The following is a 57,671-nucleotide window of genomic DNA, read 5'->3' as shown; positions in this document are numbered from 1 at the left end:
TTCGATTTCGTTTACATCGTAAGACGTGCGGTCATGGTTAGATAGGAATTGCACAAGGTCATCATCGGTGGCAAGGAAGCCGACATCTGCAGTGCGTTCAAATAGGTTTCTTTTGAGTATGTCTATGACTACCTGAGCAAGGGCAGAAATTTCAAGAACGACTTTTTGTGTGTTTTCACGGATCAGGATATCGATGAGATTTTGCTTCAGGCCGGTGAAATTGTCCTGTGTTTTGATGATGAAATCTATGAGGGTCTGGGCGATCCGGCTGCAGTTGATCTTGCCGGTCATGGTTGCCATGGTCCACTGTCGATCAAGTCTTGTCAGTAGATTCAGGCAGTTGGAGATGTCAGGCATGGCCTGTAGGAGCAGGTTGGAGTTTTTTTCAATTAATTTGGGATCCATTTGATTCTCTCAGATATGCCACGGGGAGTGGTGGCGTGAAGTTGTCTTTGTGTAGCTTTTTACCTATTTGAAGAAATGTTGGTATCACCTTCAATTTTGTGTGTACAGTATTTTCATTAATGTTATTTTTAGGCGTGTTGTGTGTTGTGCTTTGGTTTTATACTTCGAAAATGTGTTTTTTGCGGCTGATGTGTCGCCGATCTGTTTACTCTTTACAGCCGTAAGGGGACGAAAACCAACCGGTTGTCTCTGTCTGTGACACATTTCAAGAGGAATGCCGATGACGGGGTGTAAGCCACCATAAAGGGTTGGTCGGCGTCGGCAGAAGTATAAAAGTAATTTTTTAGTTCTAAGATTATTGCTGTGTTTATATTTTATGTATATGTTGTCTTTCTTCTACCCGCTCAGCTGTTTTTTGCCTTTTAACTAGCTGTAATCTTGTTTGTTTAGAATTATAGTTGTTTTTATCTCAACTCCACAACCCTCACTCACAATGCCTGGATACCTTCTTCTTTTTATCTCATGTGTTTTCGGTGTTCTCTTTATCCGTCATTTGCAATCTTATGACATTCATGAAAAAGAGCCTCTTTTTAAAATGGTTCTGGTGACTGTTGTAGGAGGTCTGCTGTCTTTTATACTGGCCGGGTTGATTTATTACGGGCTGGATATTCTGGGTATAAGTGAAATTGATAACGGATTCGGGGCGGTTGCTGTGATCGGACCTGTGGAAGAGATATCCAAGCTGGCCGGGCTGTTGATTTGCCTGATTTTTATCTGGAAGGAAATGAATGAGCCGATGGACGGACTTGTATACATGTCCTGTGTGGCTCTCGGGTTTTCCATCATAGAGAACTACTACTATATATATGGAAGTTCAAACCCGATTATGACTATGGGGATCAGGTTCCTTCTGTCTACACCCATGCATATATGTTTCAGTCTGGCTATGGGGATTGCTGTTTATTCCCTTGCAAAGTTCCGGTTTGGCTGGGGATTGCTGCTTTTTTCATTCACCTTTGCTTTTGTAGGACATGGTTTATATGACCTGATTATTTTTGAGAACCTGAATGCCCTGCTGATGTCTCTGATAATCTGGGTCAGTTATGTTTTCGCAATCAGTCTTGTCGCCTATTGCGCTGCTTTGTCACCCTTCAGAAAGACATTGAAGGAATTTATTGAGAGTTATGAAAACCCCGAAAGCGGCCCCGGTCTGGAGTGTGTTAATTGCGGAAACAAAGAAGATAAAGAAACTTACAGACTCGAAGGGATTGTGGTCCAGAGGTGTCATTCGTGCGGATATTACCTCAGCAGCAAGGCTTCCCTGTTCAGGATGTTCAGGCATTTCGGGGCCCAATTCAGAAAGCTCCACAAGTATTACTGGCCCGCTGAAAACAGTAAGGCGGCATTTTCAGTCCTGTACGATGCCAACTATATTTCCGATGAAAAAAAGGTAGCCTATTTCGATCTCGATGAACTGAATAATGTACTTGAGAAGTTCACGCTGGATACTATTCAATCCACACCGGGCATAATCAGATCTGTGATAAAACCATCGCCTTCGGTTCTGGCGAAACTCGAAGCATCTGTTTACGGCAGGCGTGAGGCTCTTCGGTCTTTCACCTTTGAAGTTCCTGAACAAGGGGACACTGATGTTGCGGTGGAAAGTGAAAATTCTGCTGAGATCACGATAGAGCCTGATCATCCTCAGCCTGCTTTGGAAGAGCCGGTACAGCAAAGGGTCAGCCACGCGCCTCTTAAAATTGAAAAACCGAAGCTCAGTGCGCGCGAGTCCTTTTTCCGTTTTCTGATTAATCCGCTAGCGGGAAGCAGTGATCCCAGAATCGTGCATACTCCTCAAGAGCGGGGGCCACTATTGAGTTTCGGTGCTTTGATCATTCCGGAATTCTGGTTCCTGTGGCACGATATATGGGGTGCTGCCTTCATGGTTCTTATCACCGAAATAGTGACCATGTATGTGTCAGGCCGTTTCCTGAGTTTCGCGGATTCATTTCTGCTGGCTATAATTCTAACGAGAATCGGAGCGGCTTTGATCGGGCACAGGATTTATTATTACAGGCATGGGAAATGGCTCGCTTGAAACTTCTGAAGCGACTTTTTGGAAGTTTCAGCTTCAAACCGCAATACTATTTCACCAATATCCGTTCCAACCGCTTGTCTTGAATCCCTATGCGGGGTATGTCCCTTGCATGCTAAAGGATAAGCTTTTTAAAGACGGAATCAGTCTGACCCCTCAGGATCTGATCCGCTATGAACATACTCTCAAGGACCTGATTCAGGAGTTTCTGCCTTTTGAATCATACAGTCTCTTTTTTCCCCGTGCGCCTAAAGGGCAGTTCCGGGCGGAATTGTCTTTTGATTACAATCAGGACAGCGGACAGCTTAATCTGCCGCTGCGGTTGCGGGGGCGGGGGATGTGTTATTTCATCGCCCGTGGAGTCAAGCTGGATGCTGCTGATGAAGTAGCTCCTTATCTGGAGGGACTGGCTTCGTCCGTGCTTGAAAAGATGCTCCTCTACAAGGGTTCCATTACTGATCCGCTGACAGGGATGGCGACCCGTGATTATTTCATGGACAAGCTTGTTAAGGAGCTGGACCTGATTCAGAACTGCATGATGCCGACATCCGGCGGGTGTAAGGACCCGGGGATCCCGACTTTCAGCGGCTCGGTTGGTGTTGTTCTGCTCGATATGGATTATTTCCAGCGGGTAAATGACCGTTACGGTTATCTGCTGGGTGATGAGATCATATCCACAGTAGCTTCCCGGATCAGTTCAGTTGTCTATGAATCAGTTATCTGCGCCCGTGTTTTTGACGACAAGTTCGCTTTTCTTATTCCTGACGGACGCCCCAAGGTCTGCGCGCGTCTGGCTGAGGAGCTTCGCGCCCTCGTGGAATCTACTCCGGTCGAGGATCCTGTGACGGGTGATGTAATCAAGATAAGTGCCAGCGCGGGGTATGCCAACTACCCGCAGTCGCTGTCAGGGCCGCATTTCAAGAGGACAGCCGATGAACAGGGCCGTATCCTTATGCGCAAGGCCGCGAAAGCCGTAGCCACGGCAAAGGACTTCGGTCGCAACTGCATTTTCGCTTATTCGGATATTCTCAAGAAAGGTGGCAAGGTTCTTGAGATTCTTCCCCTGCAGCGTCTAGCTCTTTCCATAGGACAAAGTGTTGATGCCCGTGAAGGCGGGCGTTTTCTGGTCTGGTCCCCTGACTATCAGGCCGGTACACAGGCCCGCATAACCGAAGATGAACGTATTTCCGGCTCATATCCCACAATGTACAAAGCCGAGGTGGTGATAATTGAAGTTCAGGAAGACATCGCCTTTGCCGAGATCCTGCATCTGAGCGACCCGGCATGGCCCGTGGCTGCCGGGGACAGGCTGACCATGCTTAACGAAAAGGACAGTTTTTTCGATGCGCAGTCCGGCTCTGAATCTTCCAGCGGTCCGCAGCGTGACATGGTGACCGGCCTTTACAACTATAAAGAATTCATAGGCCGCTACAGTCGGTCCCGCCAGAACATGGATAGGTTTTCAGTTGCGGTGCTGCGTCTTGCATCCACCCCGGCTGATCACGGTGGCAATTTTCAGAAATTGACCGATGCTCAGGTTCAGAAGGTTGCCTCCCGGGCTGAAACCTTTTTTGATGAATCCTGCATGGGCGGGCGCTACAGCCTGAACAGCCTGATATATTTTTTCCCCGGCGAGGAATCTGACGCCGTAATGGAACAGATACTGCGTCTGGTTCGTGAATGCTCTGATGATTTTGAAATAGAACTGGCAGCGGGGGTGGCTTCCTTTCCTTTCCTGAATTACCGCCGCAGTGAAATTCTGGACAACTGCCGCAAGGGCCTTGACCATTCATTAATGATGGAAAAGCCCATGGTGGCACAGTTTGATTCTGTTTCTCTGAATATTTCTGCTGACCGCCTTTATGTTGACGGAGACATTTACGGGGCTATTGAAGAATTCCGGCTGGCTCTGCTTGCGGATTCCGATAATATCCTTGCCCGCAACTCCCTCGGCATCTGTTACGCACAGGTGGGTAAGCCGGAACAGGCTCGTAAGCAGTTCGAAGAAGTTCTGGCCATCACGCCTAAAAATATCATGGCGCTCTATAATCTCGGATGGGTCTGCCAGATGCTCGGTTGCCGTGACAGGGCCCGTGAGGCTTATGAAAAGTGTCTTGAACTTGAACCGGACAATGTCTTTTCACTGGTGCGGCTCGGTGTTCTTGCCGAACAGGATCAGGGTCTGGACGAGGCCGAGAAATATTATCTGCGGGCGGCGGAGCTCAAAGGCGGGGATTCGCTTACCATGAGGCATCTGGCCCGGATTTCATACAGCCGCAAAGATACCGACAAGGCCCGTGAATATCTGCATCAGGCCCTGAATGCCAACCATAATGACGCGGCAGCAATGAACATGCTGGCCCGGATTTACCTTGAAAGCGGCGAAGATCCGCAGATAGCGGAAGTTCTTGCAAGGCAGAGTGCGGCGCTTAAGCCTTCCAAGGACCAGTTCTGGGAAACTCTTGCCATGGCTTTGGAAGTTCAGGAAAAATTTGAAGAAGCAGCTCAGGTTCGCGCCAGATTTTAGGAAATGCATTCTTTTGTGGGGGCACGTTATTGAGAAGTTTCATGTCTCACCTGTGGTCTGGTAAATATCCTGCAGCATTAAGGCCGTAATATCTGTTAAGGTATTGCGGCCTTAATGCTGCATGCAGGTATTTCTGCTGTAGATTTTGAGCTGACTTTTGGCAATTCCTGAATCATGAAAATGTAAACTTGCGGATGGCGGGCGTATGCAATAGGTTTGAGCTGTCTTTTCGGGACGTGGGACTTCTTAATTTCATTATGTAAAAGGACTTGGGTTTTCGGTGTCCAGATTCATTGTATCCCTGTATCTGATCATCTGCGGGGCTTTGCTTTTCAGTATGATTATTCCTGCGGAAGTGGAGCGGGAGTTTTCCTCCACTATGCGCAGGCAGGTGCAGCAGAGAGTGCTTGTAGCGAATGCTGAGCGCAAGCCGGTGGCTCCCCTTTTCAAGCAGGTTGCCGATGAATTCTCGCTGCAGCCCGAAATACTCTATGCCATAGCCGATCATGAATCCGGCTACAATCCGTGGGCTCTCAACATAGAAGGGCGGGGCGTTTATCCTGAAAGCCGTGAAGAAGCCCTTGCTATTATAGGTGACAACCTGAACAAGAGTTTCGATGTGGGGCTGATGCAGGTAAACTCCTACTGGCTCCGTAAATTCGATATGAGTGCCAGAGAAGCACTTGAACCGGAGGGAAATCTGCGTCTGGGGGCATGGATACTTCGTTACTGTCTGGATAAGTACGGATACAACTGGAAAGCAATCGGAGCTTATCATACCGGATCTCCGAAAAAACTTCCGAATCGCTCGCGGGCCTATGCTGTCAAGGTAATGAAAAAATACAAGCAATTACTGGACAAGTCCGGCAGGATTAACAAATGATCAATAGCCCGGTAATATAAACTTTAATTTATGAAGCGGTGTGGCGGAATTAAGTAGTTTTTTCCCTTAACCGTGGAAGCGGTTTTTTTCAGGAGTAGATGTAGCACGTTACGCAGGGCAGGTTTCTGTTCAGGTGGGGGCAGGACAAACCCGTGCAGGCAGATTCAGGCTGCTAAACGATAACATATCAGCTCAGTCCCGCAGGTCTTCTGTGAGCCGCCGGAGCACACTTATATTATGAACGAGCACGATTACGTAATTTTCGAGATAGACGATACCAGTTTTGCCATTCCCTCCGCATTGGTGGACAAGGTCGAACGCGCTGTGCTGCTGACTCCTGTGCCGGATGCACCTGATCCGGTTCTGGGTGTGGTCAGTGACGGGGGGGATATTGTTCCGGTACTGGGGATGCGTTCCCGTCTGGGGCGGGATGAACGTGAGGTCCGTCTCTCCGACCGGTTGATCTTCAGCCGGGTGGGTGCAAGACGGGTGGCGGTTCTGGCGGACAGCGTCAGTGCCGTGCAGGAGATACTTCCCGGGAGTCTAAAGGAAGCCGAGGACATCTGGCCCGGGGTTGTTTACCTGCGTTCGATGGCCGGAATGGAAGGCGATGTCATAATGATGCAGGATATGGACAGGGTTCTCGGTCCCGACCAGCAGATTGAGCTTGGCAGGATACTTGAGAAGATGCGCGGGAGTGAAGGGCCTGTGAATGGTTAACGACCTGACTGATAATAAGATTGCCGAACTGGCGGATATGGTCCGTAAAAAATACGGACTTGATTTTTCCCAGGACCGCTGGCGAGATCTGCGCAAGGCGGTGTGTAATTTCCATGAGGATCAGGACCGTTTCTGTTCGTCCGATGAATGTCTTAACTACATCCTTTCCGCGCAGGCCAGCCGTTGTGATCTGGAACAGTTCATCAACCGGCTGACCATCGGTGAAACATATTTTTTCCGTGATCCGCACGCCCTGAGTGTGCTTGAGATGGATTTCCTGCGCAAAAGAAATGGACGCGGCAGCGGGGATGGCGGAGCTATCCGCATCTGGTCCATGGCCTGTGCCACTGGTGAGGAGCCCTACACCATGGCCATGATCTGCCGGAGATCCAACGTCCGCAGCGAGATTTTCGGAACCGATATCGATAGCCGCGCACTGGCCCGGGCCGGAGCGGGGCATTACCGTAAGTGGTCTTTCAGGTCGGACTCAACTGCTTACCGGGATATGTATTTCAAACAGAACGGTCCGAATGACTATGTTATCGACAAGTCCATCAGGGATATGGTCAGTCTGTCCAGATTCAATCTGATCGGCGATGATATCCCCTCTTCATTCAAGCGGATGGACCTTATCCTCTGCAGAAATGTTCTGATGTACTTTTCAAATGACGGGGTAAAACTGGTACTTGAAAAGATATGGGAAAGCCTCAGTCCCGGAGGGTTTTTACTTGTTACCCCCAGTGAATCTTCACTCGTGACCGTCCACGGTCGCTTCGAGCCGGTCAGCTTCGGCTCGGTGATGCTTTTTTGCAAAAACGAGGATTATTCACCGCCTGAGTTCGGTACGGGTAACTTTGAGAATATTTCATCTGATCAAAGTTTTTCCGTGCCGGAATTTTTACAGGACCAGTCCGGACAGCATAGCAGTGAAGATTCTGTCTATGAATTACCCGGGCAAGAGGCCGGCCCTGATCTTTATGTGCGGGAGGATATTGAAGAGTATGTAGCGCCGGAGCCGGAAAATGCTTTCCCGGCAGGAGACATAGAAGAATCAGAGTTTTTGCTGCGGGCAGAAGAGATGCGGATTGCGGGGGATACTGCCGGGGCTGTGGGGCTGCTCAGAAAAGTTCTAGATAATGATAGCGGGTTGAGCAGAGAGCTCAAGTCCGAGGCTCTTTTGGCGCTGGCTTTTATCAAGGCGGATTGCGGAATGCTTGAAGAAGCCTCACAATGTTGCAGACGTTCCATAGAACTGGACCGTATAGCTCCTCAAGCCCACTTTCTGCAAGGGCAGATTATGATGCAGCAGGGACTTGCTGAAGAGGCTGTCTCGGAGTTTCGCAATACCCTTTTCCTTGCCCCTTCTTTTATCATGGCGCATGTGATGCTCGGCAACATTTATATGGAGCGCAGAGATTGTCCTGCCGCTGCCCGGCATTTCCGTGCTGCGATAAATGAGCTTCAGGCCCTCGATAGTTCCGAGACAGTACCTTACTCAGACGGGATGACCGCTGCCGTATTGATTGAAATGGTGAAAGTCGTGCAGCAGAACCTTTTCTAAGGATATTTTATTATGGATGAGAACTGTACCGAGAAATTTATACGCAGAGAAAATGACAGGGAACTGCTGCGCGAAAGGGCTGAAAAGCTGGCCCGCAAAGTCGCGGAATCCGGCATGGAGCAGCAGCGTGAAGGAGCTACAGCCCGGGACTATGTTATTTTTACGATGGGCGGAGGTTCCTACGGCATTGAAACAGCTTACGTCAAAGAAGTCATGGAGCCTGAAGAGGTTGTCCCGGTTCCCTGCACACCTGATTTTATCGCCGGGGTGGTCAGTGTGCGGGGACAGGTCTGGGCGGTGATAGATATTTGCCGCTTCTGGGGAACCGGCTCTTCGCTTAAAGCGGCAAGGCCGAGGATACTCCTGCTTGGAGACGGAGAAAGGGAGTTCGGACTGGCGATAGACGAAGTGATTGATGTGCTGCCGTTTTACGGTCACGAACATAAACCCTTTGCCGAGGGCCAGGAAGCTGCGGCCCGTTATGCTTCAGGGGTTACGGAAGACAGGACCGTTCTCCTGAGGGGGCGGGCACTGCTGAAGGAGCAGGTCTTCGTGGTTAATGATTTTGTAGGCAACACCTGATTCATTGAAAACAGCGACCAGCGCATCAGCAAGCAAGGTGAACTGAGATGTCCATGAGTGATTCGGATTTGAAAAAGAGACTGCTTAACGCTTTCCGGGGGGAAAGTGTTGAACGTATGCGTGTACTGTCTTCGGATTTTCTCAAACTTGAAAAGGGAGCGTCCGGGCCAGAGGCTTCCCTGTTGATTGAGTCTTCATACCGAGAACTGCACAGTCTCAAAGGAGCAGCACGGGCGGTAGGACTCGGAGCGGTTGAAAAATACTGCCAGAGTTTTGAATCTTTTTTTGCCGGGCTCAAGAAAAAGAATCTGATTCCTCCACGTAGCGTCTGTTCTTCAATGCTTAACTGGCTGGACATACTTCATTCTTTAATGGAGCGGGAAGATGAATCAGAGTCTTCTTTGTCCTCGCCGTCCATAGCCGTAGCACTGTCGCAGATGAAAGAGATCACAGAATCAGGTGAAATAAGTTTTTTGGAGGGCTCCTCTGATTCTGATGCCACTTCCGTTGCAGACTCCACTGATGCCACTGATAAGTCCGTGACTTCTTCTGCCGCGCAACAGGAACTCCCCCACCAGCAGGAGGAAGGCGACTCTTCCCGTGAAGCAGGCGGTGCCCCGGCTGCTAAGCCTGATAGCGGGGAAAAGGAATGCGGAGAAAAGGAAGGCGGGCAAGCGGATTCTTCTCCCGGAGTAAGGGCCTCTCTTGATGGTTCAGTCCGGATAAGCGCTTCATTTATAACGGGGCTTCTCCTGAGAACGGAAGAGCTTATTTCATCCCGGAACTCTCAAAGGGCACGGGCGAGGGAAGTCCGGGACCTTGAAGAATTGCTGGCCTCCTGCCGAGGCTTATTCCAGAACCTTCACGAAGAAAAGAGAATCAGTGCCGGCGAGGATGAGTTGTCCCGCTTTGCAGAAATGCAAAGGAAACTGGATTTGTTGTCCAGAAAATTTTCCTCCCTGACCACGGATGTGCGGAAAGATAGTTGGGAATTATCTTCCAAGGTCGATTCTCTGCTCGGGGATTTCAAGCATTCCATGCTGCTGCCATTTTCCTCGATGCTCGATATGTTTCCGCATATGGTGCGCAGCCTCAGTGCTGAGCAGGGCAAGAAATGCGAAATTGAAGTTTCAGGCGAAGAGGTCAGAATAGACCGCCGTATTCTGGATATGCTCCACGATCCTCTTATCCACATGGTCAGAAACTCCATAGATCATGGCATTGAGACTCCCGAAGAAAGATCTGCTGCCGGAAAATCCGAAACGGGCAGAATTTCATTCAGCATCACTCAGACTGACCGGGATGTGGTGAAAATTATATACTCGGATGACGGACGGGGGATAAACAGTGATAAAGTCAAAGCCGGGGCCGTCAAGCAGGGATTGATCAGCGCGGAGGAAGCCGAAAAAATCGATCGCCGTTCCATTCTGGAGCTGGTCTTTATTTCCGGTATGTCCACCAGCGAAATTATCACTGATATCTCCGGGCGCGGACTGGGAATGGCCATTGTAAGGGATAAAATAGAGTCTCTGGGCGGAAGCGTTGTTGTTGCCAGTCCCGAAGGCAGGGGAATCAGGATTGTGATGAGCATCCCGGTGGCTCTTACTTCGTTTCGCGGGATTGTTGTCGAGTCTGCCGGCCGCTGTTTTGTCGTCCCCAAATCTTCTGTGCGCAAGGTCCTGCTTATAAGGCAGGATGATATAGGCTCGGTGGCCGGACGTGAAAGCATCCTTTTCGCCGGACGACGGGTTCCATTGATCAGTCTGGCGGATATCCTTGAGCTTGACTCCCCTGAGGTGGAAGTGAAGTCTTTCCCTGTCTTTATAATGGGTAAAGGACGGCGGACGGTTGCGGTCAGTATCGGTGAACTGCATGGGGAGCAGGATGTTATGTCCAAAAGCATGGGACCGATGTTGAAGCGTGTGCGCAATGTTTCGGGTATTTCAATGCTCGGAAGCGGTGGGCTTGCTCCTATTCTGCATGGCCCGGACATGATTCGCACTGCTTTGAATATCAACTCCGGCGGCAGGTCCGGTTCCTTTTCTCACCAGATAGGTGTCCGGGAGAAAAAAACGGTGCTTGTGGCCGAAGATTCCATCACTTCCCGCATGCTGCTTAAAAATGTTCTTGAAGCCGCTGGGTACAATGTGGTCACCGCTGTGGATGGACGCGATGCGCTCAGCAGAATCAAAAGTGAACTTCCGGATTTGCTTGTCTCTGATGTGGAGATGCCGCATATGGACGGCTTTACCCTTACTGCTTCTGTGAGAAAGCTGCAGCATGGATCCAACCTTCCCATTATTCTGGTAACTTCCCTTGGATCTCAGGACGACCGGGAAAGGGGAGTTGAGGCCGGAGCGGATGCTTACATCATTAAATCAAGCTTTGATCAGACCAGCCTGATTAATGTGATAGAACGGCTTATCGCTTAAAAAATATTTCAGTGGTGTTACTGTTATTGAAAAAGGCCATGGTTTTAAGGCAGCTTCCATTGCCTGTTCTTCAGTATGAGTGTAGAAACTTATTTATTCTTAACAGTTATTTTTCTTTATAAGGTCATTTCGTTTAAGTCTCGGATTCTCCGATTTTTCTGATGATTCTGTCGGGTTCTGTATTTTGTTGTGAGGGGCCTTCCTGCTTGTCTCTGTTTAATCTCACGGAGTGGTTGTGATCAGGGTTTTGATTGTGGACGATTCCGCCTCCGTGCGGACGTTGTTTAAAGAGATGTTCGAACGCGAGAGCGATTTCGAGGTTGTCGGTTGCGCCGAAGACGGTGAGACTGCCTTGTCAATGGTCCGGGAACTTAAACCGGATGTGGTCACCATGGATGTTAAACTTCCGGACGGTGACGGATTTACGGTGACCCGCAGGATTATGGAACAACATCCGGTCCCCATAGTGATTGTCAGCGCCGTGTACAGTTCAACAGACGCCGAGCTGGGATTTCGCCTGCTCGATACCGGGGCGCTGGCTTTCCATGATAAACCGGGTTTTACCAGTCCTGACTTTGCTGAGCGCATGAACGAGATTATAATGACCGTAAGGCTTATGTCCGAAGTCCGTGTGGTCAGGAGAAAAAGCCGGTTCAGGATTGATGTAAACCAGATGGATCAGAAAAAGAATTTTCTTAAGATATCTAAATGTTCAGATATCAGGCTGGTCTGTATTGGTGCATCTACTGGCGGGCCACAGGCAATAAAGCAGGTATTGATGGATCTGCCCAAGGGATTCTCTGTGCCGGTGGCAATTGTCCAGCATATGTCCGGTGGTTTCATTGAAGGTATGATTAACTGGCTGAAGGATATGACCGGCCACGATATCCGTATCGCCGGTTCCGGTGAAATATTGCAGCCGGGAGTTATTTATTTCGGTCCCGAAGACTATCATTTTGAAGTGACATCCAACCTGATGGCAGTCCTTTCGCAAAGGGCTCCTGTCAATGGGATAAGACCTACTGTCTCGGCTCTTTTCTCCTCTGCCGCTTCAATGCCCGGTTCAGAGTGCATAGGAGTGCTTCTGACCGGAATGGGACGTGACGGGGCCGATGAGCTGTTGGAGATGCGAAGGGCAGGAGGGCATACCATTGTGCAGGATGAGGAAACATCCATTGTTTTCGGAATGCCGGGTGAGGCTGCCCGCATAGGGGCGGCGGAAAAAATTCTTCCTCTGGATAAGATCGGAGCCGAAATAGTTAAACTTGTTTGTGTTGGAGCGGAGGAGTAAGTTTTGCAGGACAGTCATATACTGGTAGTGGAAGACAGCCTGACCCAGGCGGTCAAGCTGGAATTCATGCTGCACAACAAAGGCTTCACTGTCTCTTTGGCCGCAACAGGAGAGCAGGCTCTTGAGATTCTGGGAGAGAAAGAAATTGATCTGGTCATAAGTGACGTGATCATGCCCGGTATGGACGGGTATGAGCTCTGTGAGAAGATCCGCTGCACTTCCGGTTTCGGCAAGATTCCCGTAATTCTTCTGACCAGCCTTTCCGATCCCGGGGACATTGTAAGGGGCCTTAAAAGCGGGGCCACCAACTTTGTTACCAAGCCCTACGATGAGGAATTCCTTTTTGAGCGCATCCAGTCACTGCTTAAATCAAGGGAATATGACAGTGACCAGCCTGTCATGCAGGATGTAAATTTCGAGTTTCATGGCGAAAAACATGAACTCAGGGCGGATTTCAGTCAGGTTTTTCATCTCCTGCTGGCTACTTATGAAAATACTCTTCTACAGTCCCGTCAGCTGGATACGGCACACCGGAAACTTGTTTCCCGTGAGGAGCAGCTGAGTTCCGTTCTGGAATCAATGGCGGCCAAAATCGCGGTCCTAGACCCAGACCTTAAACTTATAGCCGCGAATGAATCATGGCGCGAGTTGTTTACTCCCGGATGCAGTGAGTCAGAGATCGAAGGCGTTGATTTCAGAGAAGCTGTATCGACTTCGGGATGTCTGCGCGGTTCTCTTGATACCCTTCTTGAAGGCGCACGGTCTGTTATCAGGGGCGAAACCGCGAAATTCTCATATGAGTATTCAATAGAGCGGGGCGGGAGGAATTCGGATGCCTGGTTCATGCTTGAAGTTACTCCCATGCGTGGTAAGTCCGGAGGGGCTGTCGCTTCTTTTATTGAAATAACAGACCGCAAGAATATGGAACGTGATCTTATTGAAGCCCGTGATGCAGCGGAAAAGGCCAACCGTTTCAAGTCGCGTTTCCTTGCTTCCATGAGTCATGAAATTCGCACTCCGCTAAATGCCGTAATCGGGATGACTGATCTTACCCTCAAATCGCAGCTTGAGCCTGAGCTGGTTGATAATCTGGAAATTGTGAGACTTTCTGCAGATCAGTTGCTTACCCTCATTAATGACATTCTGGATTTATCCAAGGTTGAGGCCCGTATGCTCAAACTTGAGCGGAAGGATTTCAGCCTCAGTGAAGCCTTTTATGCAGTTGTTAAAAGCATGGAACAGCAGGCTCTGGATAAAGACCTGATTCTTAAGCTTGATCTTGATGAGGACGTTCCTGAAATTGTCTGCGGGGATGAAGGGCGTTTGAAGCAGATTCTTTATAATCTGGTGGGCAACTCCATAAAATTTACTGAACAGGGCGGGGTCTTTGTTCAGGTTTCGGCTCTTGAAGGACGTGGGCATGCCGGGCAGGTATGTCTGCAGGTTTCAGTGCGTGATACCGGGATCGGGATTCCGGAGGATAAGCAGGATGTGATTTTCGAAAGTTTCCGTCAGGCTGATGATACCACCACCCGTAAGTTTGGAGGCTCCGGGCTAGGACTTGCCATTTCCCGTGAGCTTGTAGAGATGATGGAAGGTGAGCTCAGTGTGCGCAGTTCAGAAGGTTACGGAAGTGTGTTTACGTTCTCCGTTGTCCTGCAGCACGGCGATCCTTCCAGAGTTGTTGCCGAGCATCAGCATAACAACAGCTGCAGTGAGGAGAGCGAGGAGGAAAGAGGATTTAATATTCTTCTGGTCGAAGACAATCCCGTGAATGTCAAGGTTGCGGAAAGCCTGCTCAAGAGAATGGGGCACACGGTGGAAGTGGCCGGAAACGGGCTTGAGGCTGTAAGCATGCTATCCGGTCTGAATGTCGATCTTGTGCTTATGGATCTGGAGATGCCGGAAATGGATGGTTTTGAGGCTTCACGGCTTATCCGTATGGGTAAGTCCGGAGACTCCGCCAGAGATGTTCCGATTATTGCCATGTCCGCGCACGCCATGGCCGGGGTTATGGAGAAATGCACCAGATCAGGTATGAATGATTATATCGCCAAGCCGGTGCAGTATAAGAGGCTTCAGGAAACCATTAGTAAAACTCTGAAAGTCGGACATCGTGAAGTTGCCTGTGAGGACTGCAGGATCGTTGTTGAAAAGGGGATTCTGGATAGGGAAAAGGCCAGCGACATGTACCATGGAGACAGTGATTTGTACTCCGAATTGTGCACAATGTTTTTGAATGACGTCGGAAAAGAGATAGATAACCTGATTGAGGCATTCAACGGTGCGGATAGGGATGCAGCCAGACGCATTGCCCATACTCTTAAAGGAAGCTGTGCTGCGATCTGTGCTCCACAGGCAAGAAATGCGGCTTTGCAGCTTGAGAAAGCGATCATTGCCAATGATCTGGAGGCTGTTAAAGCCTGTCTGGAAAAGTTCAGGCAAGAGTCCGGACGAGTAAAGGCTGAGCTTAAAACCTGATGTGTATTTTTCGGCGTGAATTGATTGTGATGCCGGTGTATATTTTTATTGAACCGATTGGCGTCTGCAAGCTTGCCCTCTAGACTGCGACTGTCCTTGACTGACGTTTTAATGAATAAAGTAGAGGCAGGGCAATAGTTGTCGGAAATAAAAAACGTCCCACTCATAAAGAGAGGGACGTTTTTTTTAAAATCTATCGCAATAGAGTGTGCCTACCAGCGAGGACGCTCCGCACGAGGTCTGGCTTCGTTAACCTTGAGGTTACGACCACCGAAGTCCGCTCCGTCCAGAGCTTCGATAGCTGCCATAGCTGCAGCATCATCGTCCATTTCAACAAAGCCGAAGCCACGGGGGCGACCGGTTTCGCGATCTTCAATGAGTTTTACGGAAGATACGGGACCATGAGCTTCGAAAGCTGCACGAACGTCGTTTTCAGAGGAGGACCAGGGCAGATTGCCGACATAGATGTTCTTAGACATAGAATAATTCCTGAGATATTTGATGCTTACGCATCCATTAAAAAAGAAGCAGCGTACACGAATGGGGCACACTGCTTCTCAATATACCTAATCTAATCATATACGCATCGGCCACAACACCGCGTCGGGCCCGAATGCTTCAGTGCGTATAAGAAACTAATAGTCGGTTTAAGTCAAGAACAATCGTAAAAAAAAATCATTTAGTTTTAAAAAAGCCGGACCTAAATAGGCCCGGCTTAAAATGATTCTGGGTTTTGGTTATAAAATCAGGCTCTTATTATTTCATTGCCACTTCAAAGGCTGCATTTACTATTTTGGCGGCCTCTTCCTGAATGGCTACAAGGTGAGCCAGTCCCTTGAAGGATTCCGCATAAATCTTGTAAATGGACTCAGTTCCGGAAGGACGGGCCGCGAACCAGCCGTTTTCAGTAACCACTTTCAGGCCGCCGATAGCTTCCCGGTTTCCGGGTGCTGCGGTCAGGCGTTCTTCAATTTTTTCACCGGCAAGGGTCTTGGCTTTGACCATTTCGGGAGTCAGGATACTGAAGGCCTTTTTCTGGGCGTCAGTGGCCGGGATGTCATTCCGTTTGTATATGGGGCTGCCGAAATCCTTCTCGAGGGCATCGTAATGCTCACCCGGGTCTTTACCGGTGATCGCGGTAATCTCGGCGGCCAGAAGGTTCATGATGATTCCGTCTTTATCTGTGGTCCAGACTGTTCCGTCCTTTCTCAGGAAGGATGCTCCGGCACTTTCTTCCCCGCCGAATCCGCATGTACCGCTAAGAAGCGGGTCCACAAACCATTTGAAGCCTACCGGAACTTCCATGAGCGGACGTCCGATGGAGTTGGCCACACGGTCTATCATGGAGCTGGAAACGAGAGTCTTTCCAACAGTAAGGTCCTTTTTCCACTGCGGTCTGTTCTTGTAGAGATATTCAATGGCTACAGACAGATAGTGGTTGGGGTTCATGAGTCCGCGGCTCTTGGTCACTATGCCGTGGCGGTCGGTGTCCGGATCGTTGGCGAATGAAATATCGAATTTATCTTTAAGCTCGATCAGTCCGGCCATTGCGTATGGGGAGGAGCAGTCCATGCGGATTTTTCCGTCCTTGTCCACGTGCATGAAGGCGTACATGGGATCGAGTTTTTTATTCACCACACTCAGGTTGAGCTTGTAGCGCTCGGCGATTGGCTCCCAGAAATCGATGGCCGCTCCGCCAAGGGGGTCGACTCCGATGCTGAGTCCGGCTGATGCAATGGCTTCCATGTCAACGATGTTTTCAAGATCATTGATGTAGGGAGTGGCGAAGTCGTATTCACGGGTTGTGTCGGCAGCAAGTGCGCGGTCCATGGGGATGCGCTTTACTTCCTTGAGCCCGTTCTTGAGTATTTCATTCGCCCTTTTCTGGATGGTGCTGGTTACGTTTGTACCAGCAGGTCCGCCACTGGGGGGATTGTACTTGAATCCGCCGTCGCGGGGCGGGTTGTGCGAGGGAGTAATGACCACACCGTCTGCAAAGCCTTCCCTGCGAACCTTGTTATAGCTCAGGATCGCATGGGAGATTGCAGGGGTCGGAGTGTATCCTTTTTCATTAATAAGGACGGTTACTCCATTCGCGGCGAAAACTTCAAGCGCGGAAATCTGTGCCGGTTCGGAAAGGGCGTGGGGGTCTTTGCCCATGTAGAGCGGACCTGTGTACCCCATTGATCTTCTGTATTCGCAGATAGATTGGGCTATCGCCAGAATGTGGTCTTCGTTGAAGGAACCGTCCAGAGAGGAGCCCCGGTGTCCTGAAGTCCCAAAGGATACAAGCTGGGAGTCGAATGACGGGTCGGGTTTCACTGTGTAGTATGCAGATACCAGTTTGGGTATGTTTTCCAGGATTTCAGCCGGTGCCGGCTTACCTGCTAAGGCGCTGAGTGACATCTAGTCCTCCGGGTTTGTATGTACAGGTGGAGAATATCAAAGAAATATAAAAAAACAATAGTTGCCGGATTTTTTCGGTTGATTGTAACTTCCGGCTTTCAGCTTCCGTGTTTTGTTACAGGTAACAGGTTGAGGCTCCTTTTGTCCATAAAAGCCGGACCTGTTTCGGCGGCTGAAATTGTCGGTGTCGAACACATCGGGAGTATATCAACTGTTCTTATTTTTTGGAAAAGTTTTTTTGTTTATTTTAATCTGCTGCAATTCCGGGCAGTGTTCATGCATGAATTGTCGTGGTTTGCTGTTTACATATTACAATGGGCTCCTGAAACAGAAAATTACACGATAGCGACACTGATGTAACTCAAGTATAATACCTATTCCTCATCAAACCAATTCAGAGAGGGTGCTGATATGTTCAAGCAACTTGGAATAGGCAGAAAGCTGAATATTATTATAGTGATTATTCTTCTCGCGTCATGCTCGGTAATCACACTTATCAACAATTACATGGCCCGGGAAAGCCTTAAAGAGCAGTTACTCGAAGAGCAGATTCCTTTGACGGTTTCCAAAATCAATTCTGTTGTGGATAAAAATATTCTTGAACCGGCTGAAGCTCTCGGAGTAGTTGCCGGGAATCCGTTTTTCATCAACTGGATTAAATCCGGTGAGCCGGAGACTGGAAAGAAAGAAGTCTACGGGATGCTTAAAAATGTTGCAGGACAGTATAAAACTCTCGGCTGCAACTATGTTTCATGGGGGACCAAGGATTATTATGATTTCTGGCAGGGAGCTGAAACCATGCGCAAGGTCACTCCGGAGAAAGATCCATGGTTTCCGGCTTTCAAAAACAGTGGAAAGGATATTGGAATAACGGTTTACGTGAATCATAAGGATTTCGGTTCGAAAGCCTTTATAAACCGGAGGATAGAGTCATCCGGAACATTCCTTGGTCTTACATCCGTGGCCATTGGTCTTGAAAAGTTTGTGGATACTGTAAGTTCCATGACTCTTGGCCGTAGCGGCAGAACTTTCATGGTTGACTCCGGTGGCAGGGTTAAGCTGCATGCGGACAAGAAAGCCATTAACAAGGATTCTCTGCGGAGCATGGACGGTTATGAAAAAATTGCAGGCAAGATTCTCAACCAGGGTGATTATTCCTTTCAGTTCGAGTCCGCTGGCGATGTAAAATATGTAGCCAGCCACTATATACCCGAACTGGGGTGGTATCTGGTCACAGAGGCCAGCCAGAACGAGTTGTTCGCCGGTATGACCGAAGCCCTTACAACTACTCTCATTGCCAGCTTGATTCTGCTCGCCATTGGAGTCGCGGCAAGTGTCCTTTTTGTCCGCAACCTTGTCGGAGCTTTGCGGGAAACTGTCGTCTATGCCGAAGATGTGGCTTCCGGGAATCTGGACAACATACTTGAAGTGAACAGGGGAGACGAGATAGGAACCCTCGCGGAGTCATTACGGATGATGGTGGAAAAGCTCAAGGAGCAGATTGCCGAAGTATCCTGTAAGACCAAGGAAGCCGAAGAAAAGGCTGAAGAGGCAGAGCGGCATATGCAACTGGCTGAAGAGGCCCGCAAAGAAGCGGTGGAAGCCCGCAAGCAGGGTATGCTTGCAGCTGCTGAAAGGCTGGATCAGATTGTTTCCGGCCTGAAACACGCTTCCGAAGAAATATCCATGCAGTCCCGTGAAATCAGTCAGGCTGCAGGGGAACAGAGCGACCGGGTGGGTGTCACCGCCAAATCCATGGAGCAGATGAATACAACCGTACTTGAAGTAGCACGCAACTCTTCTGAAGCTGCCAATGTCGGCTCCGAGGCAAAGGAAAAGGCTAACAGCGGGCTTGAACTGGTCAACAGGACCATTGAGGCAATGGACGTGACCCGTTCCCAGGCTGAAGCGCTCAAGACCAATATGGAAGAACTCGGGGTTCAGGCGGAAGCCATCGGCGGAATTATGAACGTGATCACGGATATTGCCGACCAGACCAACCTGCTTGCACTTAATGCCGCAATCGAAGCCGCCCGGGCCGGAGAGGCCGGACGCGGATTTGCGGTTGTCGCGGACGAAGTCCGCAAGCTGGCGGAAAAAACCATGGAAGCCACAAGGCAGGTAGGCAGCGCGGTAACTTCAATTCAGGGAGCTTCACGGGACAATATGTCCGCCATGGATAAAAGCCTTGAGGCTCTTGACCATGCTGCCGGGCTGACCGAGAGTTCCGGTTCCGCATTGGATGAAATCATGTCCCGGGTGGAAATTTCCGCAGGGCAGATCCAGGAGATTGCCGCAGCCGCAGAACAGCAGTCGGCCAGCTCCGAGGAAATCAACCGGGCCATTGAGGAAATCAACCGCATAACAGTCGAAACCAGCCAGGGAGCCGATCAGACCGCAAGTTCCGTAGAAGCCATGGCGGAGCAGGTATCCAAGCTTTCCGAACTTATCTATGAGTTTAAAGAGGAAGCCCGGGTTTAGAGTTTTATCTTTTTCGTGTTAATTATCCCTTATAATATTTAACCAGTCTCTTAGCTCCATTTTGGTAAACCGGAAATTGCCCGTAATCTCTTTCAGATGGTTACGGGCTTTTTCTGTTCCTGCTGGTAGCGCAATTGGGGAAGCTTATCGTTAAGGTTTCAATGGTGAGTTCTGGAGGAAAGTTTTTTATAAATGTGCAGCAAAGCAGATTAGGGTGCTGAGCTTGTGGTAAGTTCCGGAAGAGGGGGACTCCCCAATGAAAGGCGTACCAAAAGTTGGCCCCTTCCGGTCTTTAGCGAGCCTATCGATTTAAAAAATAAAATCCCGATTCAGGTAGGTTCCGTAAAGAAAACTGTATCCGGTCGCCAGAGCGATGATTGAGAAAAATATTTCCTTTATTTCAGTCCGGTGAGGCCTTGTTATCAGCATATAGAGTTGAATGGGCAGCACCAGCCCGCGCAGAGAAAATATTGTCCCGATAATTATCAGAACGGGTCCGAGAAATGGCATGCGGGTTATTTCACCCGCTCCGGAAAACGCATAAAGGCCGAACATGGCTATTACTGTGGCAATGAAAGCTGTGACCAGCGTAGGGATCATGGAGTGTTTTTCAGCCATTGAACTCAGGTCTTCGCCCGCACCGAAATACCGGTAGGCGGACGGGCCGACAATAATTATCACCACGTGCAGAATGGCTATGAGGAAACAGACTGTTCCTGCAAAGTTGAGTAGAGAGCTCGGGGTGTTCATCAGCTTTCCGGTCGGTTGTCAGCTCTGGCAGGACGGTTAGGGGCCAAGACGGCAAGACGCTGTACGTAATTACTGGGGCCTGAGCCCGGGAGGGTGGATGTTATATCTGTGTTTTCGGCAGTTTGTCCTGCAAAATACTCCGTACAACGGAAAAAGACCGGCCTGTAGGTGGCAATCGGATTACGGGATGTTCCGGTAGAGTTTTGCATAACATGAACCTCGGTGAGTTTGATGACAAAGTCTAAATTATCAGCAGCCCGGGTTTATAAGTAAAATGAGGAAGATGGATCTTGCAATGAAATCTTCTGCAAAAAAACATAAACCAGAACGGTCAAAATTACGAGAGGGATACAGACTCAAAATAAGGGAGACCGGAAAATTATATTCGTTGCATATCTGCGGTTGTATAAAATGAATTCAGGATTAACCGGACCATGTAAACGGATTTGAATAGTTTTGAGTTGACCGAAGTGTTTAGCTGCTATACTGTTTTAACATGAGATCATTCAAAGACATTCACGGTGATATGGCAATGCTTATGAAAGGGCTGGAGCGTTATGTGCGGATAGCGAAGGTTCCCATGGATTTCGGAACTGGGCAGCTCCTGAACCCCTCAGAGGTTCATATGCTTTCGACAATCTGTATGCATGATGATGTCAGTGTTACTGATCTTGCCAAAATGAACGGGGTGACAAAAGGAGCCGTGTCACAGACCATAGCAAAGCTTGAGAAGAAGGGGCTTGTGTACCGTGAGACTTCTCCGGAAAACCAGTCGAGGCAGTACATCAGGCAGACTGAAGCGGGGCAGGAGACCCACGAAGGGCACATGAATTTCCACGAGGAGCATGACAGGGAGTTTATAAATTACATGACCTCATTAAGCGAGCGGGATTATCAGACAGTAAGTGAGTTCTGCAAACAGTTTCATGACTGGATGCACACATATAAAGTATAAATTTTTTAATTGATGTGTTTAGTAGCTAAACACATAAGGAGGTATTATGTATCTTGAAAAACCGAAGACTTCTTTTGATCTGATTGAGACCGCGACCATGCAGGTTGTGGGTATTCAGGGACTTGTAGAGGCGGCAAAGCTGAAACTTTTCGACCCGATGGACGGGGAGGTTCTCGGGGCGGAAGAGCTTGCGGCGCAAACAGGAACTGAACCAGCCATTCTTTCTGCTATGCTTGATATGTTCGTCTCTATGGGAATAGTCGAGAAGTCAGATAGCGGCTACACCAACAGCGCGGTTGCAAGCGAATATCTTGTAAGCAGTTCACCCTTTTTTCAGGGAAAGGCCATTTCCATGATGAGCGCAATGTGCAGCGTGCTTGGAGCCGAACTGCCTCTCCTGCTGAAAGGCGAAACTCAGAAAAGAGAATCAACCGACAAATCATGGGCTACTCAGGAAACGATGGAGGGCACATTGCAACATGCACTTGACGGCCAGCTTCAAGGCGCGGTTGAGTATATTTCTGCAGTCCCTGAATTCAAGAGTTTCAGAAAAATGGCTGATATCGGCGGAAATCACTGCCAGTATTCAATGGAATTCATGAAACTCAATGAGCATCTGGACAGCACTGTCTTCGATCTTCCTCATGTTGTCCCCGCTGCTTTAGAGCGTTGTGAGAACAAAGGTTTTGCAGAAAGGGTCAGTTGTAATGCATTTGACCTGCGTAGTGAAAAGTTGCCCCAGGAGGCTTTTGATTTTATCTTTTCTTCACATGTCCTCTACGGCTGCCTGGATATGCTCGATGATCTTGCGGAATCTTTTTACAAGTCGCTTAACAGCGGCGGAGTCTTTGCCTCACATCACTTTGCACCTGAGTGCGGCGCTACTGAGATTTACCGGTCAAGTGTAAATCTGGTCACAAGACTCTCCGGTTATGATGCGCACTTTATTTCCCGTGATCAGATGGAAGCATCGTTAAAAAAAGCAGGTTTCGTAAACATGGAGCATACTGTTACCGGAGCAGCCGGGAGAACCTTACTGCTCATAGCCCGCAAACCCTGAGTGAGCCTTAAACCGGAACAATAAAAGCCCGCGACATCTTCAGATATCGCGGGCTTAAGCTTTTATTTACAGCTTTGCCGGAAAAGGAGCCGGGCCTAGCGGTGAGGTTCAAGTTCCTTGAGGAATTCATCAGATACGTCGAAGCCGGTTTCAATGGCTTTATCGACACATTCGATTGCTTTCTTGAAGTCTTCTTTTTCAACGTAGCAGAGTGCTAAATTGTTCCATGCCGGACCGAAGTTTTCAGCCAGCTTGAGGGCTTTCTCGCAGACTTCAATGCAGTCGTCCAGTTCGCCTTCGCTGAAGTAGGCGGCACCGAGAGTGGAAAGAGCCTGTACAAAGTTGGGATCGTACTTGATTGCGCGTTTGAGGGCCTTGACTGCCTTGTCGGTTTCACCCTGCTCCATGTAGATGTAGCCGATGTTGCCCCAGGGCACAGCGAAGAAAGGACGCTGCTGGGTAGCAGTGATGTTGTAGCGCAGGCATCCGTCGAGGTCTCCGCGCTGCAGTGCGATGCCGCCGAGCTGAACGTAGGCTTCCGCCATCTTGGGGGATTCATCGATAGCAGCGAGGAATTCACGCTCTGCTTCCATGAAGTCTCTCTTGGAGAGGTGAGCCACACCTAGATTGTAGCGGGTGTTGCTACAGGTGGGGCTGGCTTCTTTTTTCTTTTTCAGGTCGGCGATATAGTCATCGATATTGTCAAACTTCTGCATGGGATAAACCTCGTATATTTAAAAAAGTTCTGTTTCTGTCGGGCGGAACTGGTTCGGGCTAGGGCTTCTTGCCTTCTTTCTCAAGCAGTTCGTTGTACCAGACACAAAAATCAAAGATAGGGCGGACTTTCTCGAAGTTCATGACCAGCATTACCCCGAACTCGGCAGCAGCCTGAGCGTATTCGGAGTTGCGGTTAACATGTACATCTTTAATGAACTCCTCGCAAAGCTGCTGGGAGGTCCTTCCTGTTGTATCCTTCCGAAGGTCGATGGGATCGAAAGGCTTGGCAAAAGGATCCCATTCTTCGTAACCTATCTTGTCTACAAACCTTCGCCTGCGTGGCGAAAGTTTTTCGTACATGTATCGCTTCTGTTCTTCAAGTTCTTCCGGTGTCAGAGTGCCCACTGCGGATCTCCTTCTGATTTACTGTGTCGGGGTTAGCCTTTGGGCATAGCTCCAAGTTCAACCGAGTAGTTGCAGGTCGCGCAGGCAGATTTATCCTGATCACAGGTGTTGCATGCCTCAGAGGGTTCCGCTGCGGGGGCTTCCTCTTTGGGAGTGTCACCGGTATTGGCTCCGAGGTACTCGGGAGTGTAATCGGTAACAAGGGCCATGGAGACAGGAACCAGAACTTCAGGCAGCTCACGCAGGCGTGAATTGATGGAAGCGGTCAGTTCTTCGCTGAGTTCCATGAGTTTGGACTGCAGGGTGTCCATGTTGATAGTGGGATAGGACTTGCCCGGCGCGAAACCTGATTTCTGACAGGAATGGGCCTGTCCTCCGATGTTCATGGGAACACCGTAAATTCTACAGGTGAGGGGTCTGGCTTCGTAGAGGGCGCAGAGATTGTCTTCCAGCAGAAGAGGACAGCGCACTCGGGATGTGGAGACTTCCTTGAGAATTTCAGCAGCGGGTGTTCCGGCCTGGCTGGCCTTGAACGCACGGCGCTTGATCTTATGCACCTGACGGTCGGCCACGTCAGCCTGCTGCATGATCTCGGAGCGTTTCATTCCGCTGTATTTTTCATTGAACTTACGGTTGATGTAGATTGCTTCTACAAGGGTAAGGTCAAAAAGTGCGTGACAACAGTCGCTGCATCCTTTTCCGCATTTGATGCCGCCGTCTGTCTGTTCGGATATCTTATCGAAAGCCTTGTCCACCTCGGCAACAAGCGCTTCATATTTTTCAAAAATTTCCTTGAACTCCAAAGTAAAACCTCCGTATGCAAATATATGGTCACAGAGTTTTCGCTGTTTTAAGGCGCAAACTCGTATAAACTAAGTATTAATGATCAGCAGTCAATCGTCTGCTCGAAAAATATTTAACTGTTTCGAATTGTGTGTATTGCTCAACAATGCGAAAGCTTCCTTTCGGTTTTCACCGGAAAGCCGGAGCGGCACACTAAAATCAGGGGAGAGGTAATTGTGAGGGGCTGGGAAGAAATCAGGCTCCGGCAGGGTATGATTGTGCTGCTGTGAATTTTTCAGGCGCCAATTAAAGAGCAGGCGGGAATCCGGATAAACCATGATTCCCGCCCTTAAGCTTTCCTACAAGGAAGAGTTTTCTACTGCTCTTCGATGGTGATAGCGTCCTGTTCGCAAACTTCGATACAGGATTCGCAGCCGAGACATTCGTCTTCGTTAACTGCTACTGCTTTGCCTTCCTGAAGTTCGTAAACTTCGGTAGGACATACATCAACGCATTCGCCGTCGCCATTACATTTGTCATTGTCGATAGTGATAACGTAGCTCATAGTGTTACCCTCCAAAAAAGATTGAATTTTTTTTCAGCCTCTGATCGTCTGCGTACACTATGCCTAGAGGCGACGCAGTAAAGTAACTAAAGGTTTGCCGGACAATCCCAGCTTATACCCCGACACAGGGCTATTGGAATTGGGATATCTACAACCCCTGTGCATGTCAAGAAGACAAACAGTAAAATATGCAATAAAGATCGTGTGCGTGAATGTTTCTTAGAGTTTGAATTTTATTATCATTTGGTGTTAAACCGATTATTCTACTCTCAATGGATGACTTTAGCGTCACATTTATTTAAGAGGGACCTGTTCACTTAATAATAAAATATATTCAGGAGTTCATATGCTGACTAAAGAACAGCTTGATAAATATGTAGAAGCACTATGGTGGGGACTGACCACCTCCCGCACAAAGCCTTATGAAAAAGGTGACATGATCATGGTCCGGTATGAAGTTGATGCTCTTCCGCTTGCTGAAGCGGTTTTCAAAAGACTCATCGATGAGGGCATGAATCCCGTCCCCCGGCTCGCGCTGACTCCTGAGATGGAGAAAAGTTTTTATGGCCGCGGTGATGACCAGCAGCTTGAGTTCATAGCGCCCGGAGAAAAGGAATTTGCACAAGGTATGAATGGTCTTATCGTTCTGCTTGCTCCTTCTTCCCTCACCCATCTGGCCGGGGTGGATCCTTCACGTATGGGTAAGAGTGCTGTCGCCCGTAAGTTTCTGCGTGATGTTATGGAAATACGTGAACAGAAAGGCGAACTTGGCTGGACACTGTGCTCATACCCCACTAAAGCTCTTGCCGAATCCGCTGGGCTTTCCATGGAGGAATTCACGGCCCAGATAGTTAAAGCATGCTATCTTGACGAAGAAGATCCGGCAGCCTGCTGGAAAGGTGTTTTCGATAAGGCCGCTGAAGTCAAAAACTGGCTCAACGGACTGGGAATTGAATCATACCGAGTGGTATCCGATGACATGGATCTCACTGTAAAACACGGCGAACTGCGTCAGTGGATCGGTGTATCCGGTCATAACATTCCCAGCTTTGAGCTGTTCATTTCCCCGGACTGGCGCGGAACCGAAGGTGTTTATTACGCTGATCAGCCTTCTTTCCGTTCCGGAAACTATGTTGAGGGAGTACGCCTTGTTTTCAAAGAAGGCGTTGCTACCGAAATTACCGCCCGGGAAGGTGAAGACTTCGTCAAAAAGCAGCTCGGCATGGATAAAGGCGCATCCCGGCTTGGTGAGTTTTCTCTTACTGATCGCCGTTTTTCCCGCATTGACAAGTTCATGGCCAACACCCTCTATGATGAGAACTACGGTGGCGAATTCGGTAACTGCCACGTTGCAGTCGGTTCATCCTATGCGGATACCTATGCCGGAGATCAGGAAGAGCTTAATGAAGCTAAGAAGGAAGAACTCGGCTACAACATATCCGCACTGCACTGGGATCTGGTAAACACTCAGGACAAGACTGTTTATGCCAAGCTCAAAGACGGCAGCGAAGTCGTGATCTATAAGTCCGGTGAGTTTCAGATTTAAATATAAGTTCAACTGAAATATCATATAATAAACAAATCCCCTGCTGAAGTGTTTCGGCAGGGGATTTGTTTTTCTGATTTGAATCAGGACTTAGAACTTCACATACAGTCTGATCCCGGACATGTAGAATTTATTTTCCGGCTCAACAACCTGAGCGTTGCTGCCACCGTAACGTACGGTATCTTTTTCTGATTCCTCAAAGTACCAGTAGCGGAAATATGGTTCAAGTCCGAGTGCATAGCCATCGAGATCCTTTTCCAGAAAGGCGGAGATTCTTCCACCACCACCGGTTCCCAATTCCTGAGTGTTTTCAGCGTTGCTGTATGAAGAACCAACCTGTGAAAGCTTGCTTTCAACGGTTCCGGAAAGCAGCAGGTCGCCTTCAAGCGTACCGCCGATGGACCATCCGTCATCCATATTACTTATCATATTGATGCCGACAGGCAGGTAATACTGTGTAATGAACCGTTCATAGCCGCCGGTCGCCTTGATTTTGTCGTACCAGCGGCGCACACCGATTCCAACGTAGGGGGTGAATCCGGTTTTTCCGTCACCGAATCCTTTACCTATTGTTGCGCGGCCACTGATGAAGTAGTCGTCCGTGTCACATTCAAGGGCGGTGCCGTCACTGTATTGGCCGTGGTAGCGCAGGGAGCCCGCGAGTCCTTCGATTTCAGCGTTGGCCATGATTCTGTATTCGGTGAAGTATCCAGTCCATGAACCGAATCCGCCGTTCAGGAATCCCTTTTCATGCATCACGTCCGGCTCATCATAATACATGTACATTCCCTCATAACCGAGTTTAAATTCACTGACGGGGAAAAGTTCTTTTGGGTCAGCGTGGGAAGCAGAACTGAAAAGAAGGAATAACGTAGCAATGAGTAGAACTAATTTTCTTTTACACATGAGTACATAAACATCTCGATTAAAGATTCTGAATGCTGCTCAATGTTTACTTCCTGAGGAAAGAATAATGTGTATTGAGCCAGACCAAGCAGGGTGGAGAAATATTGCGCTGCTGCCACGGAAGGGGAGATCTCTTCCCTGAAGACTCCATCTTTCTGACCCTGCTCAATTATCACTTCGGTTCTTTTAATGAACTTGTACTCATATTCCCTGAACTTGAGTTTGAAGGGCATCAATTCTTCGGACCATTCAGTCTTATTGAACATGATCTCGAATGCTGCACGGAAGTTTTCATCACCGCCTGCGTGTTTCAGCCAGACATGCATAAGGCTGGAAATCATTTCTTTTGGAGGCAGGTCTTCCTCGAATTTACTGAAAAGCAGGTCGCGAACAGGCATGAACGCATAGTCGAATAGTTTTTCGAAAAGGTCAGTCTTGTTTTTGAAATGCCAGTAAACAGCTCCGCGGGTTACTCCAGCATCTTCTGCAATGTCCTGCAGAGTGGTTTTTGCATAACCCTTCTCATTGAAGACTTTGAAAGCGGAGGCAAGCAGTGCCTGCCGGGTCTTTTCTGCTTCTTCTTTTGTTTTTCTAGCCATAATATGTCCTGTTTATCTAATTCAGAATTATTCCTTACTCTTAACGGTCTCAACTTTATTACATGTTGAGAATTATAAAGTCCAGTTGTGTATGTAAAGGAGTACGGTTCAGGCAAATGGAGAGACTGCATTGCACGGGAAAAATGCTGATGGAGGTCTGAATATGGTTGTATTAACTGTTTTTTTGTGGTTTCATCATTCTCTACGATTTTACTCGGATATAAATGTTTACTGTAATAATATGATGTAATTTGCTCGCGAATGGAGGGTTGGCATGGTTAATATATCTAAAATAGTTTTGACGCTGGTGTTGCTTTGCTCTTTCGGTGTGCCGGGGCTTGCTCAGGCGAAGGATATTTATGTTCTTAGCAGGGGAACAGCTAGAGTTGATGTGTTTGACTCAGCTTCAAGTGGTACGGTTTCCCCAAGTCGAACCATCAGTGGAGCTGCGACTACTCTTTCTGATGGCGACACGTACGGGATAGCTGTTTATAACGGTGAGATATACGTTACCGATGAAGATCCTGATTCTATCAATGTTTTTAAGCTTTCTGACAGCGGAGATGTGGCTCCTACAAGACAGATAATCGGAGCTAATGCTGATTTCGGCTTGCCCAGAGCTATAACAATTCACAGTGGGTTCATTTATTGTCTCGACGAGAACAAGCAATCCGTTAAAGTCTTCAAAACTTCTGATTCAGGAAACGTTGCCCCGACCAGAGAGATTACCGGCTTCACCAGTACTCCATATGCATGCGCTATATACAATGGTGAACTTTATGTTCAGGACCAGGGATCCATGGTTTCTGTTTTTGACCTCACTGCAACAGGCACAGTCGCGGCTACCCGGAAAAGATCAATTGATTTGACCGGAACAATGACAACACCCAGAGGATTAGCAGTTGCAGACGGGATTCTTTACTCTTCAGATCTCGACCAGATAAGCTCTTTCACCGCCAGCGCGTCAGGAGTGGCTGCCCCTCTTACTACTATTGAGGGGGGAAATGCAGATTTAGACTCTGTCTACTCACTGATCATATATAACGGAAAGATATTTGCCGGAAATTTCAATGATAACGCTAAAGCCGTACAGGTTTTCAGTACTTCCGCCGATGGAAATGTGGCTGCGGATAGGTTCTTTACTGCTGCCGGTCTGAATTCTGTTATCGATATTACCATGGAGGCAAGCGGTTACGTAGCCCCGGCAAACAATCAGCAGAGCGGGGTTACGGTTACGGTTACATCCTCCTCGGAGAATGCCACCTCAGATATTGTTTTTGAAAAGGCTTTTTCTCCTACATTCAGCTTTTCGAAAGTAACCCCTCTGGCTGAATTCGAGGCTACAGTGAACAGTAACGGGGCGAACGGAGTTTTCTCTTTCAACTCAACCTCCCTTAACGGTACTGCCGGAAGTTACACTCTTTTGAAGTGCTACACCACAAACGGAACCAGTATACCTTTCGGTAATTACGCTCCAAGTGCAGACCCGGATACCGAAGGAACATGGTGGGTTGAGAACGAAAGCGGAACTTATCTTGCCTCGGACGCGGTCCTCACTTCGGGAACAAATTACCATGTTAACTTCGTAGTTAAGGATAATGGAATCTACGATGAAGACAGGACTCTTGGACAGATCAAAGACCCGGTCGTTCTCGGAACCTCCAATTCCGAAACAGGGTGTGTGTTCAACCCCGCGGCCGGATTGGGCCTTGAATGGCTGCTGATGGGGTTTGGAGTTGTGCTTTCATTTCTGCGCAGCATTTATAAGAGATAGGCACCGTCTTCAATTGAACATACCGGAATAATGAATATATGAATGACGGCTGCAACGCCCTCCGAATATTGAAAGATACTGTAAAAAATGCCCCATCCTCAACGGACGGGGCGTTTTTTTTAATATCCGGACGGGAAAATATGCTGCTGATCTTCATTGTCGGTCGGCTATGAGTTATTGCTTAGTATGATTCGGTATTATTGCTGACGATATATGTGTACGGGGTCTGGTATAGTTTGCTCATTGCTTTGAATATATTTTTGAGATGAATAATCGACATTCCTATTGGATGCGGTAAAAATGATGAAAGGATTTAATGCCATGAACGTAATCGCCTTTAACGGAAGTCCTCGTAAAAAGAACTGGAATACTGTTACTCTGCTGGAAAATGCACTTAAAGGAGCAGAAGCAGAGGGTGCTCAAACAGAACTTGTCAATCTGTATGATTTTAAATTTTCAGGATGCATCAGCTGTTTCGCATGTAAGAAACTGAATCGTAAAAAGGATGGGGTCTGCGCTGTGAATGACGATCTCACCCCTATTCTTGATCGTGTAAGGCATGCTGATGCACTTATTGTAGGAACACCGGTCTATTACGGTGCTGAATCCGCTGCGACCCGTGCGCTTCTGGAGCGGCTGCTCTTTCCGTACAACAACTATTCAAAAGAGATGAAATCGCTGTTTCCCAGAACCATTAATACAGGCTTGATTTATACCATGAATGTAACTGTGGAGGATGGAGCTGCTTATGGATACAATTATCACTTCAATATGACCCGGACCATGCTGTCCAGGCATTTCGGCCCCTGCGAAATGCTGGTGTCCGGTGACACTCTGCAGTATGGCGACTATTCAAAATACGAATCAGAGCGATTTGATGATGAGGCGAAAGTTAAGCGTCATGATGAAATATTCCCAAGTGAGTGCAAAGAGGCATTTGAACTTGGCAGGAAGCTGGTCGCATCGTCTTAATCGTTCTCCGGATTTAAGTCGGATTTCTTTTTGACCAAAAAAAGTCCCCGGCTGAACAGGTTCAGCCGGGGACTTTTGGATTATCTTAAAAGAATCACTAAAAGCGGACAGGCAGGGCCTTTTCAAGCGCTGCAAGAACTTTCTTGTGTTCCTTGTCTACAGCCTTGTCGGTCAGTGTCTTCTGGCCGTGGCGGTAGGTGATGCGGAAGGAAAGGTTTCTTTCGTCTTCCTGTCCTTCAGGAACAAACACGTTGACCAGCTCCACGGATTCGATCAGCGCAAGCTTGAGATCGAGGATCGCCTGCTTGATTGTTTCAGCATGCAGGGATACCGGGCCGATTGCGGTCACATCACGTCTTGAGGGCGGGAATACGGGCAGGGTCTGGAACTTAATATTGTGCTCCATGACCATTTCACGCAGCAGGTCTGCGTTGATATCCGCCATCCATGCTTCTTTCTTAGCATGGTATTTGTCCGCGATATCAGGCTTTACCATACCCATGAAGCCGATTTCCTTATCTTCAAGAGATATGCTTACGCAGGGCTCGAGGTAGCTGTGGTCTTCAACCAGAGCGAAGGACGCTTCACCTAGTTTGAGATCAGCCAGCAGGTGTTCTACCAGACCTTTGACATCAAGGTAGTCGGCATCGCCCTGTTCATTGGGCCATTCGGCGGCAGAACGTGGGCCGTTGAGCATGATGCCCAAACGGGTCTGCTCGCGGGTTTCGGTGTCGGACTCTGGGTCCTTGATGAATTTCTTGGCGATCTCGAAGACACGGATGTGGGTGTTGCCCTGTGCCAGGTTGTGGCGCACGGTGTTGAGCAGGCCTGGAGCCAGTTCGGTGCGCATTACATTCTGATCTTCGCTGAGCGGGTTTGCGATATTCACCCGTCCTTCTTTAGGCAGGCCCAAAAGGTCGAGGTCATCGTCACCCACGAAGCTGTAGTTGATGGCTTCGTGCAGGCCTACACCGCGTCCCCAGTTTTTGATACGGCGGTAGAAACCGTAAGGAGTCTCCGCGATAACAGAAGCATCAAAGGTTTTGGAGATACGGGGCAGCACAGAAGGAATCTTATCCATGCCGAAGTAGCGGGCTACTTCTTCGTACAGGTCGGCCTCACGTTCAAGGTCCAGTCTGTAGGAAGGAGTGCCGACTTTCCAGCATTCTGCGTTGGAATCATCAACATCCAGACCCATGAGGGTGAAAGCCTTCTTGCTGAACTCAGGATCGAGATCAAGTCCGAGCCATGCGTTGCAGCGGGTGTGGCGGTAGTTGTGAGTACGGTTCACCCAGGGCTTGGGTTCGTTTTTGGCCACACCGGAAACTACTTCAGCGCCGGACAATTCATTCATGAGCTGAGCCGCGCGGTCCATTGCAAAGGTGTTCAACTGCTGGTCCACACCACGCTCAAAGCGGTAGGAAGCTTCGGAGGGCAGGGCCAGACGGCGGGCGGTTTTGCGGATGGTTCCGGGACGGAAAACGGCTGATTCAAGAACCACGTTGGTGGAACCGTCGTGGATTTCAGAGTTCATGCCGCCCATTACACCGGCCAGTGCGACCGGGCGCTCTGCATCCCAGATGAGCAGGTCGCTGTCTAGAAGCTTTCGTTCCTGTTCATCAAGGGTGGTGAATTTGGTTCCTTCAGGAGCAAGGCCGACACGGATCTTGTCACCCTTGAGTAGGTCACCGTCAAAGGAGTGCAGGGGCTGGCCCAGTTCGAAAAGGATATAGTTGGTTACGTCAACAATGTTGTTGATGGGGCGTACGCCGACAGACAGCAGGCGGAAGCGCATCCAGTCGGGAGACTGGCCGATCTTCGCGCCCTGAAGGATTCTGGCCTGGTAAAGGGGGCAGAGTTCAGGATCATCGATTTCGATTTTGAGCATGTCTGCCGCGTTACCGCCTTTTTCCACCAGATTAACTTCGGGCAGAGTCAGGGGCAGGTCGAATCCGAGAGCCACTTCACGGGCGATGCCCAGAATGGACAGGCAGTCGGCACGGTTGGGGGTAACCCCGAGGTCCAGAACCGTATCTTCCATGTTCATGGCTTTAGTGAAGTTTTCGCCGGGCTTGAGTCCTTCAGGCAGAACCATGATTCCTTCATGGCCGTCGGAAAGCTCCAGTTCACGCTCGGAGCAGATCATGCCGTGGGATTTCACACCGCGAAGTTTGGCCTTCTTGATTTTGAAATCACCGGGCATGGTTACGCCTACCTTGGCCACAGGTACATTCTGACCTTTGGCAACGTTGGGCGCGCCGCAGACGATGTCGAGAAGCTCGCCTTCGCCTACATCAACTTTACAGACAGACAGCTTGTCAGCTTCTGGGTGCTTGCCGCACTCCACGATATGACCGACAACTATGTCTTTGATCGCTTCAAATGGATTGAAAATTTCTTCAAGCTCAAGGCCGAGCATGGTCAGCCTGTCGCCAAGCTCCTGAATGTCGCCCTCGTAAGGAACGAAATCCCGCAGCCATTGCATGCTTAAAAGCATTTGAGCCTCCAGCAGTCTTTTATATAGACCGCAGATCTTATTAGTTATGAAAGCTGAACAGTGGGGAGCCTCCAGCGGCCCTTCGAGGACCCTGCCGGGGGCCTTAAACCCTTTTTGAAAAAAGGGTTTAAGAATCCCAAAAACTTTTAATAGGGCTTCGCTAATTATTTATACGAGATTGTCGTGATTCTGGTTTGAGGATGATTTTGTTCAGACTGCCTTGAAAGGGGGGATAAATTAACTACCCGCACAATCAGCCGGTCACTTGAAGTAAAACCCCTTAGGGAGTGCAGAGGGGCTTAGCCCCTTTGCCCGCCGGAGGCGAAATCAAATCATCAAAAGCGCTATGCGCATCAAATCAAAACAAAGCACCACAGGTTTCCAGAAGGAATACAGGGGCCGCTCTCGTCAAATAGCGATTCTATTAGGAAAACTGTTCGAGGAAACGGATATCGTTTTCAAAGAACATGCGCAGGTCGCCGATGCCGTATTTGAGCATGGCTACACGTTCGATACCGAGTCCGAAAGCGAAACCGGAGTATTTTTCGGTGTCGTAATCAACTGCTTTCATTACGTTGGGGTCCATCATGCCGCAGCCGAGGATTTCCACCCATCCGGTCTGTTTGCATACGCGGCAGGGTTTGCCGTCGATGGTTCCTTTGCCGCCGCACATTACGCAGGAAATATCAACTTCCGCGCTGGGTTCGGTAAAGGGGAAAAAGCTGGGGCGGAAACGTACGTCGGTTTTAGGTCCGAAGAGCTGGTGTACGAAAGCGGTGAGTGTGCCGCGCAGGTCAGCCATGCTCACATTCTGGTCGACCAGAAAACCTTCGATCTGGTGGAACATGGGAGTATGGGTCAGATCGGAATCCCTGCGGTAAACCTTACCCGGTGCGATTGCTGCCAGCGGAGGAGTTCTGTCCTTCATGGTGCGGATCTGCAGGGGGGAGGTATGTGTGCGCAGCAGAATGGATTCGGAAATATACAGTGTGTCCTGCATATCACGAGCGGGGTGTTCCGGCGGAATGTTCAGTGCTTCGAAGTTGTACCAGTCATTTTCAACTTCGGGTCCGGTTACAACCTCAAAACCAAGTCCGATGAACACGTCACAGATTTCGTCCATGACGAGTGTAACCGGATGGAGTGAGCCTTCGGCAGGCTTGCGTCCGGGCATGGTGGGGTCGAAACGGGACAGGCTCTCAGCGGTGGCGGCTTTTTCAAGCTCGCTCTGCTTTCCCTCGATAAGCTCGGTGAGAGCGGCCTTTACTTCATTGGCTTTTTTACCTGCGACAGGTTTGTCTTCGTTGGGAAGTGAGGGCAGACCGGACATAATTTTGGCAACACGGCCTTTACGGCCGAGCATGTCGATCTTGATGTCTTCCAGTTCAGACAAAGAAGCCTGATCCAGGCGTGCTTTGCACTCCGGGACCAGGCCTTCAAGTTCCTGTAGCAGGGACTTTACGTCCGACATTTAGCTTACCTGAGCTTTTGCGATCTCAACCACTTTGGCGAATGCAGGAGCATCGTGAACAGCCAGATCGGCGAGAACTTTACGGTTCAGGGTAACGCCTGCAGTGGACAGCCCGTGAATGAGACGGCTGTAGGACATGCCGTTGAGGCGTGCAGCAGCGTTAATACGCTGAATCCAGAGTTTGCGCATATCGCGTTTGCGCAGTTTGCGGCCTACGTATGCCATGCAGAGGGAGCGTTCAACTCTCTCTCTGGCGGTACGGTAAAGGGTTGATCCAGAGCCACGGAAACCCTTGGCCATCTTCAAATATTTTTTATGACGCCTCTTAGCGGCTACACCACGTTTTACTCTCATTTTATTCCTCCAGGAATCTTTCTCTAAAACCAGCCGCGAACGTGATTCCGCGGTCAGGAGTGTTCAAATCTTTACTAATTCAAAGTCGCTTATTAAGCGTAGGGGAGCATACGTCTGAGCTGACCCATGTTGGCGCTGTCGACGGTAGTGCTCTGACCCAGGCGGTTCTTGCGCTTTGAGTTCTTCTTGGTCAGGATGTGACGCAGGCCCTGACGACGGCGTTTAAATTTGCCGCTGCCAGTCTTAGCAAAACGCTTTGCTGCGCCTCTTCTGGTTTTCATTTTAGGCATTTTATCCTCCTTGGGAAATACCGGCACATTTAACCGGAAAAACCATTATTTTTTAATGGGAGCCAGCATCATGTTCATGGTGCGGCCTTCAGACCTTGGGGCCTGTTCCATTTTAGCGATATCCTGAGTTTCCTCTTTGACTCGCTCCAGGACAGCCAGTCCTCTGTCCTTATGGACAATTTCACGGCCCCTGAAGAAAATCGTGACTTTGCACCTGTCGCCGCCTTCAAGAAACCGGCGGATGTGCTTGAGCTTAGTCTGGTAATCGTGCTCGTCTGTCTTGGGGCGAAACTTGACTTCCTTGATCTGGATAACAGTCTGTTTCTTTTTGGCTTCCTGTTTCCGTTTCTGCTGCTGATATTTGAACTTACCATAGTCCATTATCTTGCAGACAGGTGGATCAGTTTTTTCTGCAACCTCTACCAGATCAAGTCCTTTCTCTTGGGCTATTTCAAGGGCCTGTCTTGTCGGGATTACTCCCAACTGGTTACCCTCATCGTCAATCACCCTGACCTGAGGTACTCGAATGCGCTCGTTTCGGCGGGCACCGTCATCCCTGGGGGGACGTCTGTCTCTATGAAAAGCTATAGCTCATGCCTCCGCGTTTAAATGGTTCATTGATGGCGGTCGAAATAAGCTCTGCCGCTTCATCAAGAGACTTGAGTCCGGGGTCTTCCCCGTCGCGGGCCCTTACATTGACCGATGCCACTGCGACTTCTTTGTCGCCTATAACTAACATATACGGGATTTTTTCAAGCTGGGCTTCCCGTACCTTGTAGCCCAGTTTCTCATTGCGATCATCGACCTCGGCACGAATGCCCTTTTCCTGCAGAAACTGCAAGACTTTTTGTGCAAATTCGTTCTGCGAGTCGGTGACGGTGAGAATCTTTGCCTGAACAGGGGACAGCCAGGCAGGCAGAGCGCCACCGGTGTGTTCAAGCAGAACACCGATGAAACGTTCGATGGATCCGAGGATGACCCGATGTAACATTACAGGTCTGTGACGTTCACCATCTTCGCCCACATAGCTTAAGTCGAACCGCTCTGGCAAGGTAAAATCACACTGGATTGTAGCACATTGCCAGCGGCGTTCAAGTGCATCTTTAATAATGATGTCGATTTTGGGACCGTAAAAAGCACCGTCGCCTTCATTGATTGAGTATTCCATACCCATTTCATTGAGCGCATCAGTAAGCGCATTGGTGGCTCTATCCCAGTCTTCATCAGAACCGATGGCCTTCTCAGGCTTGGTGCTGATCTCTGCTTCATATTCAAATCCGAAAAGTCCCATCACGTCGCCGACGAATTTCGCGACTCCGATGATTTCGTCCCTCAGCTGGTCAGGACGGCAGATGAGATGCGCGTCGTCCTGAGTGAAGGTGCGGACCCGGAGCAGGCCGTGTAGCACGCCGGATTTTTCATGGCGGTGAACCACTCCCAGCTCAAAGTAGCGCTGGGGAAGGTCACGGTAGCTGCGTAGTCTGGATTTGAATACCAGCATGTGAGAAAGGCAGTTCATGGGCTTGATGCCGTAGGACTGCTCATCAATCTCGGTAAAATACATGTTTTCGCGGTAGTTGTCGTAGTGACCGGATTTTTCCCAGAGTTCCCTCTTGAGAATCAGCGGACCCTGTACGAACTGGTAACCGCGCTTGAGGTGTTCCTTGCGCTCGAAGTCTTCGATGATGGCACGAATCAGTGCGCCTTTGGGATGCCAGATTGTCATACCCGCGCCCACATCGGGGTTTACGGAGAAGAGATCAAGCTGGGTACCCAGTTTGCGGTGGTCGCGTTTTTTGGCTTCCTCAAGCTGTGCCAGATGCTTTTTCAGCGCTTTGGGATCGGAAAAAGCTGTTCCGTAAATGCGCTGTAGCTGCTGGCGGTTTTCATCGCCGCGCCAGTATGCGCCTGCAACGGAAAGAAGCTTGAAAGCTTTAAGCATACCGGTGCGGGCCACGTGAGGACCACGGCAGAGATCGGAGAATCCTCCGTTTGAGTATACGGATACGGTTTTTTCGCCAAGATCGTTGATCAGTTCGACCTTGTAATCCTCACCCATTCCCTCAAACTTCTTGAGCGCTTCCTCACTGGAGAGGATTTCGCATGAAAATTCTTCGTTAGCACCTACACGGCGCAGCATTTCGGCTTCGATGGCCTCAAGATCTTCAGGTGTGAAGGGGCGCTCGTAATCAAAATCATAATAGAAGCCGCTGGCGATGGATGGGCCGATTGTGACTTTGGCAGTGGGGAAAAGCTTCTTCACTGCTTCGGCCATAAGGTGCGCGGTAGAGTGGCGGATGACCTCAAGACCTTCTTCGGAATCACCCATAACCGGCTCAAGTTCGGTACAGTCGGCAGGCACGGTGGTGGTCAGGTCAAGAAGCGTGTCGCCGCATTTGGCGACTACAACGTTCTTGAACTGCTTCTTGGACAAGGCCTCTTTGAGTACCTCGCCGCAAAGCGCACCCTGCTGAACTTCAAGTTCTTTACCTGCAACTTGCATATCCACTCTCTCTTTGCGGAAAAAAATTAACCCTGCCCGAAATGGGCGCGGGATTGATGAAGACACTTGAAAATAAAATCCGGAGCGATGTTCTTAACTGTCCGTGATTATTGGTTTCAGGTGTCGGAAAAATATTTAACAATAGAAAAAGCGCACAGTAATTTTACTGCACGAAAGGCGGTTTTTTTAACTGACTAAATATGAGAAGTCAAGTGTAACGCGGGATTGTCTGGGGATTTATTGAAAAATTACCTCTGCATTCCATGGCAAGTATGCTTGATCATGATCTGGTTGGCAATGATTAACCTGGATTGTGGAAGCAAAGTTTATTTCAGGTGAGATTACCAAAGAGGTGGCATTTATCTGTAATACGTCAAAAATAATGCACCCTGCTTGATGGGCAGGGTGCTTTTTTTGAAAGGGGGGGAGTTATTCAAAGGCCTTGCCGCTGTTTACAGGTGCATTGCCTATCTTATAGAGGGGGTTAATGCTACCAGTCTTCCGGAAGCTTTCCATCCTCATGAAGGTTATCAATTTTGGTTTTTAGTTTTTCTTCAAATATTGTTGCGAAAACAGAACTGATCATGGATTCAGCTTTTTTCTCGCCTTTTTGCATGATTATCTGCTGTTTTTTCATATATTTCTTTCCAAGAGGTGTTTTATAGAAACTCAGCAAGCCTTCCAGTTCTTCTTTGTTGAATTCTTCAGCATATATTTCAGCATGCATACGGTACATTGAGTTGAGGATTTCCGGGTCATAGAATGCTTCTTTCAGTGCTTCTTTGTATGCATTGATCAGTTCTTCTCTATACCCCTCTGTCTTCGGATCACTATTAATTCTGGCCTCAATCGCCATTATGGTCATGTAATTGAATGCCGTGTAAAGGGCTTCGGTGTCGAGTGATTCTCGTACCATTGCCAGGGCAATTTCCATTTTTCCCTTTTCTTCGGCCTGAACGGGCTGGGAAATTGAGCAGAGCAGCGCCAGCATACACAGAAGGCTGATTTTTATAGCTTTCATCGTTAGTCCTTGAGTAATATGTTTGTTTTTGGGTTTCTATATAGCATGAATTATAATGTAAAGATTATTTTCCTGATTCTGCTTGATTTCTGTCTAAAACAAAAAAGCTCAGGCTATAATATAACCTGAGCTTTTAATTTAATTCACTGAATCTTTATTTAAATAATCTGCATGGCAAAAGCCGCCCGGTCTTTGGTTTCATTGAAACCAAGCAGTTCAAACCCGCCATTCTCGCTTCCGCAATCCATGAGCTTAACCGAATTCCCTTCGAATACTTCGGAAAGAAAGGCTATGCGTATGGATTTGATCTTGTTCTGATCGAGCCCCAGAGGCCTGAGTCCATCAAAGGACCAGCGCAGATACTCGGTGTTGTTGACGTGTCCGTTGGCATCAAGTGAGCTGTACCCCACATTCAGGGAGCGGATTTCCTTTTCAGGAGTTCCGGGGCGCAGCCTTTTCATTTCCTCTGGAAATACGCGTCTGTCCTGAGCGTGAAAGTTGAACTCGGGATTGATGACCACAGGCTTATGGGTTTCGGTATCGAGAACCATCCATTCAGAAGAGGCGCGGACAATTTCCCGGCCTTCCTCATTGCACCCCGAGAACTCGCGGAAAGCGCGCAGCCTTTTGACTCCTCGGGACCATGTGTTCAGGGAGAAATTTTCTTCCCGGCGCGGGAGTTCTTCAATTTCTATGCGCATGGAGGTCAAAACCCACATGTGGCCTGTTTTAGCCATATCATCAAGACCGATCCCAAGTGCATCCGCGTGCGCTGTGGCGGCCTCCTGGAGGTGGCACATCAGCCAGTGGCAGTGCATGCGGTCATCAGGTCCTGTCTCATAGGCCGGTACAACGAAATTTATCTGTGCTGAATCCTTGCCCACGTTACCACTTCCTTCCGAGATCTATGGGCTTGTCTCTGCGCATCATGATCTGCTTGGTGTCTTCACCGGCGGAGAATCTCTGGTAAACACCCAGTGCCCACATGGGGAAGTACTGGGAGTAACCGTGGTAACGCAGATAGAAAACTCTCGGGAATCCTGTTCCGGTGTAGAGTTTTTCATCCCAGCTGCCGTCTTCCTTCTGGGTGTCGAGCAGGTAGCGCACGCCACGGCTTACCGCTTTGGAATGCACGCGTCCCGCGGCCATGAGTCCAAGCAGTGCCCAAGAAGTCTGTGATGCTGTAGAGTCGCCAAGTCCGGCGTAGTTCCTGTTGTTGTAGCTCAGGCAGGATTCGCCCCAGCCGCCGTCTTTGTTCTGGTGGTTTTCAAACCACTCCACCGCTTTGGTCACGTAGGAGGAGTTCATGTCTTCCCCGGCCTGACGCAGGCCGCAGAGAACGGACCATGTTCCATAAATATAGTTGACTCCCCAGCGTCCGAACCATGAACCGTCGTCTTCCTGTTCCCTTTTGAGGAACTCGATGCCGTCTTTAATGGGACGGAAGCTCTTGTCAAAGCCCATCACGCCCAGAAGTTCGATCACGCGCGCGGTAAGGTCCGAGGTCGGCGGGTCGAGCAGGGCTCCGTGGTCTGCGAAGGGGATGTCATTGAGGTACTCAGCGCAGTTGTCGATATCAAAGGCTGCCCAGCCGCCGTTGGAGGACTGCATCCCTATGAGCCAGTTGACCCCTTTGACAAAATTTTCCCGGTGTTCGGGCTGGTCCAGAACTCCGGCTCTGCACATGGCCATCAGAACCATGGCTGTATCGTCAAGGTCCGGGTAAAAGGTGTTTTCGAACTGGAAAGCCCAGCCGCCGCCTTCAAGTTTCGGTGCTTTGGAGATCCAGTCTCCGCGGAAAAAGATCTGCTGTTCCCAGAGCCATTTGAGTGCCTGCTTCGTGCTCTGGCTGTCCTGGTCTTCTCCTGCTTCCATCATCGCGGAAAGGGTCAGGCAGGTATCCCATACAGGAGAGTTGCAGGGCTGGCACATGGCCTGCTCCATATTCTCCGCGGATCCTGTCTCAGCTGAGATGTCCAGTTCCGGGGCAGCGGAAAGTTCGGCTCCTCCGGTGACAACAGTGTGTTCCCAGGGGGATTTTTCAGGCACGTGAAACTTATCGACCATGAGATCGTCAACCGCCTGGATTCCGCGGGCAAAATCAGGGTCTGATTCATCATATCCGAGCAGGCTGAGCGCCATGACAGCGTTTGCCATTGCCGGAAAAATCGCACCGATGCCGCCCCGGCCCGCCATGTGTTCACGGGTCCAGTTCTCGGCGTATTTCATGGCCTTGTCGTTAATCCTTTTGGGGATCAGGTGCATGAAACGTTTGAGGAAGCGGTCGGTGAAAATGAAAAAGTTCTTACGCCAGCTTTTATCACGCCACTTGTCTATATGAATGTGCTCCTCTGCGGGTTTGCAGAAAAGTTCGGGCACTGCTTCTTCGGGGCGCAGACGGCATACAGGCTGCTTGTTGTACATGATCAGCAGTGGATAAATGACCGAACGGGACCAGTAGGAAACTTTATTCAGGTGAAAAAAGAACCATTCGGGGAGCAGCACGATTTCCACGGGCATTGCCGGAGGGCAGTGCCAGGGAATCTGTCCGAAAGTGGCAAGGCAGATACGGGTGAAGACGTTTGATGTTTCAGCTCCGCCTTTGGCCAGAATCATGCGTCTGGCGCGGACCATGTGCGGTGCTTCCTTGTCATCCCCGAGTATTTTAAGTGCCATGTATGCTTTTACGGATGCGCTGATGTTCATGGGGCCGTCTTCATCATGCAGCGGCCAGCTTCCGTCCGGCATCTGCTTTGCACGGATGTAGTTTCCAAGACGTTCGGCAAGGCCCTTGTCCATTTTGCGGCCGAGGAAGCGGTTGAACATAATGTATTCTGCCGGAATGGTGACATCGGCTTCAAGTGCGAAAACCCAGTATCCGTCCGGGGATTGCAGAGAGCGGAATCTTCTCATAAGCCGGTTGAGGGCATCCTTGGGCTGGAGAAGCGATACGACCTGATTGCGCTTGGTGTTGTTTGCTTTCATGGCGCTTTTTTTGTTCATGGTGAATTCCTTTTATAAAATACGGACATTTTGTCTTTCGCTCGAAAAATCTGATTCTCTATGGCACTCAGCCGATGGCGTCAACCGCAGAGTCGATGACCTGCTTTTTCAGTTTATCCATCGGTCCCCATTCAAAGTTGGGGTAGGTTATCAGCAGGGAGGTGAGTCCATGGGTGGCGGCCAGTACCGAATGTGCGGTTACCAGCACTTCGTCTTCCGGCGTATCACCGGGCAGGCATCTGCGCACGCAGTTGTTGATGCGGTTATACATGGTCCGCCCAAGAGGGTTGTGCTTGAAATGTGAGTCATGGTCGTGCCAGAGGTCGCTTTCCATCATGAATCCGACTCTGTATGCATTGGGATTTTCAAGCCCCATGTCCACCAAAGTATAAAGGATCTGCTTTAATGCCTCCCTCGGAGAAGCGGAAGCATCGAGTATCATGTTGATGTGCTTCAGGAAGTCGCGGTAGGTTTCTTCGGTAAGGCAGAGGAAAAGCTCTTTCTTATCCTTGAAGTGATGGTAGATAGTGGTCGGGGAATAGCCGATGGTATTGGCCAGCTTGCGCATGGAAACCTGAGCGTATCCGTGCTCGGCGAACAGCTTGCGCGCCGCGTCTAGAATAAGCATGCGCAGGGGCTGCTGTGGTGGTTCGAGTGTCTTGCTGCTTGCATTCATAGTAGTGATCTCCACTGCTTAACAGTGTTAAGCTGCGAGCGTTCTGTCATGAATGTATGCCGCTGTCAACCGGATGTTACATTATGAAACAATTTTTATATGGTAAGTCGTTATGTTCGTAGAGGGTTAAAGTTGTTGCCGTCTGTGCTTCGCCTGTCAGCCCGTAGTCTGGCCCGGACAAGAAAATGCTTGCAATCCGTGCCCTAGTTGTATATTAATGCACGCCTCGGAGGGAGAAACGGCATATGTTTCAAATTCCGGGCACCGACATGCGTGGTCCCGTAGCTCAGCTGGATAGAGCAACGGCCTCCTAAGCCGTAGGCCGCAGGTTCGACTCCTGCCGGGATCACCATTCATCAGCATATCAAAGGACTGTTCTGAATTTCAGGGCAGTCCTCTTTTTTTTGGTCTTTTCAGTTCCGGGGCTGCATTTGTTTTCCCAATTACGGATGACAATACTTCAGATCAGGTTCATAATTAACGGGTAGTTGATCTATTTACCCGGAGGGATGGCGGCTGTGAAAAGGTTGGAGCATAGTCTGGAGAAAAAGGCTGTTCTGGGCAATCTGGAAGAGTTGAGAGAGTTTGTACTTCGTAAAGCGAAGCAATCCGGAGTGAGAGGCAATCAGGAACACTGCATCTTTATTGCACTGGACGAACTTTTATCCAATGTCATGAAGTATGCTTATCCCGCCAGTTCTACTGGAACTGTTGAGGTCTGCTGCCAGGAGCGCGATAAATTTTATGTGGAGATCCGTGACCGGGGAGTGCCGTTCAATCCTCTGACAGACGCTCCCGAACCTGATATCAAAGCCAGGGTGGAAGATCGCGGTATCGGCGGGCTCGGCCTGCACATGATCAGGAACATGCTTGATTCTTTGAGTTACAGGTATGAGGACGGGCAGAATATTGTTGGTTTTGATGTCCGCATGAGGTGATAGGATTCAGTCATCGATTGTATAGCGGTATTTTTGCAGTATCCAGTTAATTGTCCCGTTTTTGTGCATCTCTTCTACAACTTCAGAAAACTCATCCAGCCTCGAGGCGTAAGGACTTCTTTTGTTGATCAAAAGATGGAAGGGCATTTTGTCGATTACTACATCTGTCTGGATGATTCGATTCTGTTGTCCTGCTTTTACTATGTCGGGCCAAGCTCCTGCCGGCCACTCGATAACTATATCCCCGCGTCTGTGAGCAAGCATGTTCCATTCCGCTGAACGGGGATGTGCTTCAATCGTTTTGATACCTCTGGCTTTTATCTTTTCGTCATTCCAACCGTTCCCGGCATAGGTGATTACTGCCAGGCCGGCAGCTTTGACATCATCAACACTTTTGATGTCAAAGATTTTATTAAGATCAGGATGATCTGCGTAAGTGAATATGTTCATTTTTTTGATATAAAGCGGCTTCTGATGGGTAAAACAGTATTCAAGCCTTTTTTTTGTGGGAACAGTTATCATTGCATCTGCAATGCCTCTTTCCACATTAAGCTGGCAGCGTTTCCACGGGTATTTGTTCCATTGCAGTTTTATTCCCATTTGGTCATGCAGAGCAGTGGCGGTTATCTCGTAAAATATCCCTGTCATTTTTCCTTCCGCCGTTCTGGAGAAGAAAGGCCAATAATCCGGGTAAGCTATTTTCATGGTATTTTCAGCATGAGCTGCCGTTGCACATAGAAGAAGTGCACAAAGAATAAAAAAGCAGCACGCTGGTTTGAACATTCTTTTGAAATCATGGCAGGTTAATAATCTATTTTTCATAATTAACCGTACCACGAAGGGGAAAATTACAGGAAGTATTTTTTGTAAGAGAAAGAGGAAGAATTATTTTGTTCCGGAAGTATCAGGATATGAAGACTGAATAAATTTCTGCCGAATCGCGAGAACTTTATTGATTAAAAAAGCACTGGAGCCAAAAAATATTTTTTGGCTCCAGTGCTTTTTTCTGACGAGAGGTTCTATTCTGCTTACTGATTACTTATCGGTTACAGCAGTTGGTAATTAGAGAAACTAATCATCCCTGTTTCTCAGGTCGTAACGCCATGTAACCAGAGGGGCGCAGCATCCTTGTCCTTCGAAGAGCTGTTTTTTGGCGTCTTCTCCTTCCTCGGGATGTCCCATCAGAAGGCAGAGGTAGCGGCCTTCATTTTCACTCCAGAAAAGGTCCGGGCATCTTTTGGTATAGCCGTATTTTCTGTGCGAAACCTCACACGGGTCTGAAAGACAACACCATCCGCATCCTACGCATGGTTTACCGCTCATGAAGCATGCCGCCCAAGCAGACAGCACGCATAGTCTTGAAAGCACGGGCAGTCAAATCCCGTACATGAAAGATAATCATTATCCTGAATCCTGTTTAGGTTTGAGCTCTATTGCAATCCTGTTCCAGTTGATGGGGCAGGCTACCTTTGCAGCAGCATGATTGCAAGGAGCATACAGACCTTTTAGGCAAACAGTGTGTTCAACTGGTCCTGCAGTTCTTTAAGGGAAACTGGTTTGGAGACATAGCCGTTCATGCCCGCATCAATGAACTGTTCTCTATCTCCGCTCATGGCGTAGGCGGTGAGGGCTACTATGGGGATATTGCTGTTTTTCTCCCCGGCCTCCCCTTCTCTGATGGCGGCGGTAGCTTTGACTCCATCCATCACGGGCATACGGATATCCATGAGTACACACTGGAAATCTCCGCGTGAAAGGGCTTCAATCCCTTTCTGGCCGTCAACAGCAGATTCATATTCATAACCCATTTTTCTGAGCAGGGTTTCAAGCAGAAAGCGGTTTGTATCGTCATCTTCCACAATAAGAATTCTGCGTCCTTTTTTGGGGGTTTTATCGAAAAGGACTTTGCCGGTTTCTTTGGAAGTGGCTTTTTCTGCTATGGCGAAGGGAATTTCCAGTCTGAATTCGGTCCCTTTCCCGGTGTTTAACGCCCCAATGTCTCCGCCCATGACCTTTACCAGCTTGTAGCAGATGTGCAGGCCTAGTCCGGTTCCCTCATATTGGCGGGTATGTCCTTTTTCAAGCTGGGTGAAGGGCTGAAAAATCCTTTTCAGATCCGCCTCGTTGATGCCTATCCCGGTATCTGTAATTGAGAAAAGCAGTCTTGCGGTGTCGAAGTTGATTTCCTCAGCCAGTGAAACTTTGATCTCTATCTGTCCGTGCTCAGTAAACTTGACCGCATTTCCGGTGATGTTGTTGAGTATCTGCCGTACACGTTTGGGGTCTCCGGTAAGGTTTTCGGGAACTTTGGTGTCGAGCAGCATTCTGAGCTGGATGCCTTTCTTGGTGGCTGAGGGTTTGAAAAGCTCAACAACGGATTCAAGCAGTTCCCTGATGCTGAACGGTTCACAGGCAATGTTAATTTTACCTGCCTCGATCTTTGAAAGGTTGAGTATTTCAGTCAGAAGTTCGTTGAGCCTCCATCCTGATTCGAGGGCCAGTTTGGTGTAGCGGTTGTGCAGCGGATCTTCCACTTCAGCCTCAAGCACCTGCAGAATGCCGAGCACTCCGCCAAGGGGAGTGCGTATCTCATGGCTCATGTTGGCCAGAAATTCGGATTTGGCCAGGTTTGCTTTTTCCGCATCCTTTTTGGCTTTGAGAATTTCTTCTTCATAACGGCTGCGTAAAACCGCCACTGCAAATATGTTGGCCAGCCTTCTAATGTTGATGAGGTCTTCTTCCTCGTATGGCTTGATGGGATTGGCCAATGCTATTTGGCCCAGCAGTTCTCCCTGATACAGGGCCGGGGCCGATAAAAAGGCTTTTATGTCGATGTGCCCTTCCGGTGTCCCGGTGGAGCGCTGGTCGGTGAGCGGCGAGTTGGTTAAAATTTCTTTTTTGTTCTCAAGCACCCAGCCGAAAAGGCCGCACCGTTCTTTAAAAACAATACTTTTGTCGGGGATCTGGCAATCTTCCCATACATCCCGGGTCATTGTGTGGCAGATAAGATAGCCGGTATGCGGATCAACGGTTCCGACATAGCCGTAACTGCTTCCGGTCAGGGATTTGGCCCTGATGAGAATTTCCTTGGCGACCGAATCTATGTCACCTGCGGAAATGAGCATTTCACCCAGCTCGGCGAATGTGGTTTGAATTTCCTGCCTCCTGATGCCTTCAGTAATATCGGTTACCGAGACAAGACAGGATCTGCTATTGCTTTTAGCGGGAACCCGCAGGTTCATTTTGCATATTAAGTCTGTGAGCTCGCTGGTTTTGAGGTTTACCTGCACGGTGCTGCTTTCACCTCGGAAGGCTTTTTTCAGGGAGTTGAAAAAAGGAGTATGTGATTTGCTGTCAATCAGGGCACTCATGGGTTTCTGGATGAGCCTTTCAACTTCCCTGTTAATCAGGTTCGCGAAAGTGGAGTTCACGTTCTGGATAACCCCGTTCTCATCCAGATTGAGCAGTCCAACCGGCGAGAAATTGTACAGGTCCTGATATTCGGAAAGAACGCTTTCGAGCTTTTCCTGGGACTCCTGCATTGCAGCGTTCTGGGCTTTGAGTTCTTCCTGATGTATACGCAGGTTTTCTATTGTTGAAAGTTCTTCCCTGCAGCTAGATTCGCTCTTTTCCATGTTGTCTTTCATTATTACTCCGAAATGGGGAAACTTACTATCTGTCACTTGAGGAAACGTCTTCAATTTTAAATACGACACCGTCCACTTCGTTGTTCTCATCGAACATGGGACATCCGGAAATGCTGAGGGTGCGGGTCTCTCCGTTGCGGGTAATTTTGTGTGAGAATCCGCCCATGCATTGGCCTGTTTTCAGTATTATACTGAAAGGAAGTTCATTTGAGGGAATGGGAGTCCCTTCAAGGTCCGATATCTCGAAGTCTGGGTCATCGAAGCTGACTTCACCGTCTTTATTATCTACAAGACCCAGAAGTTTTCGGGCTGTTGTGTTGGCAAAGGTTATATTGCCTTCCTTGTTCACAACTGTAGTTGCCACCGGGCTGTTCTCAAGCACTTTCATGAAAAGATCATGTTCTCTTTTCAGGGCTTCTTCCGCCATTTTAGGACGGCTTATATCAATTAAGACAACCAGCACTCCCTTGCTGCTCGTCTCCTTGCCGAAATAGGGTATCAGGCTGACTTCGTACCAGTTGCCGTCATTGTCCTGAGCTTCGGTTATTATTTCCTTGTTGCGGGTAAGTACTGTCCGCAGGTCATCTGTAAGGTTAGGCAGATCTATGGTGTAGCTCAAGTCTTCCATCGGACGGTCAATGTCGGAGCTGATGATCTTGAAGACCTTTGTCGCCGCATCTGTGTACCTTCTGATGCGAAGTTCACGGTCCAGAAAAATTACACCAACATGGGTGGCGGACATCAGGTTGTCCATATCTTCGTTAAGCTCCATAAGCTCATGGATTTTGGACTGATATTCCGCGTTGACCGTAATCAGCTCCTCGTTGACAGACTGGAGTTCCTCGTTGGTGGACTGAAGCTCTTCGTTCGCTGCGAGTAGTTCCTCGTTGGTGGCCTGAAGTTCTTCATTGGAAGTTTCAAGTTCCTCAATGGTGGCCTGAAGGCTTTCTTTGGTGTACTGGAGTTCTCTTTCCAGGTCGGCTATACGGTTTTTAATTCCGGTTTCTATGTCGAAATCGTTCATTTCAACTGAAGAACTTTCCGGTTTTTCAAAGGTGATAGCAAAGTGTTTCCGGTTGGGGGCGGTGCGAAGGGTCCGGACAGTTACCTGAATGAATGTCACATCGTTATCTTCGCGAAACGGAAGCCTTGAGGTCTTGTGCTCTTCATCCCCGTTTATGACCGGTTGCAGCAGCGAGCCGAGCGGGAGCGAGAGGTTGCCCCGGGCCATTTTGAGGATATCGAGGTCGGGCTTGCCCGCTTTCATCTGCAGGAATCTGTCCACGTCACCGAAAAGATGGTGGATATGCCGTTCGCTGTCTACAAGTACTGTGGGCGGCATGCACGCTTCCATCAACTGGGTGAGAAAAAGGTCCTGCTCGTTGTTGTAGAGTCCCTTTGAGCCTAAAACAATCTCAGGATAATTGGCCCCGATTTTGGGTTCCCTTTCAAAATGCGCCTGAAGGGGAATCTTTGACTCTTTACCTGTGAAACGGTGAATCTTCCAGCTTGCCGAAAAGACAGTGAAAGAACCGGCGAATTCCCCCACAGATTCACTTGAGCCCAGAAAAAGGAAGCCGTCCTTGTTCAGGGAGAAGTGAAAGTTGCTGAGCACTTTTTTCTGCAGCACACTTTGCAGATAAATGAGCAGGTTGCGGCAGGTGATCAGGTCGATTCTTGGAAAGGGCGGATCTTTAATTATATTATGATAGGCGAAAACGATCTGTTTTCTTATGCGCGGCTGTATCTGGTAGCCGTCCCCTTTCTTGAAAAAATATTTACCGAGGCGGTCAAAAGACGCATCCGCCGCTATGGAAAGAGGGTAAATGCCCTGAGCAGCGACATCCAGTGAACCTCGGTCAATGTCTGTAGCGAAAATCTTGATGTCCGGTCTTAGACCGATGGACTCGAAATATTCATCGAAAATTATGGCGATTGAGTATGCTTCTTCTCCGGTGGAGCAGCCCGCGACCCATACCCTTATCTGATCGTTGACTCCCTTGTGGTTCATTATCAGCGGAAGGACTTTCTCTTTGAGTGTTTTATATGCTCCGGGATCGCGAAAAAATCTTGTTACCCCTATGAGGAATTCCCGGTGAAGGGTTTCGATTTCCTGCGGATTGTTTTCAATATAGCGCAGGTATTCTTCGGCACTTGAGCATTTACAGATGTTTATGCGCCGCTCAATCCGGCGGGTGATTGTGTTTTCCTTGTAGTAGGAGAAGTCCAGTCCTGTTTTGATTTTTACCAGTGAGAGAATTTTGGAAAGGACTTTGGACGATGAAACAATCTGTGTTTCAGCAGAGGGACTCAGCAGAAGTCCCTTGCCGATGGATGAGAGATCCCTGGCCATTTCCATCGGGGTGAGTACAGCATCGCAAAGACCTGTGGCTATGGCGCTTCTTGGCATGCCGTCAAAAGCGGCGGAGTCTTCGGTCTGGGCTATGACAAGTCCGCCATGCTCCTTGATGGCCCGTACCCCTCTTGTCCCGTCCGTACCAGTCCCGGAAAGAATTATCCCGACAGCCTTGTCCCTGAACTCCTCGGCAAGGGAAGTTAAAAACATATCTATCGGCAGGTTGAGGTCCGGTTCCGGCGGGGTGAGAAAAAGTTTGTTATTGAAAACGGAAACATTGTTTTTAGGCGGCAGTAAATATACCCGTCCGGGGACAATCGTTGTCCCGTCTTCTATGTGTCCCACTTCAAGTGAAGTGTGTCGCGAAAGAAGCTCCGGCATGAGGCTTTTGTAGTCCGGTGACAGGTGCTGGACCACGACAAAAGCATAGCCTTCCACTTTACCGAGATTGCTGAAAAAATCCTGAAGAGCCTCAAGCCCCCCCGCTGAAGCTCCTATGCCTACTACGCAAAATTCTTTATTGGACACTGTCTGCCTTCTCCATCAAAATTGTAATAAATATGCACCGTCAGGCGGAGCTATATCAGTTTATATGCGTTTAATTTATGATATGGCAATAATTGTTTTACGGTTTACAGTGTCGCGTTCCTGAACTTAACTTCAAGTATATTAGGAGTTTATTTCTCTTAACATGCTGTGATGTAAGAATATTTAAAATCTATGAATTCGATGGGCGCAACAATACCCGCTTAAGATGAGCAACTGTTTAGACCGTTGCCGAGCTAATATATTATCGGAGTATTTACACGAAAGGAGAGCGTTGTCCATGCTTAGCTGAATATGCATGTTACATTCATGTCACATGTAAATAGATATAATTTTATTTTACCTGATCCTTTATTACATGTAGGATGCGCACAATTGCGGTTTGAGTTTTCATTTGCCTGCATAACCTGATATGAATTTGAATTTCACATAATATAATTATCATTCAAGTCTCGCATTAGGATTGGGATAGTTGAAAGTAGTTGCGTTTTTTTCATGGGCTTTTTATCTTTCAGGATTTTTTGATAGCGATGAAGTATGACGATTTGAGTAAACAGGAGCTGATTGAAAGGATTGAAGCTCTTGAGAGTAAGGAAAAGGGATTTCGGGTTCTTCCCGAAGATTATGATGATGTTCTGCAGGATTTGTCCCTGCACAGGGAAGAACTGCGTGTCCAGAACGAAGAGCTGAAGATCGCGCAGCAGGATCTTGAGCGGACCAGAAGAAAGTATCTTGACCTTTTTGACTACGCCCCCGTGGGCTACATCACTCTTTCCCGGCAGGGGGTTATACTCGAATCCAACCAGACCTTTGCCCGCATGATAGGTGTCGATAAAAAAGCTGCCGTAAATAAGCCTGTCATGATCTACCTTACCAAAGATTTCATGTCCTATCCTGCAATGCTGCCCGAGTGGGTTGAAAAATCAGGCAGTGCCAGCAAGATAGTGAAACTCCAGCCAAGAGAAAGCGGCCCGATCTGGGTGCAGCTTATCGCGACCCGGAGCACAACGGAAAAAAGGGAAACCTATAACGTTGCCGTTCAGGATATCTCCCGTCTGGTGGAGGCCGAGGAACGCCTTGAAGACGCATACACTTCCATGCAGCTGGTTCTGGACAATATTCCATCTATTGTTGGTATTGTTAACGAAAGCGGGCACATTGAACTGGTTAATAACGCCTGGCGGAGCTTTGTAAACAGGAATTTTCCCCGAATTGATAAATCCGGCATAGGCTATGAAATTTATGACTTTTTCAAGGCCGGTTTCGCAAAAGAAGTTACTAAAAATAAGAATGCCCTCGCTGAGCTTTATGAAATGCTTGAAGGCAAGAATGGAACTTTTGACTTCGAGTGTCCATTTTACGCTGAAGGTAAAAAACGCTGGTTTCAGATGCGGGCCGGACGTTATCTGTGCAAGGAAGGCCCGAAGGTGGTTATCACCTTTGATGATATCAGTGAGGTCAAGAATTCACAGGTGAAAATCCGCAAGGAGCGTGACAGGTTTGATGAAATCCTTTCCGCGCTTAATACCGGGTTGAGAATTATCAAACCGGATATGTCTATCGGCTGGGTCAACGCCAAAACCCGGGAAATGTTTCCGGGACCTGATCTGATAGGAAAGCAGTGCCATGAAATTTTCGGAGGCAAGACCTCATTTTGTAATGATTGTGCCACAAAGCGCAGTTTTGAGCAGGGCTGTTCTTCGACCACAGAACATTTTCACTATAGCCATAAAAAATGGTTTTCTGTTTATACTGTCCCTATTGTAGATGACAAGGGCAAGGTTGTCCGGGTTCTTGAAAGTATTACAGATGTATCCAGGCAGAAAGAAACAGAACAGCACCTGAAGCAGAGTGAGTACAGGTATCGCTCTCTGTTCAGGGATAATTCGGTGATTATGTTTCTGGTCAATCCTGTTGACGGGAAACTTATTGATGTCAATAAGGCCGCTGAGCATTTCTATGGCTGGTCACGGGCACAGATGCAGGAAAAGTCCGTCTATGACATAAACACCATGACTCGGGAAGAACTGGAAGCCGAGATCACGAAAAACCTTCGCCTTGATAAGAAAACCTTTCATTTCAAGCATCGCACGGCCAGCGGAGAAATCAAGCAGGTTGAAGTCCATAGCGGCCCGATAATGGTGGACGGGCGCAAGATCATTCATTCTACTATCATTGATGTGACAGACAGAAAGCGGAATGAACTTGAGTTGCTGAGGCTTCGCAGGTCTGTTGAAAACAGTTTTGCTTCAATTGTCATTACAGATCTGGGCGGCAATATCGTTTATGTTAACCCGGCTTTTTCCAAAATCACTGGATATTCAATAGAGGAATCAATCGGCAAAAATACCCGTGTACTTAAATCCGGGGTCCATTCCGATGATTTTTACAGGGATATGTGGAGAACCATTATCAAAGGTAAAACATGGAGAGGGGAAATCTGCAACCGCAAGAAAGACGGCTCCCTTTTCTGGGAACAGGCCACCATTTCCCCGGTAACCGATAAGAAAGGAAGAACTACAAATTACGTTGCCGTAAAAGATGATATTACTGAGCGCAAAGAGCTGGAACGTCTCAAGGAAGACGTTGAAAGGGTGATGCACCACGACCTCAAGAATCCGCTGAATGGAATAATAGGCTTGCCTGAGATTCTCAAACTGGACGCAGACCTCAGTCCCAGCCATTTGCAGATTGTTGATATGATTGAGAAGTCCGGGCACAGAATGCTGCGTATGATTGACTCATCTTTGAATATTTTCAAGATGGAGAATAAAACCTACAATTATTCTCCAAGGATTATAGATATTAATTCAGTATTCCGAGAAATTCTTGACGAGGTACAATCGAAATGTTCAGCGAAAAGCCTTGAAGTGGTTTTCAAGGGTAACACTTCCGGGTCTTTTGATGTACTGGCTGAGTATGACCTCCTTTATGGCATGCTTTCCAATATTGTGATAAATTCCATTGAAGCCTCTCCGATGGGAGAAAACGTTGTTGTGGACCTGCCGCTCCGTCCTGACAATGTATTGAAGATTATAAACAAGGGAGCGGTTCCGCTGGAAGTCCGCGCTGATTTTTTTGAAAAGTATAAAACCCATGGCAAAAAAAGCGGGACCGGAATCGGTACTTATTCAAGCAAACTTATTGCCGATACCATGGGATTCAGTTTGAAAATGAACACTTCAGATGAAGAAGATATGACAGTTATTGAAATCGGTATTGTGTATCCGGATATCATAAGGTGATGAAATGGTAGAACGCAAAAAGAGAATTCTTGTTGTCGATGATGAACCTCACAACAGAGCTCTGCTTACCATGTCTCTTGAAAAACTGGGATATGAGGTTATAGAAGCGGAGAACGCCCTGAAGGCTTTTTCTGTGCTTGACCGCAGTTTCGATCTGGTCCTGGCAGATGTGATGATGCCTGAAGTCAACGGGTTCGAGATGGTCAGGAGGATCAGGGAGAATGAGGAAACTTCGGATCTTCCTGTGATAATGGTTACGACCCTGTCCGAGAAGCAGGACCGCATTACCGCACTTGAAGCAGGGGCTAACGACTTTGTCAGCAAACCGGTGGATCTGATTGAACTGAAAGTCCGGGTCAAGTCGCTTCTCAGACAGAAAGAGCAGCAGGATGAAATAAAGAATTTCCAGTCCGAACTCCACAGGATGGTCGAGGACCGCACCGAGAAATTGAAGATAGCGCTTGATGAGCTGGACCATGCTCACAGGGAGTCAGTGCTCCATTTATGCAACGCAGCTGAATACAAGGACGAGGATACTGCAGCGCATATTCTCAGGATGAGCAACTACGCTGCTCTCATAGCACGCGAAATCAAAATGAGTAAAAAACAGGTGGACCTGATCCGCATCTGCAGCCCGATGCATGATGTGGGAAAGATAGGTATACCAGACAGTATTCTTCTCAAGCCGGGGCCTCTGGACGCGGTTGAATGGGAAACAATGAAAAGTCATCCACTAATAGGAGCGAATATTCTTGGCGGAGGCCATTCCGAATATGTGAAAATGGGGGCGCTGATAGCTGAGTTCCATCATGAGAAATGGGATGGTTCAGGTTATCCTCATGGATTGAGTGGCAAGGATATTCCCCTGCCCGGAAGAATTTGCGCTGTTGCTGATGTTTTTGATGCTCTGACGAGCAAGAGGCCTTATAAAGAAGCCTTTCCACTTGAAGTGGCCCTTCCAATTATGAAAGAGGGGAGAGGAACCCATTTTGACCCGGAGCTTCTTGATACTTTTCTGGATAATCTTGATGAGGTGTTGAAAATCAAGGAAACTTATTCGGATGATTGATTCCTCAGGCTGCAGGATATGATGTTTCGCGGGCGTGACAGAAGTATCTGTTGCGCCCGTTGTTTTTGGCCTGGTAAAGTGCTGAATCAGCTCTCTTCATAAATATATCCACATCTTCAACGGGGATGAATTCAGCTATTCCAGAGCTTACAGTTATTCTGATTTCCTTTCCTTCTGTCCTTATGGATAGTTTTTCCACATCTCTGCGGAGTCTTTCCGCGGTGATAGCCGCAGATTCCGTGTCCGCGTTTATGAGCAGGGCCGCGAACTCCTCGCCGCCCAGCCTGAAAAAACAGTCACTGTTGCGCAGGGTGGATTCACAGCATGAAGAGAAATCCTGCAGGACTTTATCTCCCGCACTGTGCCCGTATGTGTCATTTACCTTTTTGAAATGATCAATATCAAGCATGATCAGGCTTAAAGGCTGGCCATAGCGGGCACTTCTTTCCATTTCATCGGAAATTCTTTCTATAAACATCCTGCGGTTTCCCGCCCCAGTCAACGGATCTGTAAAGCTCAGTTTCTCAATTTTATTATAAGCTTTCTCCAGTTCGCGGTGTTTGATTGCCAGTTCCCTTTGCATGGAGCTCATTTCATTATTGAGCTGCATGTAGTCGGTTAATATCTGCTGCAGATCAGGGCCGCCCTCCTTAAGAAGCATTGAATGTTTATTTCGTATCGCCAGTAATTCCTTTTGCTGTTTTTCAAAAAAGTCGATCATTCCGGTGTGGAAGACAAGCAATTCCTCAGAAAGCTGCAAAGCCGCTATCTGGGCCATGTTGTCCTCAAGCCTTCCGATAAAAGAAAAATGATGGCGTGTTGATTTGCTAAAAACACTCAGGCCGGGGATAACGCTTATTCCTTCCTTGAAAATACTGTTGATGAACTGAACAAATTTAATATTATCTTCCGCAGCAAGGATCTTGCCGAAGCTAGCCCTTGGCTGCAGTTCTGACAAAAAGCATCCCGGGTCCTTAATTACTTCATACAGCAGGCCTTCATGGGTGCAGTTGAAGATGAAGTAGGGGGCAGCCCGGAAATTAATCGTCATGTCAGCATGTTCCGATAAGGTTTGAGGCTGTGTCCACTGCGGAACTCGCATTATCAGAGTAGCCGTCAGCTCCTACGGTTTCAGCAAGACCCGGGTTCAGATTGAAAGCAAGTCCGCCTACCATAACTTGAGGAGCCGGGTATGACTTGATCTCCTTTATACGGCTGATAAGTTCACGGGTTTGGGGAACACCGAAGTACATGGAAGCTGAAAGGCATATAATATCGGGTTTTTCCGCCTCAATGGTGTCAATCAGACACTCCGAAGGTGTGACAGCGCCAAGAAAATAAGTATTCCAACCTGCGAACTCAAAGAAATCACTGACCATACGCATGCCGAGTTCATGCAATTCACTGCCAAGGCAGCAGCCGAGCATTTTGAGTGAATTTTTCTCTGAGTCAAGGCAGAGCGGGAAAAGCATGGCCATGAGCATCTGTGTGGCAGCTGTACAGTAATGTTCAACAGCAACGCTTATTTCATTGTTCTGCCATTTGCGCCCTATTTTATACATCGCGGGCTGCAGGACACCGAGGTAAATCTTTTCCAGTGAAAGGCCTGAACGGGATTCTTTTTGGATAAGATCAATGGCTTCGGCTCGTTTGCTCTGTAATAGAAGGTCGACATATCTAGAGGATAAAGCATCAAGTTTGAAAGCTGAGGGGTCCTCATGGTTATCATCTATGTCAGAAGCTATTATTTCAAAATAAGAATGGTCAGATCTGCTTATTTCCATCATTCCAGTATAGTTATCCAACAGCCATTCATAAAATGGGACTGTCCTGTAATAATCCTCCGTTGAAAGTTCCTGCCGGAGGAGCAGACGAGACTCGGGGAGCATCTTCTGCCAATAATCGGAGTGGAAGCCGTGGTTGGAGTAGGTTCTGAATATCCATTGAAAGATTTCTACGAATGACTGAGGGTCGTACAGGTCGAGGAAAGATTGGATGTAGCGAAAGTGGCGGACGGCACAATTTTCAAGGCGCACTGAGTTCTCGGAACCGACCAGTTCAACGATACTGTCTTCGCCAAGGCGTGACAGCAGGTTGTGCGCAAGGTATTCGCATTTGCCCTGAAGAGCGTTGCCGTTGGAAGAAGGCAGGCAAGGTATTTGTCTTGCTGAACTGATAAGACTGTCTTTGATCATCGGTAAGCCTTGATTGTTTCTTGGTGTTCAAAAATTTAATTCTCAATTGAGGGAAGTTGGAATCTGACCCTATGTTATATGGTTAGCATAAAGTGTGATATTTTGTAAAAAGATTATAGGTGAAAGAACGAGCAATAATATAGATACTTATTGCTTGTTCTTAAAAATTGACCATATACCCTAAATAATACAAAAACCAGTTGACGCACCCGTGACATTTCCATAGAACGTCTTTCCTCGGCTGACGAAGCCGGGGAAGTTGATGCGCTTACGCGCTTTTTTGGATGATTTGATTTCGCCTCCGGCGGCCAAAGGGACTAAGCCCCTTTGGAATCCCTGAGGGTTTAGTTCTAAGTAACTTGGAAGTTGCGGCAGTGATCTTGAAAAGAGAACGGCAGCGGGCAGTTCGAGAGCAGGATGCAAATCAAACATAAAAAACTTTGCAAAAAGTTGTTGACTTTCCGGGGCGGTTAACTTAGTTTCCGTCTCCGCGCTGAGCGAAGGTAAGGCGCTAAGATCATTGAAAATTTTATTCAGCGAGAACAAAAGAAAATGATTGACTTCGAGAGCGGCACCGCTTAGGTTTCGCCTCCGCATGAAGCGAGAGCAACATGCAGCAATCATTGAAAGTTTGAGACCAAAACTACAGCGGCAACGTATCCATATAAATAGCGCCGATTTCGGAGAGCGGGTATTCTGAACGAAACCCACCGAATGGACGCGTGGCAGAGCGAAGCCTACTAAAAAGTTTTGGGATTCTTAAACCTTTTTTAAAAGGTTTAAGGCCCCCGGCAGGGTCCTCGAGGAACCGTCGGAGACAGCGCGAAAGCGCAGCAAACTTTCTTAAAAAAGTGATTGACAAGCAGCGGGTGATTCTCTAGATTGCCCAACGCACCGAGGGAAAGGCCGGATGAGCCACGAAGTCCTCGGGATCATTGAAAAACAAATTTCAGAAAGTAGTTGA

General features: G+C 48.5%; 46 protein-coding genes and 1 tRNA gene (1 of these 47 only partly in view). 19 read left to right on the top strand and 28 right to left on the bottom strand.

Annotation, left to right across the window (positions count from 1 at the left end; all coding sequences use genetic code 11):
* Window positions 1–405, bottom strand: the beginning of a protein-coding gene (locus tag ACZ5PW_RS17150) for a chemotaxis protein CheW (protein WP_464555930.1). Its footprint begins 1,644 nt before the window's first position; 405 of the gene's 2,049 nt are visible here — the first part of the coding sequence; its start codon is at window positions 403–405; its stop codon lies beyond the left edge, outside the window.
* A gap of 493 nt (window positions 406–898) precedes the next feature.
* On the opposite strand from ACZ5PW_RS17150, the gene ACZ5PW_RS17145 reads away from it, so the two are divergent.
* From ACZ5PW_RS17145 to ACZ5PW_RS17105, 9 genes are all read left to right on the top strand, one after another.
* The gene (locus ACZ5PW_RS17145) at window positions 899–2,503 is read left to right on the top strand and encodes a PrsW family intramembrane metalloprotease (protein ID WP_464555928.1); all 1,605 of its coding nucleotides are present in this window, start codon (window positions 899–901) and stop codon (window positions 2,501–2,503) included.
* Between the two features lie 109 nt (window positions 2,504–2,612).
* Window positions 2,613–5,027: a tetratricopeptide repeat protein gene (locus ACZ5PW_RS17140; protein ID WP_464555924.1), complete on the top strand. Its 2,415-nt coding sequence runs from the start codon at window positions 2,613–2,615 to the stop codon at window positions 5,025–5,027.
* Between the two features lie 280 nt (window positions 5,028–5,307).
* Window positions 5,308–5,910 carry a lytic transglycosylase domain-containing protein gene (locus ACZ5PW_RS17135; protein ID WP_464555923.1) on the top strand — a complete coding sequence of 201 codons (603 nt, stop codon included), beginning with the start codon at window positions 5,308–5,310 and terminating at the stop codon, window positions 5,908–5,910.
* 237 nt (window positions 5,911–6,147) lie between these two features.
* Window positions 6,148–6,630: a chemotaxis protein CheW gene (locus ACZ5PW_RS17130; protein WP_464555921.1), complete on the top strand. Its 483-nt coding sequence runs from the start codon at window positions 6,148–6,150 to the stop codon at window positions 6,628–6,630.
* On the top strand, window positions 6,623–8,191 hold the full coding sequence (locus tag ACZ5PW_RS17125) for a CheR family methyltransferase (RefSeq protein WP_464555919.1): 1,569 nt from the start codon (window positions 6,623–6,625) through the stop codon (window positions 8,189–8,191). The genes ACZ5PW_RS17130 and ACZ5PW_RS17125 overlap by 8 nt, the downstream gene beginning before the upstream one ends.
* Window positions 8,192–8,203: 12 nt before the next feature.
* A complete protein-coding gene (locus tag ACZ5PW_RS17120; RefSeq protein ID WP_464555915.1) occupies window positions 8,204–8,773 on the top strand; it encodes a chemotaxis protein CheW in 570 nt (189 codons plus the stop codon).
* 53 nt (window positions 8,774–8,826) lie between these two features.
* Window positions 8,827–11,205 (top strand): hybrid sensor histidine kinase/response regulator, encoded by a 2,379-nt coding sequence (locus tag ACZ5PW_RS17115; RefSeq protein ID WP_464555912.1) that lies wholly within the window; start codon window positions 8,827–8,829, stop codon window positions 11,203–11,205.
* Window positions 11,206–11,440: 235 nt separating this feature from the next.
* Window positions 11,441–12,496 carry a chemotaxis-specific protein-glutamate methyltransferase CheB gene (gene cheB, locus ACZ5PW_RS17110; RefSeq protein WP_464555909.1) on the top strand — a complete coding sequence of 352 codons (1,056 nt, stop codon included), beginning with the start codon at window positions 11,441–11,443 and terminating at the stop codon, window positions 12,494–12,496.
* A 3-nt stretch (window positions 12,497–12,499) separates the two neighbouring features.
* The gene (locus tag ACZ5PW_RS17105) at window positions 12,500–14,977 is read left to right on the top strand and encodes a response regulator (protein WP_464555907.1); all 2,478 of its coding nucleotides are present in this window, start codon (window positions 12,500–12,502) and stop codon (window positions 14,975–14,977) included.
* A gap of 212 nt (window positions 14,978–15,189) precedes the next feature.
* On the opposite strand, the gene ACZ5PW_RS17100 is transcribed toward ACZ5PW_RS17105, so the two are convergent.
* Together ACZ5PW_RS17100 and pgm are read right to left on the bottom strand one after the other, a co-directional pair.
* A complete protein-coding gene (locus ACZ5PW_RS17100; protein WP_464555905.1) occupies window positions 15,190–15,456 on the bottom strand; it encodes an RNA recognition motif domain-containing protein in 267 nt (88 codons plus the stop codon).
* A 277-nt stretch (window positions 15,457–15,733) separates the two neighbouring features.
* Window positions 15,734–17,383, bottom strand: a complete 1,650-nt coding sequence (pgm, locus tag ACZ5PW_RS17095) for a phosphoglucomutase (alpha-D-glucose-1,6-bisphosphate-dependent) (RefSeq protein WP_464555903.1) — start codon at window positions 17,381–17,383, stop codon at window positions 15,734–15,736.
* A gap of 411 nt (window positions 17,384–17,794) precedes the next feature.
* Between pgm and ACZ5PW_RS17090 the strand changes: the two genes are divergently transcribed.
* Window positions 17,795–19,864: a methyl-accepting chemotaxis protein gene (locus tag ACZ5PW_RS17090; protein WP_464555901.1), complete on the top strand. Its 2,070-nt coding sequence runs from the start codon at window positions 17,795–17,797 to the stop codon at window positions 19,862–19,864.
* Window positions 19,865–20,173: 309 nt separating this feature from the next.
* Here the strand turns inward: ACZ5PW_RS17090 and ACZ5PW_RS17085 are convergent, their stop codons facing one another.
* Complete coding sequence (locus ACZ5PW_RS17085; protein ID WP_464555898.1) at window positions 20,174–20,614, bottom strand: hypothetical protein; 441 nt, start codon at window positions 20,612–20,614, stop codon at window positions 20,174–20,176.
* Window positions 20,615–21,110: 496 nt separating this feature from the next.
* Here ACZ5PW_RS17085 and ACZ5PW_RS17080 point away from each other — a divergent pair, with 496 nt between their 5' ends.
* Both ACZ5PW_RS17080 and ACZ5PW_RS17075 read left to right on the top strand, forming a co-directional pair.
* Window positions 21,111–21,569 (top strand): MarR family winged helix-turn-helix transcriptional regulator, encoded by a 459-nt coding sequence (locus tag ACZ5PW_RS17080; protein WP_464555894.1) that lies wholly within the window; start codon window positions 21,111–21,113, stop codon window positions 21,567–21,569.
* 46 nt (window positions 21,570–21,615) lie between these two features.
* The gene (locus tag ACZ5PW_RS17075; RefSeq protein ID WP_464555892.1) at window positions 21,616–22,629 is read left to right on the top strand and encodes a methyltransferase family protein; all 1,014 of its coding nucleotides are present in this window, start codon (window positions 21,616–21,618) and stop codon (window positions 22,627–22,629) included.
* Between the two features lie 95 nt (window positions 22,630–22,724).
* Here the strand turns inward: ACZ5PW_RS17075 and ACZ5PW_RS17070 are convergent, their stop codons facing one another.
* From ACZ5PW_RS17070 to ACZ5PW_RS17050, 5 genes are all read right to left on the bottom strand, one after another.
* The gene (locus ACZ5PW_RS17070; RefSeq protein WP_464555890.1) at window positions 22,725–23,345 is read right to left on the bottom strand and encodes a tetratricopeptide repeat protein; all 621 of its coding nucleotides are present in this window, start codon (window positions 23,343–23,345) and stop codon (window positions 22,725–22,727) included.
* A 58-nt stretch (window positions 23,346–23,403) separates the two neighbouring features.
* Window positions 23,404–23,751 (bottom strand): hypothetical protein, encoded by a 348-nt coding sequence (locus ACZ5PW_RS17065; protein ID WP_464555888.1) that lies wholly within the window; start codon window positions 23,749–23,751, stop codon window positions 23,404–23,406.
* A 32-nt stretch (window positions 23,752–23,783) separates the two neighbouring features.
* The gene (locus ACZ5PW_RS17060; RefSeq protein WP_464555886.1) at window positions 23,784–24,554 is read right to left on the bottom strand and encodes a YkgJ family cysteine cluster protein; all 771 of its coding nucleotides are present in this window, start codon (window positions 24,552–24,554) and stop codon (window positions 23,784–23,786) included.
* A 90-nt stretch (window positions 24,555–24,644) separates the two neighbouring features.
* Window positions 24,645–24,872, bottom strand: coding sequence for a hypothetical protein (locus tag ACZ5PW_RS17055; protein ID WP_464555883.1), 228 nt, complete (start codon window positions 24,870–24,872; stop codon window positions 24,645–24,647).
* Between the two features lie 38 nt (window positions 24,873–24,910).
* A complete protein-coding gene (locus tag ACZ5PW_RS17050; RefSeq protein WP_464555881.1) occupies window positions 24,911–25,099 on the bottom strand; it encodes a ferredoxin in 189 nt (62 codons plus the stop codon).
* A gap of 346 nt (window positions 25,100–25,445) precedes the next feature.
* On the opposite strand from ACZ5PW_RS17050, the gene ACZ5PW_RS17045 reads away from it, so the two are divergent.
* Window positions 25,446–26,645: an aminopeptidase gene (locus tag ACZ5PW_RS17045; protein ID WP_464555880.1), complete on the top strand. Its 1,200-nt coding sequence runs from the start codon at window positions 25,446–25,448 to the stop codon at window positions 26,643–26,645.
* A gap of 90 nt (window positions 26,646–26,735) precedes the next feature.
* On the opposite strand, the gene ACZ5PW_RS17040 is transcribed toward ACZ5PW_RS17045, so the two are convergent.
* Together ACZ5PW_RS17040 and ACZ5PW_RS17035 are read right to left on the bottom strand one after the other, a co-directional pair.
* Window positions 26,736–27,551 carry a hypothetical protein gene (locus ACZ5PW_RS17040; protein ID WP_464555879.1) on the bottom strand — a complete coding sequence of 272 codons (816 nt, stop codon included), beginning with the start codon at window positions 27,549–27,551 and terminating at the stop codon, window positions 26,736–26,738.
* Complete coding sequence (locus tag ACZ5PW_RS17035; protein ID WP_464555878.1) at window positions 27,533–28,150, bottom strand: TetR family transcriptional regulator; 618 nt, start codon at window positions 28,148–28,150, stop codon at window positions 27,533–27,535. Before ACZ5PW_RS17035 ends, ACZ5PW_RS17040 begins: the two co-directional genes overlap by 19 nt.
* A 274-nt stretch (window positions 28,151–28,424) precedes the next feature.
* Here ACZ5PW_RS17035 and ACZ5PW_RS17030 point away from each other — a divergent pair, with 274 nt between their 5' ends.
* Together ACZ5PW_RS17030 and ACZ5PW_RS17025 are read left to right on the top strand one after the other, a co-directional pair.
* Window positions 28,425–29,924, top strand: a complete 1,500-nt coding sequence (locus tag ACZ5PW_RS17030; protein ID WP_464555876.1) for an NHL repeat-containing protein — start codon at window positions 28,425–28,427, stop codon at window positions 29,922–29,924.
* A gap of 300 nt (window positions 29,925–30,224) precedes the next feature.
* Window positions 30,225–30,896, top strand: coding sequence for a flavodoxin family protein (locus ACZ5PW_RS17025; RefSeq protein ID WP_464555874.1), 672 nt, complete (start codon window positions 30,225–30,227; stop codon window positions 30,894–30,896).
* A gap of 97 nt (window positions 30,897–30,993) precedes the next feature.
* Here ACZ5PW_RS17025 and pheT read toward each other — a convergent pair whose 3' ends face one another.
* The 10 genes from pheT to ACZ5PW_RS16975 form a co-directional block, all read right to left on the bottom strand.
* Complete coding sequence (pheT, locus tag ACZ5PW_RS17020; RefSeq protein WP_464555872.1) at window positions 30,994–33,393, bottom strand: phenylalanine--tRNA ligase subunit beta; 2,400 nt, start codon at window positions 33,391–33,393, stop codon at window positions 30,994–30,996.
* 424 nt (window positions 33,394–33,817) lie between these two features.
* Window positions 33,818–34,864 (bottom strand): phenylalanine--tRNA ligase subunit alpha, encoded by a 1,047-nt coding sequence (pheS, locus tag ACZ5PW_RS17015; protein WP_464555870.1) that lies wholly within the window; start codon window positions 34,862–34,864, stop codon window positions 33,818–33,820.
* On the bottom strand, window positions 34,865–35,218 hold the full coding sequence (gene rplT / locus ACZ5PW_RS17010) for a 50S ribosomal protein L20 (protein ID WP_464555866.1): 354 nt from the start codon (window positions 35,216–35,218) through the stop codon (window positions 34,865–34,867).
* A gap of 92 nt (window positions 35,219–35,310) precedes the next feature.
* Entirely contained in the window at window positions 35,311–35,508 is a 198-nt protein-coding gene (gene rpmI / locus ACZ5PW_RS17005; RefSeq protein ID WP_464555862.1) for a 50S ribosomal protein L35, read from the bottom strand.
* Window positions 35,509–35,553: 45 nt separating this feature from the next.
* Window positions 35,554–36,096: a translation initiation factor IF-3 gene (gene infC, locus ACZ5PW_RS17000; protein ID WP_464560449.1), complete on the bottom strand. Its 543-nt coding sequence runs from the start codon at window positions 36,094–36,096 to the stop codon at window positions 35,554–35,556.
* On the bottom strand, window positions 36,083–38,011 hold the full coding sequence (thrS, locus tag ACZ5PW_RS16995) for a threonine--tRNA ligase (protein ID WP_464555858.1): 1,929 nt from the start codon (window positions 38,009–38,011) through the stop codon (window positions 36,083–36,085). Before thrS ends, infC begins: the two co-directional genes overlap by 14 nt.
* 490 nt (window positions 38,012–38,501) lie before the next feature.
* Window positions 38,502–39,032, bottom strand: a complete 531-nt coding sequence (locus tag ACZ5PW_RS16990) for a DUF2059 domain-containing protein (RefSeq protein ID WP_464555856.1) — start codon at window positions 39,030–39,032, stop codon at window positions 38,502–38,504.
* A gap of 158 nt (window positions 39,033–39,190) precedes the next feature.
* Window positions 39,191–39,916: an acyl-[acyl-carrier-protein] thioesterase gene (locus ACZ5PW_RS16985; protein WP_464555854.1), complete on the bottom strand. Its 726-nt coding sequence runs from the start codon at window positions 39,914–39,916 to the stop codon at window positions 39,191–39,193.
* A 1-nt stretch (window position 39,917) separates the two neighbouring features.
* On the bottom strand, window positions 39,918–42,035 hold the full coding sequence (gene shc / locus ACZ5PW_RS16980; protein ID WP_464555852.1) for a squalene--hopene cyclase: 2,118 nt from the start codon (window positions 42,033–42,035) through the stop codon (window positions 39,918–39,920).
* A 67-nt stretch (window positions 42,036–42,102) separates the two neighbouring features.
* On the bottom strand, window positions 42,103–42,711 hold the full coding sequence (locus ACZ5PW_RS16975) for a TetR/AcrR family transcriptional regulator (protein WP_464555851.1): 609 nt from the start codon (window positions 42,709–42,711) through the stop codon (window positions 42,103–42,105).
* A 275-nt stretch (window positions 42,712–42,986) separates the two neighbouring features.
* Between ACZ5PW_RS16975 and ACZ5PW_RS16970 the strand changes: the two genes are divergently transcribed.
* Window positions 42,987–43,063, top strand: a tRNA-Arg gene (locus ACZ5PW_RS16970).
* Between the two features lie 157 nt (window positions 43,064–43,220).
* Window positions 43,221–43,649: an ATP-binding protein gene (locus tag ACZ5PW_RS16965; RefSeq protein ID WP_464555850.1), complete on the top strand. Its 429-nt coding sequence runs from the start codon at window positions 43,221–43,223 to the stop codon at window positions 43,647–43,649.
* Window positions 43,650–43,655: 6 nt separating this feature from the next.
* On the opposite strand, the gene ACZ5PW_RS16960 is transcribed toward ACZ5PW_RS16965, so the two are convergent.
* The 4 genes from ACZ5PW_RS16960 to ACZ5PW_RS16945 form a co-directional block, all read right to left on the bottom strand.
* Window positions 43,656–44,297: a substrate-binding periplasmic protein gene (locus tag ACZ5PW_RS16960; RefSeq protein WP_464555848.1), complete on the bottom strand. Its 642-nt coding sequence runs from the start codon at window positions 44,295–44,297 to the stop codon at window positions 43,656–43,658.
* A gap of 423 nt (window positions 44,298–44,720) precedes the next feature.
* Entirely contained in the window at window positions 44,721–44,972 is a 252-nt protein-coding gene (locus ACZ5PW_RS16955; RefSeq protein ID WP_464555847.1) for a hypothetical protein, read from the bottom strand.
* A gap of 182 nt (window positions 44,973–45,154) precedes the next feature.
* Window positions 45,155–47,296, bottom strand: a complete 2,142-nt coding sequence (locus ACZ5PW_RS16950) for an ATP-binding protein (protein WP_464555846.1) — start codon at window positions 47,294–47,296, stop codon at window positions 45,155–45,157.
* A 25-nt stretch (window positions 47,297–47,321) separates the two neighbouring features.
* Complete coding sequence (locus ACZ5PW_RS16945) at window positions 47,322–50,180, bottom strand: chemotaxis protein CheB (RefSeq protein WP_464555845.1); 2,859 nt, start codon at window positions 50,178–50,180, stop codon at window positions 47,322–47,324.
* 548 nt (window positions 50,181–50,728) lie between these two features.
* Here ACZ5PW_RS16945 and ACZ5PW_RS16940 point away from each other — a divergent pair.
* Together ACZ5PW_RS16940 and ACZ5PW_RS16935 are read left to right on the top strand one after the other, a co-directional pair.
* Entirely contained in the window at window positions 50,729–53,443 is a 2,715-nt protein-coding gene (locus ACZ5PW_RS16940; RefSeq protein WP_464555843.1) for a PAS domain S-box protein, read from the top strand.
* Between the two features lie 4 nt (window positions 53,444–53,447).
* Window positions 53,448–54,512 (top strand): HD domain-containing phosphohydrolase, encoded by a 1,065-nt coding sequence (locus tag ACZ5PW_RS16935; protein WP_464555841.1) that lies wholly within the window; start codon window positions 53,448–53,450, stop codon window positions 54,510–54,512.
* Between the two features lie 4 nt (window positions 54,513–54,516).
* Here the strand turns inward: ACZ5PW_RS16935 and ACZ5PW_RS16930 are convergent, their stop codons facing one another.
* The 3 genes from ACZ5PW_RS16930 to ACZ5PW_RS16920 all read right to left on the bottom strand — a co-directional run bounded on the left by ACZ5PW_RS16930 (window position 54,517) and on the right by ACZ5PW_RS16920 (window position 57,331).
* On the bottom strand, window positions 54,517–55,563 hold the full coding sequence (locus tag ACZ5PW_RS16930; protein ID WP_464555839.1) for a GGDEF domain-containing protein: 1,047 nt from the start codon (window positions 55,561–55,563) through the stop codon (window positions 54,517–54,519).
* A gap of 1 nt (window position 55,564) precedes the next feature.
* Window positions 55,565–56,707, bottom strand: coding sequence for a cobalamin B12-binding domain-containing protein (locus ACZ5PW_RS16925; protein ID WP_464555838.1), 1,143 nt, complete (start codon window positions 56,705–56,707; stop codon window positions 55,565–55,567).
* Window positions 56,708–56,887: 180 nt separating this feature from the next.
* Complete coding sequence (locus ACZ5PW_RS16920) at window positions 56,888–57,331, bottom strand: hypothetical protein (protein WP_464555836.1); 444 nt, start codon at window positions 57,329–57,331, stop codon at window positions 56,888–56,890.
* Window positions 57,332–57,671: the final 340 nt, after the last annotated feature.

It is taken from the genome of Maridesulfovibrio salinus, from assembly GCF_055394525.1.
This window is presented reverse-complemented; position numbering and strand designations above follow the sequence as displayed.

What these genes read in the sequence shown, in the direction of transcription:
- ACZ5PW_RS16930 (WP_464555839.1), bottom strand. Translation starts at nt 55,563, where the DNA reads ATGACGATTAATTTCCGGGCTGCCCCCTACTTCATCTTCAACTGCACC.
- pheT (WP_464555872.1), bottom strand. Translation starts at nt 33,393, where the DNA reads ATGCTTTTAAGCATGCAATGGCTGCGGGATTTCGTTCCTTACGAGGGC.
- ACZ5PW_RS16990 (WP_464555856.1), bottom strand. Translation starts at nt 39,032, where the DNA reads ATGAAAGCTATAAAAATCAGCCTTCTGTGTATGCTGGCGCTGCTCTGC.
- ACZ5PW_RS16925 (WP_464555838.1), bottom strand. Translation starts at nt 56,707, where the DNA reads ATGATCAAAGACAGTCTTATCAGTTCAGCAAGACAAATACCTTGCCTG.
- ACZ5PW_RS16940 (WP_464555843.1), top strand. Translation starts at nt 50,729, where the DNA reads ATGAAGTATGACGATTTGAGTAAACAGGAGCTGATTGAAAGGATTGAA.
- ACZ5PW_RS17080 (WP_464555894.1), top strand. Translation starts at nt 21,111, where the DNA reads ATGAGATCATTCAAAGACATTCACGGTGATATGGCAATGCTTATGAAA.
- shc (WP_464555852.1), bottom strand. Translation starts at nt 42,035, where the DNA reads ATGAACAAAAAAAGCGCCATGAAAGCAAACAACACCAAGCGCAATCAG.
- ACZ5PW_RS17125 (WP_464555919.1), top strand. Translation starts at nt 6,623, where the DNA reads ATGGTTAACGACCTGACTGATAATAAGATTGCCGAACTGGCGGATATG.
- pgm (WP_464555903.1), bottom strand. Translation starts at nt 17,383, where the DNA reads ATGTCACTCAGCGCCTTAGCAGGTAAGCCGGCACCGGCTGAAATCCTG.
- ACZ5PW_RS17055 (WP_464555883.1), bottom strand. Translation starts at nt 24,872, where the DNA reads ATGGTTTATCCGGATTCCCGCCTGCTCTTTAATTGGCGCCTGAAAAAT.
- ACZ5PW_RS17130 (WP_464555921.1), top strand. Translation starts at nt 6,148, where the DNA reads ATGAACGAGCACGATTACGTAATTTTCGAGATAGACGATACCAGTTTT.
- ACZ5PW_RS16955 (WP_464555847.1), bottom strand. Translation starts at nt 44,972, where the DNA reads ATGAGCGGTAAACCATGCGTAGGATGCGGATGGTGTTGTCTTTCAGAC.
- ACZ5PW_RS17085 (WP_464555898.1), bottom strand. Translation starts at nt 20,614, where the DNA reads ATGAACACCCCGAGCTCTCTACTCAACTTTGCAGGAACAGTCTGTTTC.
- rplT (WP_464555866.1), bottom strand. Translation starts at nt 35,218, where the DNA reads ATGAGAGTAAAACGTGGTGTAGCCGCTAAGAGGCGTCATAAAAAATAT.
- ACZ5PW_RS16920 (WP_464555836.1), bottom strand. Translation starts at nt 57,331, where the DNA reads ATGATTGCTGCATGTTGCTCTCGCTTCATGCGGAGGCGAAACCTAAGC.
- ACZ5PW_RS16960 (WP_464555848.1), bottom strand. Translation starts at nt 44,297, where the DNA reads ATGACAGGGATATTTTACGAGATAACCGCCACTGCTCTGCATGACCAA.
- thrS (WP_464555858.1), bottom strand. Translation starts at nt 38,011, where the DNA reads ATGCAAGTTGCAGGTAAAGAACTTGAAGTTCAGCAGGGTGCGCTTTGC.
- ACZ5PW_RS17030 (WP_464555876.1), top strand. Translation starts at nt 28,425, where the DNA reads ATGGTTAATATATCTAAAATAGTTTTGACGCTGGTGTTGCTTTGCTCT.
- pheS (WP_464555870.1), bottom strand. Translation starts at nt 34,864, where the DNA reads ATGTCGGACGTAAAGTCCCTGCTACAGGAACTTGAAGGCCTGGTCCCG.
- ACZ5PW_RS16935 (WP_464555841.1), top strand. Translation starts at nt 53,448, where the DNA reads ATGGTAGAACGCAAAAAGAGAATTCTTGTTGTCGATGATGAACCTCAC.
- ACZ5PW_RS17025 (WP_464555874.1), top strand. Translation starts at nt 30,225, where the DNA reads ATGATGAAAGGATTTAATGCCATGAACGTAATCGCCTTTAACGGAAGT.
- ACZ5PW_RS17045 (WP_464555880.1), top strand. Translation starts at nt 25,446, where the DNA reads ATGCTGACTAAAGAACAGCTTGATAAATATGTAGAAGCACTATGGTGG.
- ACZ5PW_RS17120 (WP_464555915.1), top strand. Translation starts at nt 8,204, where the DNA reads ATGGATGAGAACTGTACCGAGAAATTTATACGCAGAGAAAATGACAGG.
- ACZ5PW_RS17140 (WP_464555924.1), top strand. Translation starts at nt 2,613, where the DNA reads ATGCTAAAGGATAAGCTTTTTAAAGACGGAATCAGTCTGACCCCTCAG.
- ACZ5PW_RS17145 (WP_464555928.1), top strand. Translation starts at nt 899, where the DNA reads ATGCCTGGATACCTTCTTCTTTTTATCTCATGTGTTTTCGGTGTTCTC.
- ACZ5PW_RS17090 (WP_464555901.1), top strand. Translation starts at nt 17,795, where the DNA reads ATGTTCAAGCAACTTGGAATAGGCAGAAAGCTGAATATTATTATAGTG.
- ACZ5PW_RS17115 (WP_464555912.1), top strand. Translation starts at nt 8,827, where the DNA reads ATGAGTGATTCGGATTTGAAAAAGAGACTGCTTAACGCTTTCCGGGGG.
- ACZ5PW_RS17100 (WP_464555905.1), bottom strand. Translation starts at nt 15,456, where the DNA reads ATGTCTAAGAACATCTATGTCGGCAATCTGCCCTGGTCCTCCTCTGAA.
- ACZ5PW_RS16975 (WP_464555851.1), bottom strand. Translation starts at nt 42,711, where the DNA reads ATGAATGCAAGCAGCAAGACACTCGAACCACCACAGCAGCCCCTGCGC.
- rpmI (WP_464555862.1), bottom strand. Translation starts at nt 35,508, where the DNA reads ATGCCTAAAATGAAAACCAGAAGAGGCGCAGCAAAGCGTTTTGCTAAG.
- ACZ5PW_RS17040 (WP_464555879.1), bottom strand. Translation starts at nt 27,551, where the DNA reads ATGTGTAAAAGAAAATTAGTTCTACTCATTGCTACGTTATTCCTTCTT.
- ACZ5PW_RS17035 (WP_464555878.1), bottom strand. Translation starts at nt 28,150, where the DNA reads ATGGCTAGAAAAACAAAAGAAGAAGCAGAAAAGACCCGGCAGGCACTG.
- ACZ5PW_RS17070 (WP_464555890.1), bottom strand. Translation starts at nt 23,345, where the DNA reads ATGCAGAAGTTTGACAATATCGATGACTATATCGCCGACCTGAAAAAG.
- ACZ5PW_RS17050 (WP_464555881.1), bottom strand. Translation starts at nt 25,099, where the DNA reads ATGAGCTACGTTATCACTATCGACAATGACAAATGTAATGGCGACGGC.
- ACZ5PW_RS17075 (WP_464555892.1), top strand. Translation starts at nt 21,616, where the DNA reads ATGTATCTTGAAAAACCGAAGACTTCTTTTGATCTGATTGAGACCGCG.
- ACZ5PW_RS16950 (WP_464555846.1), bottom strand. Translation starts at nt 47,296, where the DNA reads ATGAAAGACAACATGGAAAAGAGCGAATCTAGCTGCAGGGAAGAACTT.
- ACZ5PW_RS16965 (WP_464555850.1), top strand. Translation starts at nt 43,221, where the DNA reads ATGGCGGCTGTGAAAAGGTTGGAGCATAGTCTGGAGAAAAAGGCTGTT.